General features: G+C 45.1%; 35 protein-coding genes and 1 other RNA gene. 29 read left to right on the forward strand and 7 right to left on the reverse strand.

Annotated elements, in window-relative coordinates:
- Positions 1-146: 146 nt before the first annotated feature.
- From degS to zapG, 3 genes are all read right to left on the reverse strand, one after another.
- Positions 147-1,211, reverse strand: a complete 1,065-nt coding sequence (degS, locus tag AB6C75_RS12630; RefSeq protein ID WP_371727199.1) for an outer membrane-stress sensor serine endopeptidase DegS — start codon at positions 1,209-1,211, stop codon at positions 147-149.
- Between the two features lie 158 nt (positions 1,212-1,369).
- Positions 1,370-2,725, reverse strand: coding sequence for a DegQ family serine endoprotease (locus AB6C75_RS12635; protein ID WP_029225534.1), 1,356 nt, complete (start codon positions 2,723-2,725; stop codon positions 1,370-1,372).
- Positions 2,726-2,851: 126 nt separating this feature from the next.
- Complete coding sequence (zapG, locus tag AB6C75_RS12640; protein ID WP_009848969.1) at positions 2,852-3,307, reverse strand: Z-ring associated protein ZapG; 456 nt, start codon at positions 3,305-3,307, stop codon at positions 2,852-2,854.
- A gap of 219 nt (positions 3,308-3,526) precedes the next feature.
- Here zapG and zapE point away from each other — a divergent pair, with 219 nt between their 5' ends.
- The 8 genes from zapE to sspB all read left to right on the forward strand — a co-directional run bounded on the left by zapE (position 3,527) and on the right by sspB (position 9,866).
- A complete protein-coding gene (gene zapE / locus AB6C75_RS12645) occupies positions 3,527-4,630 on the forward strand; it encodes a cell division protein ZapE (protein WP_372107924.1) in 1,104 nt (367 codons plus the stop codon).
- A 247-nt stretch (positions 4,631-4,877) separates the two neighbouring features.
- Positions 4,878-5,306: a 50S ribosomal protein L13 gene (gene rplM, locus AB6C75_RS12650; RefSeq protein WP_010434689.1), complete on the forward strand. Its 429-nt coding sequence runs from the start codon at positions 4,878-4,880 to the stop codon at positions 5,304-5,306.
- Between the two features lie 13 nt (positions 5,307-5,319).
- Positions 5,320-5,712 carry a 30S ribosomal protein S9 gene (gene rpsI / locus AB6C75_RS12655; protein WP_004740758.1) on the forward strand — a complete coding sequence of 131 codons (393 nt, stop codon included), beginning with the start codon at positions 5,320-5,322 and terminating at the stop codon, positions 5,710-5,712.
- Between the two features lie 330 nt (positions 5,713-6,042).
- Positions 6,043-6,633 (forward strand): ubiquinol-cytochrome c reductase iron-sulfur subunit, encoded by a 591-nt coding sequence (petA, locus tag AB6C75_RS12660; protein ID WP_010434692.1) that lies wholly within the window; start codon positions 6,043-6,045, stop codon positions 6,631-6,633.
- Entirely contained in the window at positions 6,633-7,898 is a 1,266-nt protein-coding gene (locus AB6C75_RS12665; RefSeq protein ID WP_009848941.1) for a cytochrome bc complex cytochrome b subunit, read from the forward strand. The genes petA and AB6C75_RS12665 overlap by 1 nt, the downstream gene beginning before the upstream one ends.
- A complete protein-coding gene (locus AB6C75_RS12670) occupies positions 7,895-8,632 on the forward strand; it encodes a cytochrome c1 (protein ID WP_009848942.1) in 738 nt (245 codons plus the stop codon). The genes AB6C75_RS12665 and AB6C75_RS12670 overlap by 4 nt, the downstream gene beginning before the upstream one ends.
- A 97-nt stretch (positions 8,633-8,729) precedes the next feature.
- Entirely contained in the window at positions 8,730-9,365 is a 636-nt protein-coding gene (sspA, locus tag AB6C75_RS12675) for a stringent starvation protein SspA (protein ID WP_009848943.1), read from the forward strand.
- Positions 9,366-9,371: 6 nt separating this feature from the next.
- A complete protein-coding gene (gene sspB / locus AB6C75_RS12680) occupies positions 9,372-9,866 on the forward strand; it encodes a ClpXP protease specificity-enhancing factor (protein WP_372044140.1) in 495 nt (164 codons plus the stop codon).
- A gap of 168 nt (positions 9,867-10,034) precedes the next feature.
- On the opposite strand, the gene AB6C75_RS12685 is transcribed toward sspB, so the two are convergent.
- Genes AB6C75_RS12685 through AB6C75_RS12700 form a run of 4 tightly spaced genes read right to left on the reverse strand, consistent with a single transcriptional unit; the run spans position 10,035 to position 13,452 of the window.
- Complete coding sequence (locus AB6C75_RS12685; RefSeq protein WP_372107925.1) at positions 10,035-10,640, reverse strand: BON domain-containing protein; 606 nt, start codon at positions 10,638-10,640, stop codon at positions 10,035-10,037.
- 16 nt (positions 10,641-10,656) lie between these two features.
- Positions 10,657-11,247, reverse strand: coding sequence for a phosphoheptose isomerase (locus tag AB6C75_RS12690; RefSeq protein ID WP_004729817.1), 591 nt, complete (start codon positions 11,245-11,247; stop codon positions 10,657-10,659).
- Positions 11,248-11,249: 2 nt separating this feature from the next.
- Positions 11,250-11,648: a YraN family protein gene (locus AB6C75_RS12695; protein ID WP_372107926.1), complete on the reverse strand. Its 399-nt coding sequence runs from the start codon at positions 11,646-11,648 to the stop codon at positions 11,250-11,252.
- On the reverse strand, positions 11,635-13,452 hold the full coding sequence (locus AB6C75_RS12700; protein WP_372107927.1) for a penicillin-binding protein activator: 1,818 nt from the start codon (positions 13,450-13,452) through the stop codon (positions 11,635-11,637). The genes AB6C75_RS12695 and AB6C75_RS12700 overlap by 14 nt, the downstream gene beginning before the upstream one ends.
- 61 nt (positions 13,453-13,513) lie before the next feature.
- Between AB6C75_RS12700 and rsmI the strand changes: the two genes are divergently transcribed.
- The 21 genes from rsmI to carB all read left to right on the forward strand — a co-directional run bounded on the left by rsmI (position 13,514) and on the right by carB (position 41,565).
- Positions 13,514-14,380 (forward strand): 16S rRNA (cytidine(1402)-2'-O)-methyltransferase, encoded by an 867-nt coding sequence (gene rsmI / locus AB6C75_RS12705; RefSeq protein WP_009848948.1) that lies wholly within the window; start codon positions 13,514-13,516, stop codon positions 14,378-14,380.
- A 176-nt stretch (positions 14,381-14,556) separates the two neighbouring features.
- Positions 14,557-14,996, forward strand: an RNA gene (rnpB, locus tag AB6C75_RS12710) — RNase P RNA component class A.
- Positions 14,997-15,224: 228 nt separating this feature from the next.
- Positions 15,225-16,175: a 16S rRNA (cytosine(1402)-N(4))-methyltransferase RsmH gene (gene rsmH, locus AB6C75_RS12715; RefSeq protein WP_009848949.1), complete on the forward strand. Its 951-nt coding sequence runs from the start codon at positions 15,225-15,227 to the stop codon at positions 16,173-16,175.
- 3 nt (positions 16,176-16,178) lie between these two features.
- Entirely contained in the window at positions 16,179-16,496 is a 318-nt protein-coding gene (gene ftsL, locus AB6C75_RS12720) for a cell division protein FtsL (protein ID WP_372107928.1), read from the forward strand.
- Positions 16,493-18,250: a penicillin-binding transpeptidase domain-containing protein gene (locus AB6C75_RS12725; RefSeq protein ID WP_009848951.1), complete on the forward strand. Its 1,758-nt coding sequence runs from the start codon at positions 16,493-16,495 to the stop codon at positions 18,248-18,250. The genes ftsL and AB6C75_RS12725 overlap by 4 nt, the downstream gene beginning before the upstream one ends.
- An 18-nt stretch (positions 18,251-18,268) precedes the next feature.
- Positions 18,269-19,753 (forward strand): UDP-N-acetylmuramoyl-L-alanyl-D-glutamate--2,6-diaminopimelate ligase, encoded by a 1,485-nt coding sequence (murE, locus tag AB6C75_RS12730; RefSeq protein WP_372107929.1) that lies wholly within the window; start codon positions 18,269-18,271, stop codon positions 19,751-19,753.
- A complete protein-coding gene (gene murF, locus AB6C75_RS12735; RefSeq protein WP_372107930.1) occupies positions 19,753-21,126 on the forward strand; it encodes a UDP-N-acetylmuramoyl-tripeptide--D-alanyl-D-alanine ligase in 1,374 nt (457 codons plus the stop codon). The genes murE and murF overlap by 1 nt, the downstream gene beginning before the upstream one ends.
- Positions 21,123-22,205, forward strand: a complete 1,083-nt coding sequence (gene mraY / locus AB6C75_RS12740) for a phospho-N-acetylmuramoyl-pentapeptide-transferase (RefSeq protein WP_102250319.1) — start codon at positions 21,123-21,125, stop codon at positions 22,203-22,205. The genes murF and mraY overlap by 4 nt, the downstream gene beginning before the upstream one ends.
- Before the next feature lie 58 nt (positions 22,206-22,263).
- Complete coding sequence (gene murD / locus AB6C75_RS12745; RefSeq protein WP_372107931.1) at positions 22,264-23,580, forward strand: UDP-N-acetylmuramoyl-L-alanine--D-glutamate ligase; 1,317 nt, start codon at positions 22,264-22,266, stop codon at positions 23,578-23,580.
- Between the two features lie 22 nt (positions 23,581-23,602).
- Complete coding sequence (gene ftsW, locus AB6C75_RS12750) at positions 23,603-24,799, forward strand: cell division protein FtsW (RefSeq protein ID WP_372107932.1); 1,197 nt, start codon at positions 23,603-23,605, stop codon at positions 24,797-24,799.
- Positions 24,800-24,811: 12 nt separating this feature from the next.
- Entirely contained in the window at positions 24,812-25,873 is a 1,062-nt protein-coding gene (gene murG, locus AB6C75_RS12755; RefSeq protein ID WP_372107933.1) for an undecaprenyldiphospho-muramoylpentapeptide beta-N-acetylglucosaminyltransferase, read from the forward strand.
- A gap of 13 nt (positions 25,874-25,886) precedes the next feature.
- Positions 25,887-27,347 carry a UDP-N-acetylmuramate--L-alanine ligase gene (murC, locus tag AB6C75_RS12760; RefSeq protein WP_135384534.1) on the forward strand — a complete coding sequence of 487 codons (1,461 nt, stop codon included), beginning with the start codon at positions 25,887-25,889 and terminating at the stop codon, positions 27,345-27,347.
- A 191-nt stretch (positions 27,348-27,538) separates the two neighbouring features.
- Entirely contained in the window at positions 27,539-28,318 is a 780-nt protein-coding gene (locus AB6C75_RS12765; protein ID WP_372107934.1) for a cell division protein FtsQ/DivIB, read from the forward strand.
- Entirely contained in the window at positions 28,311-29,579 is a 1,269-nt protein-coding gene (ftsA, locus tag AB6C75_RS12770; protein WP_004729844.1) for a cell division protein FtsA, read from the forward strand. Before AB6C75_RS12765 ends, ftsA begins: the two co-directional genes overlap by 8 nt.
- 31 nt (positions 29,580-29,610) lie before the next feature.
- Positions 29,611-30,840, forward strand: a complete 1,230-nt coding sequence (gene ftsZ / locus AB6C75_RS12775) for a cell division protein FtsZ (RefSeq protein WP_012603216.1) — start codon at positions 29,611-29,613, stop codon at positions 30,838-30,840.
- A 96-nt stretch (positions 30,841-30,936) separates the two neighbouring features.
- Positions 30,937-31,854: a UDP-3-O-acyl-N-acetylglucosamine deacetylase gene (gene lpxC, locus AB6C75_RS12780; RefSeq protein ID WP_009848388.1), complete on the forward strand. Its 918-nt coding sequence runs from the start codon at positions 30,937-30,939 to the stop codon at positions 31,852-31,854.
- A gap of 388 nt (positions 31,855-32,242) precedes the next feature.
- Positions 32,243-34,969: a preprotein translocase subunit SecA gene (secA, locus tag AB6C75_RS12785; protein ID WP_135444447.1), complete on the forward strand. Its 2,727-nt coding sequence runs from the start codon at positions 32,243-32,245 to the stop codon at positions 34,967-34,969.
- A gap of 357 nt (positions 34,970-35,326) precedes the next feature.
- On the forward strand, positions 35,327-35,725 hold the full coding sequence (mutT, locus tag AB6C75_RS12790; RefSeq protein ID WP_371709197.1) for an 8-oxo-dGTP diphosphatase MutT: 399 nt from the start codon (positions 35,327-35,329) through the stop codon (positions 35,723-35,725).
- Between the two features lie 92 nt (positions 35,726-35,817).
- The gene (gene dapB / locus AB6C75_RS12795; protein WP_020477212.1) at positions 35,818-36,642 is read left to right on the forward strand and encodes a 4-hydroxy-tetrahydrodipicolinate reductase; all 825 of its coding nucleotides are present in this window, start codon (positions 35,818-35,820) and stop codon (positions 36,640-36,642) included.
- A 503-nt stretch (positions 36,643-37,145) separates the two neighbouring features.
- A complete protein-coding gene (gene carA / locus AB6C75_RS12800; RefSeq protein ID WP_017077691.1) occupies positions 37,146-38,318 on the forward strand; it encodes a glutamine-hydrolyzing carbamoyl-phosphate synthase small subunit in 1,173 nt (390 codons plus the stop codon).
- Between the two features lie 16 nt (positions 38,319-38,334).
- Positions 38,335-41,565 (forward strand): carbamoyl-phosphate synthase large subunit, encoded by a 3,231-nt coding sequence (gene carB, locus AB6C75_RS12805; protein WP_372107935.1) that lies wholly within the window; start codon positions 38,335-38,337, stop codon positions 41,563-41,565.
- The last annotated feature ends 113 nt before the right edge of the window (positions 41,566-41,678 follow it).

A 41,678-nucleotide genomic window follows, 5' to 3' on the forward strand; every position in this document is an offset into this window, starting at 1 on the left:
ACCATCTGTAGGATCGTTCAACTGATCAGGAAAATGCTTAAATGATCAGTGTTAAGCTTAAGAGCTGGGTTTTTTGTATCTATACTTTTTGTCTCTGTAATTGGTGGTTTGAGTTGCTCGCTATTAGCAATCAAACTAAATAAAGACTACAGGCGCGTGTCTTCGGTAATGGTGACCTTGAGTGTCTTGCTTTCACCTTTGCGCAATACACCAACATCAATGATAGTACCCGGGCGAAGGTCAGTAACTATGTCCATTACGCTCTGTCGTCCGCTAATTTGGGTGTTGTTGATGCTGATAATGATATCTTGTGCTTCAAAGCCGGCATCGGCTGCAGGGCCATTCGGGTCAATGCCTAAAACAACAATGCCACCGATGTTCTTAGTACCGAGCAAGCGTGATGTCACCGAATTGATGTCTTGTCCGTCGATACCAATATAACCACGAATGACACGACCATCGGCGATGATCTTCTCCATGATTTTATTAGCAAGTGAGTAGGGGATTGCAAATGAGATCCCGTAGGTTTCCATGTCGGTAGCTTGTTGGAAAGAAGCCGTGTTGATACCGACGAGCTCACCTTGTGAGTTAACCAGTGCACCACCTGAGTTACCTTCATTGATTGCAGCATCAGTCTGGATAAAGGCTTGGTGACCATCTGCACTGATCGAAGAACGACCTGTTGCAGAGATAATGCCAAAGGTTGTCGTTTGCCCTAGGTTGTATGGGTTACCGATAGCCAGCACCACGTCGCCGACATTTGCTTTGTAATTCGGGTTCAGTGGAATAACAGGTAAGTTGTCACCGCTGACTCGGAGTATCGCAATATCGGTGCGTTTGTCTGAGCCGACAAGTTGGGCGGCCGCTACTCGTCCGTCTTGAAGTGCCACGACTATTTGGTCAGCTTGAGCAACAACATGGAAGTTGGTAATGATGTAGCCTTTTTCGCTAACAATCACCCCTGAACCTAATCCTTGAGTTAGTAGCTTGTTGCGATCGCTTTCTGCGTATTTACGACTATAAATATTGACCACAGCGGGTGCAGCTCGTCGCACCGCTTGGTTAAATGAGATCTGAAGAGAGCCAATATTATCGACTTGAGGGTTCGTGACGTCTGCAACAATCGCCGGCCTTAAACTCGGGAATGCGAGAAGAATAAGCGCCGCTGAAACGAGTCCAAGGGAAATAGAACGAAATAGAAAGGACAGCATGTTTCCCTCTTCAACAAGTAAGGTATGAAGCATCCGTCAATGGATGACTGACTTGATTATCAGTGAAGCATAGCATTTTGATTGATCTAAAGAAAAGGGAGACTGAGTAAGTTTAAAGCAAACTTACTGAGCCTCCCTGTAATTACGCTGACGTATGGCTATCGAATAACTAGATAGATAGTCCTATCGTCTCGCTGGATATTAAGTGCCAATACGCCAGGTTGTTTTTCAAGAATTTTTCTAAATTCAGCAAGGTTCTTAACTGGTTGGCGGTTTACCCCGATGATGATGTCATCTTTAAGAAGCTGATAAGCTTCTGCTGGCGAACCTTGAGCGACACTTGATACCTTGACGCCTGTCGCTGAATCGCTGTCGGTTGTGTTGGTGAGCTCTGCACCGGCAAGTCCTTCATGGAGCTTTTCAGCTTGTGTCTTACTATTTGTGGATTCACCAAGCGTGACGTCAAAGGTCTTATTCTTACCGTCACGAACCACGCCTAACTCGATCTGTTTACCTGCACCTAAGGTGGCTACTTTGGCTCTTAACTCACTAAAAGTATCAATACGCTTACCGTTAATGGAGACGATGACATCGCCCGCTTTCAATCCGGCTTTGTCTGCAGCACTGTCGGGTACAATTTGGCTAACAAAAGCACCTTTGCTGGACTCATAACCAAGCGCTTCAGCCAATTCCGAGGTGACCTCTCCACCTTGGACACCAAGCATGCCACGTTTTACTTCACCGAAATCGAGAATCTGTTCAGTCAGGTTTGTCATCATATTGGATGGAATGGCAAAGCCGATACCGACATTGCCTCCGTTAGGTCCTAGGATGGCCGTGTTGATACCAATCAGTTCACCGTTAAGATTCACTAACGCACCTCCAGAGTTACCACTGTTAATCGCGGCATCGGTTTGAATGAAGTTTTCGAAGTTCTCTAGATTGAGACCGCTACGTCCTAACGCTGAAACGATACCGGATGTCACGGTTTGACCAAGCCCAAATGGGTTGCCGATAGCGACACTGAAATCGCCGACTCTCAATTTGTCGGAATCTGCGACTTTTATCTGGGTAAGGTTTTTGGCTGTCTCGAGTTTTAATAGCGCGATATCAGACATCTGGTCGCCGCCGATGAGCTCTGCATCGTACTCTCGACCATCATGCAGTTTTACTTTGATATCGTCGGCACCATTGATGACATGGTAATTGGTGACAATATGGCCTTTCTTCGCGTCAATGATCACACCAGAGCCTAGCCCGCGGAATGGACGCTCTCGTGTTTGTTCTGGACCAAAAAAGAATTGAAATTGTTCAGGGATTTGCTGACGTTGTACCTGTTTGCCTTCTACGGCAATACTAACCACAGCGGGGGTTACTTGTTCAAGCATAGGAGCAAGGCTTGGTAATTGTTCATTACCCACACTTAATGGAAGTGCGGCTGTAGCTTGAATGGGGGTGATGATTGAACTTAAGCTTAAAGTCAGTACTGATAAAGCAAGCAAAGGTTTTTTCATCATAAACTCCTCTCTAGTTAAGGTCTTAACCCTCTTATACGTTTAATAAGTATGAGAAGTTTCGAATGACCTGAGTGAAAGTTATGACTCAAAAACCTTTGTAAAGTTCACAGAAGTGTTAAATGTTTACGATGCTTTTGCTGTAACGACATCGGGAGCATCCATGATTTCTTTCTTCTGCTCGGTAAATAAACCCGTTGCGCCATTAGCGTAATCTTTCGGTTGTTCTTCAAGCGTCGACTCTTTAACTGAAGACTTATCTTGTGGCTTATCCGAATGAGCAGCGGCTGTTTTCACAAATGGGTTGTCTTGCTCTGGCAGGTTAGGGAGTAGCTCTGAGCTTGTTTTTTCCATGTGTTGGTAAAGCTTTGTATAGTCCTTACCTAAGGTGTCCAACATTTCTGCTGATTTCGCAAAGTGGTCAGCTAGCTCTTGTCGCTGCTGTTCCAGGGCAAACTTTGCGCTATCTAATTCTTTCTGTACGTTCTTTTGTTTTTTGTATTCAGGTGTCATTAGACGAGAAATAGCGACCCCTAAAATAACTCCGACTAGTAAACCGGCAACGGCATACATCCAAGGCATAACAGCTCCTTATTATTGTTTTTTAACATGTTTGTTACTGCTTAGTTACACGTGATACAGCTCCATGGTACTATGAGAAAGCCGCAGTATAAAGAGAAATGCGTGTGCGCTAGTTAGCAGTTTAATGCTGCATTATTCACCGCATAGCGACATGTCTCATACTGTTTGGGCTCATTTTTATTTGCTGTCTGATATCGCTTTCATTGTGGAAATGTCGTCATGAATCCCATTAAAAAATACGAACAAGATATAAAAGAACATGGATTTCAAAGAGATCCAGCACAAGAGCAAGCCGTTAAATCTTTAGATGAACTCTTTCATCAATTCCAAGGTTACATGAATGCCCCTATTCCTCAACTGACTCGATTCCAGAAGTTAATGGGCAAAAAGCCAGAACTGCCACTGCCACCAAAAGGGCTCTATTTTTGGGGCGGCGTCGGGCGCGGTAAAACCTATTTAATGGATACGTTCTACGATGCCTTGCCGACCACAAAAAAAATGCGCGTTCACTTTCACCGCTTTATGTATCGAGTCCATGATGAGCTAAGGGCGCTAGGTAGTGTTAGCGACCCGTTGCCTTTAGTGGCAGATAAGTTGAAAGAAGAAGCGGATATTATCTGTTTTGATGAATTCTTTGTTTCAGACATAACCGATGCCATGATCTTAGGAACTTTGTTCCAAGAGTTATTCGCTCGAAACGTTATCTTGGTTGCGACGTCTAATATTCCACCCGCGGACCTGTATCGCAACGGGTTACAGCGAGCGCGTTTCTTACCGGCCATTAAGCTCATTCAAGACAACTGTCATATCCTTAATGTTGATAGCGGAATTGATTATCGTCTGAGAACCTTAGAGCAGGCTGAGATCTACCATTACCCACTGGATAGCCAAGCGAACATTAACCTCGAAACATATTACGCGCAGCTTGTTGGTGAAGATAAAGAGAAGCTTAAGCAGATAGAGGTTAATCACCGTCAATTAGATGTAGTCGAAGCGAGTGATGGCGTGCTGCATGGTACTTTTGCTCAGCTTTGTCAGTCGGCTCGTAGCCAGAACGATTATATTGAGTTGTCTCGGGTTTATCACACGGTTCTATTGGCTGATGTGTTGCAAATGGGCGCGACTTCCGATGACGCTGCTAGACGCTTTATTGCGTTAGTTGATGAGTTCTATGAGCGCAATGTGAAACTGATTATTTCAGCGGAAGTGGAGCTAGAAAAACTATACACCCATGGTCAACTAGAGTTTGAGTTTAAACGTTGTCAGTCGCGTTTAATTGAAATGCAGAGCCATGAGTATTTGGCAAAAGAACACTTAAGTTAGCTTTGATTATCTCGAATAAGAAAGAGAATTAAAAAAATCGTGATTTTGTTCAAAAAGAGGTGATTTTTTCTTCGCTCTTCTCTATAATCCTGCGACCTACCGTTACTGCGGGCCTCTAGCGATGAGTAAAATCACGTTATGCCAAGAGTTTTCCAACACTCGAAGGGGTGATGAATGGTAACTCTTAGACAGTGGGAATACGCGAGTATTCCTTAAGTGTAAATTTTTTAAATAGGTAATTATTAGCATGAAAACTTTCGTTGCTAAACCAGAAACTGTAAAACGCGACTGGTATGTTGTAGACGCTGAAGGCAAAACTCTTGGCCGTCTAGCAAGTGAAATCGCTTCTCGCCTACGCGGCAAGCACAAAGCAGAATACACTCCTCACGTAGACACTGGTGATTACATCATCGTTGTTAACGCTGAGAAAGTTGCTGTAACTGGTAACAAAGCTAAGGGTAAGGTTTACTACCGTCACTCTGAGTTCCCAGGTGGTCTTAAAACTATCACTTTTGAAAAGCTAATTGCTAAGAAACCAGAAATGGTTCTTGAACTAGCAGTTAAAGGTATGCTTCCACGTGGTCCACTAGGCCGCGCGATGTACCGTAAGCTTAAAGTGTACGCTGGTACTGAGCACAACCATGTTGCTCAACAGCCACAAGTACTAGACATCTAAGGGGATTAAGACAATGGCAGAGAATCAATACTACGGCACTGGTCGTCGCAAAAGCTCAGCAGCTCGTGTTTTCATCAAACCAGGCTCTGGTGAGATCGTAATCAACAAGCGCAGCCTTGATGTTTACTTCGGTCGTCCAACTTCTCGTATGGTTGTTAAACAACCTCTTGAGCTAGTTGAACTAACTGAGAAACTTGACCTTTACATCACTGTTTCTGGTGGTGGTATTTCAGGTCAAGCTGGCGCAATCCGCCACGGTATCACTCGTGCTCTTATGGAATACGATGAAACTCTACGTCCTGCTCTACGTGCAGCTGGCTATGTTACGCGTGACGCTCGTTGCGTTGAACGTAAGAAAGTTGGTCTACGTAAAGCACGTCGTAAACCTCAATTCTCTAAGCGTTAATTTTTCTTTACGAAAAAGTACACGCTCCCAGTTTTTCGACTGGAATTGTGGTTCAAAGCTCGGCTATATGCCGGGCTTTTTGTTTTTATGCCCCCTCTAAACGCTTTCCCTCCCTCGTTTTATTTCCAAATTCTTATATTTTGAAAGCTTTTGTAACCCAATGTGCGCTTTGCCTCATGATTGTTACAAAAAGGTAGCTTTATCTTGTCAAAAAGTAGGGTTTTATTTATCATTTGCCGTCAATAAATAGAACTAAATACATATTTTGTTAGCCATGCTCTTTATTCGGAATTATTTCAATCCATAAGGAGCAAATGGGAGAATGTTTGGATGAGCAACGCGCCTTTAAATAACGGTCGCAGGCGTTTCTTAACCGCAACAACAGCCGTTGTTGGTGGTTTAGGAGCAGCTGCTGTAGCCGTGCCTTTTATTAAATCATGGAACCCGAGTGCCAAGGCGAAAGCTGCAGGCGCACCGGTGGAAGTGGAAGTCAGTAAGTTAGAGCCGGGACAAATGGTTCGTGTCGAGTGGCAAGGTAAGCCTGTATGGGTTGTACGCCGTGCTGAATCGGTGCTAGAGAATCTAAAAGCGATCGGTGGTCAACTTCGTGACCCTCAATCTGAAGCTGAACAACAACCAGAATACGCGCAGAACGAGTTTCGTTCAATTAAGCCGGAATTCTTCGTTGCTGTTGGTTTCTGTACGCACTTAGGTTGTTCTCCAACTTACCTGCCAGATTCTTTTGCAGAACAAGTTCAGGGTGTTAAGTCTGGTTTCTTCTGTCCTTGCCATGGTTCAAAGTTTGATATGGCAGGTCGAGTATTCCAAGGCGTACCAGCTCCATTGAACCTTGTTGTACCAAAGCATATGTATTTGAGTGACACTAAGATCATGATCGGTGTGGACGAGGGAGACGCGTAATGCAAGGATTGCTTGATTGGGTAGAGAAACGTCTACCCGCGATGAATGCTTACAAGAAGCATTTATCTGAATACCCAATGCCTAAGAACTTTAACTTTTGGTACCTTTTTGGTTCTTTAGCAATGTTAGTACTGGTTAACCAAATCCTTACGGGTATTTGGCTGACAATGAACTATGTACCGTCTGGTGAGGGCGCATTTGCTTCTGTTGAATACATCATGCGTGATGTGGAATACGGTTGGCTACTGCGTTACATGCACTCAACAGGTGCATCGGCATTCTTCGTTGTGATCTACCTGCATATGTTCCGTGGTCTAATCTACGGTTCTTACCAAAAGCCTCGTGAGTTGCTTTGGATCTTCGGTATGTTGATCTTCTTAGTGCTTATGGCTGAGGCTTTCATGGGCTACCTACTACCATGGGGTCAAATGTCTTACTGGGGTGCTCAGGTAATCATTTCTCTGTTTGGTGCGATCCCTGTTATAGGTGATGACCTAACGCTTTGGATCCGTGGTGACTACATCATCTCTGGTGCAACGCTGAACCGTTTCTTCGCACTGCACGTTATTGCTCTGCCAATTGTACTTCTGCTGCTTATCGTACTTCACGTACTGGCGCTGCACGAAGTGGGTTCGAACAACCCAGACGGTATCGAAACTAAGCTTCCTAAAGGCACAATGGGCGACGACTACAAAACTCAGTTCCCATTCCACAAGGATTACACTAAGAAATACGACATCATTGACTCTATTCCTTTCCACCCATACGGGACGGTAAAAGATATGGTTGGTGTTGCTGGTTTCCTATTCTTGTTCTGTTACGTGCTGTTCTTTAACCCAGAAATGGGTGGGTACTTCCTTGAGCCGCCTAACTTTGAAGCTGCAAACCCGCTGAAAACACCTGAGCATATTGCTCCAGTTTGGTACTTCACGCCGTTCTACGCTGTACTTCGTGCTGTTCCAGATAAGCTGTTAGGTGTAGTTGCAATGGGCGCTTCAATTGTTGTGCTATTCCTACTGCCATGGTTCGACCGTTGTAAAGTGCGTTCTTACCGTTACCGTAGCAAACTGCATTTGATTAACATCATCCAATTCACAATAAGCTTTATTGCGCTTGGTGTACTTGGTGCGCTTCCAGCAACGCCTACATACACGCTATTAGCTCAAATCTTTAGCTTAGGTTACTTCATGTTCTTCGTTCTGCTGTGGTTCTACAGTAAAAATGAAGCGACGAAACCATTACCAGAAAGGGTGACATTCAAATGAAAAAGTGGATTGTAATTTTATTTGCTATGTTGCCGTCACTAGCGATGGCAGCGGGTGCAGGCGTACCATTAGACAAAGCAAACAATGATTTAACAGACAAAGCTTCATTGCAAAATGGCGCTAAGATGTTCATGAACTACTGTTTCGCTTGTCACTCAACGCAGTACCAACGTTATGAACGTGTTGCGAATGATTTGGAGATTCCTTTAGACCTAATGAAGGAAAACCTGATCTTCGATCCTGAAGTGAAAATTGGTAGCTTGATGGTTAACGCTATGCCTTCTGAGCAAGCTGCTAGTTGGTTTGGTGCTCCACCACCAGATCTAACATTGGTTGCTCGTGTTCGTGGCGCAGATTGGCTATACACGTACCTTCGTACTTTCTATGAAGATCCGTCTCGTCCATTTGGTGTGAACAACCTGGTTTTCCCAAGTGTTGGTATGCCGCATGTTCTTGAAGAGCTACAAGGTATCCCAACGCCAATCTACGATACTCACATGGTCGATGGTGAGGAAGTTAAGGTTGTTGTTGGTACTGAAACGGATGGTTCTGGCGAATTGAGTGCTGGAGAATATGACGAAGCAGTTCGTGACCTCGTTAACTTTTTGGTTTACTCGGGCGACCCTGTTCAACTTGAGCGTCATGCTATGGGTTGGTGGGTAATGGCCTTCTTAGTAATCTTCACTATCATCGTGATTTTGCTGAAGAAAGAGTATTGGCGTGATGTGCACTAATTGTGCTATAATACCGTGCTAATTCCCAAATTATGTTAATGTTCAATGGAGGCTTTAGGCCTCCATTGTTTTTATTTAAAGTGTACTGGAGGGCTCCATGGCTGTAGCTGCCAATAAACGTTCTGTAATGACTCTTTTCTCAAGTGCTTCTGATATGTATAGCCATCAGGTGCGCATTGTTCTTGCTGAAAAAGGCGTAAGTGTTGAAGTTGAGTTGGTTGATGAAAAAAATCTACCAGCAGAGCTTGTTGAACTGAACCCGTACAAATCAGTACCTACTCTTGTTGATCGTGAGCTTGCTCTATATGACTCTAAGATCATCATGGAATACCTAGATGAGCGTTTCCCTCATCCACCATTGATGCCTGTATACCCGGTTGCTCGTGGTAACAGTCGTCTAATGATGTACCGAATTGAGCGTAACTGGTATTCAGTTGCAGAGAAGATCGTTAAAGGCAACGCTGAAGAATCTGAAGCAGCTCGCGTGAAATTACGCAACGACCTATTAACTCTTGCTCCTATCTTCGCTGAGTATGAATACTTCATGAGCGAAGAGTTTAGCCTAATTGATTGTTACCTAGCTCCGCTACTATGGCGTTTACCTGAGCTTGGTATCGAACTGATTGGTCCTGGTTCTAAAGAACTTAAGATTTACATGAACCGCGTATTCGAACGTGATTCATTCCTAGCTTCTCTAACGGAAGCTGAGCGTGAGATGCGACTCGTTCGCTAAGCGTTTATGGATATTTCAAATATGACCCCACGCCGACCATACATGCTTCGTGCATTTTATGAATGGCTGGTTGATAACGAACTGACTCCACACTTGGTTGTTGAAGCAACATTGCCGGGTGTGAGAGTTCCAGACGAGTTTGTTCAAGATGGTCAGATCATTCTGAACATCGCGCCTCGTGCGGTTGGACAACTTGAACTGGGTAACGAAGCTGTGACGTTTAGTGCTCGCTTTAGTGGTCGTCCACACTCTGTGATCGTTCCGCTATACGCAGTGCAGGCTATTTATGCTCGTGAGAATGGTGCTGGTACCATGTTTGAACCTGAAGAGGCTTACATGGAAGCGTTTGAAGAAGGAATTGAAGAAAGTCCTTTTGAAGAACAAGAAAAAGGCCCATCTTTGAGTGTTGCAACAGCAGACGTAGATGCTGAAGAGTCTGACTCAGAACCTGAGCCATCTCGTCCAGCGAAAGGTCGCCCAAGCCTTCGTGTTATCAAATAGCGTTATTTTTTAAATAACTCCAAATACAAAAAAAGCAGCGATTTATCGCTGCTTTTTCTTTTTGTGCTAACTGACTTTTATTAATCTGATTCATTTCGTTAGGCTTTACCAGCCAACCAACCAACCAGCTAATAAGCAGCTAAGTTAGCTGAGTAAATTCAGAGGGCGTTAGTTTACCGAATTGTCACCTTCACCATATTCAAACGCTCGAATCACCTGCTTCACACCAGAGATATTACGCGCAACTTCTGTCGCGATATCAGCGTGTTCTCGAGAAACTAATCCAAGCAGAAATACTTCTGAATCTTCTGTAATGACTTTTACTTTGATGCCGTTGAGCTCAGACTTGGCAAGTAGGGCAGACTTCACTTTAGTGGTAATCCAACTGTCTTTGCTGATAGCACTAACAGACAGTGGCTCTTTCACTCGGATCTGGTTGTGTATACTTTCAACTCCCGTTACTGCTTTAGCTTGGCTTTCAAAAGCACGACGTTCAGCATCTGTCGTTGCTTGCCCCATCAGTACTACTGAACCACGGTAAGAGCTTGCTGTGATACTGACCTTGCCGCGAAATGGCGGTTTATTAGTCATAGCTGCAACTTCAAATTCGATATTGTTGTCGCTCCAAATCTCTTTGGTGGTTCGTGTATCGGTGACTAGATTTGCAGTAGTTGCTGCACCAGCAATGAAAAGACCAGCACAACCAGATAACGACAGTGTAAGTAGCGAAACACTAATCAGCTTAAGCAGCTTCATAGAAGTTAATGATTTCATCGTGATGCTCCGTATATCACTCTTCGTGAGCTGGGAAGAGTACTTGATCGATTAGGTCACATAAGCAGTGTAGTGTCACCATGTGTACTTCGTGGATACGTGCTGTACGGTGTGAGGGAATACGAATTTCTACATCGTGCTCACCAAGCAGGCCAGCCATTTCACCACCATCTTTACCAGTAAAGGCGATGATTGTCATATCACGTGTTACCGCAGCTTCCATTGCTTTGATGATGTTTTTACTGTTACCACTAGTAGATATAGCCAGTAAAATATCACCAGTTTGACCAAACGCACGTACCTGCTTAGAGAAGATCTCTTCATAGTGGTAGTCGTTTGCCACAGCCGTTAGTGTGGTGTTATCAGCAGTGAGAGCCATTGCTGGAAGACTAGGGCGCTCGGTTTCAAAGCGATTAAGTAGGCAAGAGACAAATTGCTGAGCATTCGATGCCGAACCACCGTTACCACAACAAAGAATCTTGTTTCCGTTAAGCAGGGTTGCAACCATTGCTTGAGCGGCATGCGTGATTGCGTCTGGCAGAGCTTCTGCCGCCGCAATTTGGATTTGAATACTTTCTGTAAAACTTTCTTTGATGCTGTCTAGCATGTTTATCCTTGGGTAATCGCGTTTTGAATCCAGTCGATAGTGTCATTCGGCCCTTCGATGGCAATGATATCAAACCTGTAATCTGTAGAGTGTACCGACAAGCCTTGCTGCATAAGCCAAACATTGGCTGTTTTGAGTAGCTTTTGTGACTTTCTGGCTGTCACCATTTCAGCGGCATGTCCGTAGCGTGTTTGCTTGCGGTATTTTACCTCAGTAAACACAACCGTATTGTTATGGCGCATTATAAGATCAATTTCGCCACACTTTGCTATGAAGTTTTGTTCAATTAACGATAAACCGTGGCGAACTAAATAATTCTTTGCCACGGTCTCGTATTTATCACCCACTTGTTTGTGGGTGATTGTTGGCTTGGATAGGAACTTACGGCTAAAAAGCCCCATGCTCTGCCCAGCTGATTTCACGTTGAACAACACAGTTGTTGTCGATGGTTAATACGCCGGTTTCACCTGTAATGCTGTAATCTTGTACGGCTTTCATCTGTGGTAGTGCATCCATTAGATAGTATGCATCCATTCCTAGTGCTTGTAGACGCTTTTGGCTGTTCGAGTGTGAAGGCCATAGGTCATTAAGCGCTTTGTTAAGCTCGTTTTTGTTCTCGACCAATAGCGGGATATCGCTGTAGAAGACACCCGTTAGGTCTTCATATTGCTTGTCACCGCTGTTGCTGCGTGAATTTGAAAACAGTGCAGGTTGGCTAGCATCAGGGTTAATTGCAACTTCAATGAAGGGTTTGATGAGTGTTAGCTCTGAGTTCTTAGCGACAATGTAGACAGAATCGATATCACGACGACTGCGTGGCTCTGTTTCTAGGTCTAAGTTAAGTAGCCCATCCATTTGAGCGATACGTTGTTGGCTCTCTTGTAAACCGAAAATCTGATTCACATTACGCTGCAGTTGGCGTTTGTCAGAGAAGAAGCTGATTGCAACGTCGTTGTTGCTGTATTTCTGCCACTCTTCGTTAAATGCTTGCTTAACGCGGTCACCTAAGCGTCCTTTGGGTGCAAGAATAAGTGGGTACTTATAGCCTTGTGCAAAAAGGTGTTTCGCAGCCTGAGCGACTTCTTGTTCTGGCGATAAAGCGAGATAACAAATATTAGTATCTGGTTCTAGCTGAGTTGGAATATTAAGAGCTAATGCTGGAATCGAGTTTTCGTGGTTTTTCTGCGCTTGTTGAAGCTTGGTGATATTGCTCTTAATCAGAGGGCCAACGATGAAATCAACGTTATTCTCTTCCAGTTTCGCTTTAATTTCAGCGGCACTTTGTACGTTGGTATCCATTACGGTCAACGTTGCATCTTCTTCACGCTCTTTGTCATTCATCATCGCAAAGATGAAACCATCACGCACAAGTTGCGCTTGCTTACCGTACTTGCCTGTTAGCGGCAGCAGCAGCGCAGTGCTGGTTGGTTTGCTGATCTCTAGTGCCAAGATGTCGGTGATCGCTTGAGGTGTATAAAGCGCTGCTGGGTGACGAGGGTTCTCAGCTAACCAATCAGCCAGGGTTTCCTGTAGGTTTGGAAGGTTCGAATTCAGCGTCTTCATGTAGATAGCCAGTTGCAACCAACCTGAAAGCACATCTTCTGTCGGCGATGTTTTCAGTTCTAGAATCTCGTATTGAGAGTAGCTATTCAGGTTCTGCCAAATACGGTCGGCCGTTTGCTGTTGGCTTTCGTCGCTAGCGTCCAGATATTCAGAATAAAAGACTAACTCACGGCTCGCTTCGAAATACTCATTCTGTATTTCAGAAATATTGGCGCGTAGCTCGTGATAATCTTTCCATTGCTCGTTCGGAAGCTTCCACCAAGGTTGAAAGTTCAGTTGGCTGTACGCTTGCTGTGGTTGCGAGTTATTCACCAGCAGTTGAGCGCGAGCTAGTTGCCATTCTGCTTGTTGAACTTCACTCAGCTCTTGTTTGGCTAAGCGTTTGATCAGCAGAGTCGCTTGATCGGTTTTTCCAGCTTGCACAGAAGCCTTAAGCGCCATGATTAACCAGTCGTTTTGTAGACTTCCTTTGCTACTATCCGCCTGCATCATGTAACTTTCAGTTGATTGCGCTGGATCTAGTGTAATATCAACACGCGTTGGTGCTTGAGGACCTGAAGAACAAGCCGCCAATGTAATTGCTAATGCAATTGGAGTGAGTAAGCGTGGTACACTGAGTCTCTTATGGTTCATCGTTGCCATGAGTTCTTTAAATTCCGTATAAATTTGTATCTATATTAATCGTTGAAGTGATGGTAAACAAATGACAGATAACAAAACCTTGCTCACAGAGAGCCCAACTCTCTATATTGTGCCAACCCCAATCGGAAATTTGGGAGATATCACTCAAAGAGCAATTGAAATTTTATCAAGTGTCGATGTTATTGCAGCCGAAGACACACGCCACACGGGTAAGCTGCTTGCTCACTTCAATATATCAACCAGAACGTTCGCTTTACATGATCACAATGAACAAACTAAAGCACAAGTTCTAGTCGAAAGGTTATTAGAAGGTCAGTCTATCGCATTAGTCTCTGATGCGGGTACTCCTTTAATCAGTGATCCAGGTTACCATCTTGTCTCACAATGTCGTCAAGCGGGTGTGAGAGTTGTGCCACTTCCTGGTGCTTGTGCTGTGATTACCGCACTAAGTGCGTCTGGTTTGCCGTCTGATCGTTTCAGCTTTGAAGGTTTCTTACCGCCAAAGAGTAAAGGTCGTAAAGACAAGTTCTTAGAGATCGCAAAAGCAGAACGCACGTGTATCTTCTACGAATCTCCGCACCGTATTACTGATTCTCTACAAGACATGCTAGAGATCTTAGGCCCTGACCGTGAGGTTGTGTTGGCGCGTGAGCTAACCAAAACCTTCGAAACCATCCAAGGTCTGCCACTTGGTGAACTTATTGAGTGGATTGAAGAAGACGCAAACCGTAAACGCGGTGAGATGGTATTGCTAATTCACGGTCACCGTGAAGAAGCGAGCACAGAGTTGCCAGACGAAGCAACTCGCACGCTGGGTATTCTAACCAAAGAACTGCCACTTAAAAAAGCAGCGGCGATGACGGCAGAAATCTACAATCTGAAAAAGAACGCTTTATACAAATGGGGCCTAGAGCATCTAGACAACTAGATACCTCTTAATAGAGTAGCTAACCTGTATTGAAAAGCTTGTGAGGAGTGATGGTAATACCGTCGCTCCTTTTTTTGTGCTTGGATTGTGTGAAATTCGTGCACTTGCTTAATGGTTTGCAGCATATTTGTGATCTCGCTAGACACTGCACACTAATCTCTATACAATCCGCCCTCGGAGTTGAACGGGTAATCGCTGCTTTGCTGATGTCCTTCGGGAGACTGACGTTGAGGTCCTTCGGGAAACTGACGTTGAAGTCCTTCGGGAGACTGGTAGAGGGGAGGAACGTCCGGGCTCCATAGAGCAGGGTGCCAGATAACGTCTGGGGGGCGCGAGCCCACGACAAGTGCAGCAGAGAGAAGACCGCCGATGGCCTCATTTCTTCGGAAGAGGCACAGGTAAGGCTGAAAGGGTGCGGTAAGAGCGCACCGTGCGACTGGCAACAGTTCGTAGCAAGGTAAACTCCACCCGGAGCAAGATCAAATAGGCCCTCGCATTGCGCTGCTCGCGTATGGGGGCGGGTAGATTGCTTGAGCCTGTGAGCGATTGCAGGCCTAGACGAATGGTTACCGCCGCGCAAGCGGAACAGAACCCGGCGTATGTGTCAACTCCACCTATATAAAGAACCCATCATTACTTAACGGTAGTGATGGGTTTTTTGCTTTATATTGACGTTAATTATTTAGATTTCCTTAGAATCCATCATCTTGATATGAGCTTGGGTCAAAAATTCCCAAAGCCTATACACAATATGGTGGAGATACGGCGTGAAATCAGTAAACTAAAACGTTAATAGAACATATTATTGCCGAACTAATGGCTCAATCCATTCACTGAGAAGACTATGACAGAAGCATTCAAACATATTTCAGTATTGCTTAACGAATCTATTGACGGACTTGCGATCAAACCTGACGGTACCTATATCGATGGTACTTTTGGCCGTGGTGGTCACAGCCGTACAATCCTGTCTAAACTGGGCGAGAATGGAAGACTCTTTAGTATCGACCGCGATCCACAAGCGATTGCCGAAGCACAAAAGATTGATGACCCTCGTTTTACGATTATTCACGGCCCGTTCTCAGGTATGGCTGAATATGCAGAGCGTTATGACTTAGTCGGTCAAGTGGATGGCGTATTGCTGGATTTAGGTGTCTCTTCACCACAGCTGGATGATGCTGAACGTGGCTTTAGCTTTATGAAAGATGGCCCGCTTGATATGCGTATGGACCCAACAACGGGGATTCCTGTTTCTCAGTGGTTAGTTGAAGCGGATCTTGATGATATTACTTGGGTTATTCGTGAGTTCGGTGAAGACAAACACGCTCGTCGTATCGCGAAAGGCATCATTGCTTATCAAGAGAATGAAGAGAACGAACCGCTAACGCGCACTGGTCAACTGGCTAAGCTTATCTCTGATGTTGCTCCAAAAAGCTTCAAAGAGAAAAAACACCCAGCAACACGTGCTTTCCAAGCATTCCGTATCTACATTAACAGTGAATTAGAAGAGATCGATACCGCACTGAAAGGCGCGGCAAGCATTCTAGCTCCTCAAGGTCGTATCTCTGTTATCAGTTTCCACTCGCTTGAAGACCGTATGGTGAAGCGCTTTATCCGTAAAGAGAGCCAAGGACCGCAAGTACCACATGGCCTGCCACTAACTGAAGAGCAGATCAAAGCGCTAGGCAGTGCCGATCTGAAACCAATTGGTAAAGCAATTAAGCCTTCTAAAGATGAAGTGGATGAGAATACTCGTTCGCGTAGTTCAGTACTACGAATCGCAGAAAAGCTATAGTCAATGAAGACCTCCAAACCCAACTTAGCCAAGATAATCTTTTTTGATTTGATCTCCGTGGGCAAAGTCCCATTGGGGCTTCTTATCTGCATCTTTGCGAGTGCGATGGGGGTCGTTCTTACGACACATGTATCACGTCAGGCGATTACGCAAAAAGACATGGCATTGGTGGAGCGGGAACAACTTGATGATGAGTGGCGAAATTTAATGCTTGAAGAGACGGCGCTAGCAGAACACAGCCGCGTTCAAGTATCGGCAAAAAGAGAGCTAGACATGAAACGTCCAGACTCCGACAAAGAAGTTGTGATCACACTTAAATGACCGGTAAAAAGGAAAAAACACCCGCAAAAACCGTTAATGAATCAACGAAAGAGCGAGTGAAGAGCGAAAAGGATTCGGATCCAATTCTTATTAAATGGCGTTTCAACGTTGTTATTGCTTTCGTGTTTCTAGCCTTTGCTGCACTCGTTGGCCGTGTGGCTTACATCCAAATCATTGAACCCGATAACCTAATTCGTCAGGGCGATCTTCGCTCAGTGCGTGTTAAGGCTATTCCTTCTGCTCGCGGTATTATCTCTGACCGCAATGGCGAGCCGCTTGCTGTAAGTGTTCCCGTTGAAGCTGTATGGGCCGACCCAAAAACGATTTTCGATAAAAATGGCATGGCCCAGATTGATCGTTGGTATGCGTTAGCCGATGTACTTGGTCTACAGCGACAATCGATGATCGATAAGATCTCTAGCAATAAATCCCGTCGATTTATTTATCTACAAAGACAAGTTAGCCCTGCGATGGCTAAGTATATCCGTGAACTTAAGCTGGTGGGTGTGGGCCTAAAAGCGGAATCTCGACGTTACTACCCTGCTGGTGAAGTCAGTGCACACCTTATCGGTGTGACCGGAATTGATGGGCACGGCCTGGAAGGGGTTGAACGCAGTTACGATAAGTGGCTTACGGGCGAAGCAGGCAAGCGAACGATTCGTAAAGACCGCTACGGACGCGTTGTCGAAAACATTGCGTTAGAAGAACGCGAAGAAGGTAAACCACTAGAACTCACCATCGATCAACGACTGCAGGCGATAGCCTATCGAGCGATTAAGCAAGCGGTGGCCGATCATAAAGCGACCTCAGGCTCTGCAGTATTACTCGATGTGAAAACGGGCGCTGTGTTAGCCATGGTCAATGCACCGTCTTACAACCCGAACAACCGCTCTGATTTACAAAGCTTTAAAATGCGAAACCGCGTGTTGACCGATGCTATGGAGCCCGGCTCAACAGTGAAACCTTTTGTGGTGCTCGCCGCATTAGAAAATGGTACAGCTGATGCGAAATCTATTATTGATACGGGTAATGGCATCATGCAAATTGGAGGTAGCCGAGTACGTGATACCTCTAAAGTGGGCAAGGCTGATTTAGCCTTGATCCTTAAAAAATCAAGTAACATCGGCGTTGCGAAATTGGCGCTTGATATGCCACTTGAAGCGTTACTTGGTATGTACAGTTCGGTTGGTTTAGGCGAAATGTCTGGGCTAAATCTTGTGGGTGAAACGAGTGGTATTTTCCCTAACCGTCGCCGTTGGTCTAAGTTCGAAATCGCGACGCTATCGTTTGGTTATGGCTTATCTGTGACCCCGCTTCAGTTGGCTCATGCTTATGCAACGTTAGCTAACAAAGGCATGTATGAACCGATTCATATCATTAAAAGCAACGACCAAGACTTCTCAAAGCAGATCATCAAACGTGAGAATGCAGAGATGGTATTGCAAATGTTAGAAGGCGTGACTCAAAAGGGCGGAACGGCAACCAGAGCCGCTGTTCCGGGTTATCGAGTTGCGGCAAAAACGGGTACATCTCGGAAAGCCGCTGCGGGTGGCTATAGTGATGAGTATATTGCTATAACGTCGGGTTTTGCTCCAGTCAGCGATCCAAGAGTCGCTCTGGTTGTCGTAGTCAATGAGCCGCAAGGTGACCTTTACTATGGCGGTTCAGTTGCTGCCCCCGTTTTTTCTGAAATCATGAAGGGGGCACTGCAAATACTCAATGTCCCTGCTGATGAAAACAAGTTTCAAGAATAGAGCCAATCAGGATTCAATATGAGTAATAGCCTCACGCTGTCATCTTTACTTTCTCTTTGGGGGGACTTTAGTTCACTTGAGCTAGATGCGATTGCTGTTGAGCAATTGGAGTTGGATAGCCGTGCAATCAAGGAAGGTGATATTTTTGTTGCCATTGTTGGACATGCCATTGATGGTCGTCGCTTTATCGACAAAGCCGTCGCTCAAGGTGCGAAAGCTGTCATTGCACAAGCGAGTGATGACAAAGCTCATGGCTTGGTTGAGTGGTTAAATGCTGTTCCTGTTGTTTATGTATCTGAGCTAAATTCAATTCTCTCTGAACTGGCTGGCCGAGTTTATTCTTCTCAAGCGACTAAGTTGATTGGTGTTACCGGCACCAATGGCAAAACCACCATCACCCAATTGATTGCTCAGTGGCTTGATTTGGTCGGCCAGCGTTCGGCGGTAATGGGCACCACGGGTAATGGCTTCTTAGATAACCTAAAAACAGCGGCTAATACCACAGGCAGCGCGATTGAAATACAACGCACACTGAGCGAGTTGGCTGAGGAAAGTGCAGTTTATACCGCGATGGAAATCTCTTCTCATGGTTTGGTCCAAGGTCGGGTAAAGGCTTTGGACTTCGAGGTTGGTGTATTTACTAACTTGAGTCGTGATCATCTTGATTACCATGGCACGATGGAAGAGTACGCATTGGCTAAAAAAAGCCTGTTTACTCAACACAAATGCAAACATGCAGTGATCAATGTGGATGATGAAGTCGGCAAAGCGTGGATGGCAGATTTGTCCAATGCAATAGCTGTTTCATTGCTTCCGTTGTCTGATTACCAACAGTCGGTGTGGGCATCTGATGTCGCCTATGCAGAAACTGGGATTAAGCTCTCTTTCGATGGTAGCTGGGGGCAAGGTGATCTTTCGGTTCCATTGATTGGTCAGTTCAACGCATCAAACGTACTGGTTGCTTTCGCGACTTTGCTTTCATTAGGCATCGACAAGCAAACCTTGGTCGACACCGCGTCTCAGCTTCAACCTGTTATTGGTCGTATGGAACTGTTTCAAGTTCCGAGCAAAGCAAAAGTCGTTGTCGATTACGCGCATACGCCCGATGCGCTAGAAAAAGCATTGGCAGCATTGCGTGTACACTGCTCTGGAAAGCTGTGGGCTATCTTCGGTTGTGGTGGCGATCGCGACACAGGTAAGCGCCCAATGATGGCAGTTACAGCAGAGCAGTTTGCCGACAAAATTATTATTTCAGATGACAACCCTCGCAGCGAAGAGCCTGCACTGATTGTTAAAGACATGCTAGCTGGTTTAAGCGAACCTGAATCTGCATTCGTCGAGCACGACCGCTATCAAGCGGTTAAGTTTGCCCTAGAACAGGCTGGCAGTAATGACATTATTCTTTTGGCTGGTAAAGGCCATGAGGATTACCAAGTATTGAAAGACGAAACGATCCATTACTCAGATCGAGAGTCTGCGCTACAACTTTTAGGTATTTCATAATGATTGATGTATCACTCGAGCAGATTTGTTCAGCGGTGAGCGGTCAGCTGATTGAGACTGGCAAGTCGAGCAATAGTGTTATTAATGCGGTTTCTACTGACACTCGAACCGTTGAAGAGGGCGCACTGTTTGTTGCTCTTGTTGGCGAGCGCTTTGATGCGCATGACTTTTGTCATCAAGCGGTAGAGGCTAATGCGAGCGCGTTGTTAGTCGAACGAAAACTTGACCTAAATATTACTCAGGTGGTTGTTGAAGACACTAAACTTGCTTTAGGTAAGCTAAGTGCTTGGATCCACAAACAGTGTGACGTGCCAACCATGGCGATTACAGGCAGTTGTGGTAAAACGACGGTTAAAGAGATGGTGGCAAGCATTCTGCAGCAACGTGGCAAGGTGTTGTTTACCGCAGGTAACTTCAATAATGATATTGGAGTGCCATTAACCTTGCTGCGCAGTGAAGCAAATGACGACTATGCCGTGATAGAACTGGGCGCGAACCACATTGGTGAAATTGCCTATACCACGCAGCTTGTGAAACCACAGGTGGCATTAGTTAATAACGTAGCTGCAGCGCACCTAGAAGGCTTTGGGTCTATCAATGGTGTGAAACAAGCGAAAGGTGAAATCTTTCAGGGGCTTGCTGCTGATGATACTGCTATTGTTAATCTAGAGAGCAACGGTGGTGACTTTTGGAATGACGTGCTTGCAGATAAAAGCGTGCTGACATTTTCAGAAAGCGACAGCAAGGCGGATTATTTTGCCAAGAATATTCGCATCAATGAGCAAGGTGAAGCGTGCTTTGATATGCAGACACCTCAAGGACCCATATTTGTTGAGCTTGGTATCATCGGTCAACATAACGTAGCGAATGCATTAGCAGCTGCAGCGTTGAGCATCCAATTTGGAGCCTCGCTTGATGAGGTGAAAAATGGTTTAGCGAATCTGATCTCTGTCAAAGGGCGAGTTGAGGTTCAACAATTAAGTCAGAATATCAAACTCATAGATGACAGTTACAACGCCAGCGTGCCAGCAATGAAGGCGGCAGCGAAGCTACTCTCGAGCTTCAAAGGTCAGCGTTGGTTAATTTTAGGTAATATGGCTGAATTAGGCGATGAAAGCCTTGCACTTCACCGTCAAGTCGGTGAATATGCTGCCCCATTCGCTTTTGAGCATGTACTTACTTACGGTGATGATACCAAGGTGATTAGTGAGGTCTGTAATGGTACCCACTTTACAACGCATCAAGCGATGATCGCGCACATAGAGCAGCACCTAAGCTTGCCAGAAAGCGTGTCACATACCTTATTGGTAAAAGGCGCGAATAGTGCAGGAATGAGTAAAATAGCCGCTGCTTTAAAGGAGAACTTTTCATGATAATTTGGCTTGCAGAGCTACTACAGCCACACTTTTCTTTTTTCCGTTTGTTCGAATACTTATCGTTTCGTGCAATCGCGAGTATTTTGACGGCGTTATGTCTGTCACTGTGGATGGGACCTCGTTTAATTGAGCGTCTGCAAATGCTACAAATTGGCCAAGTTGTTCGTAATGACGGCCCTGAATCTCATTTCAGCAAACGTGGCACGCCAACCATGGGCGGTGTGATGATCCTTGCTGCGATCATTATTACGGTATTGATGTGGGCTGATCTCTCGAATCCTTATGTTTGGGCTGTATTAGTTGTACTTGCTGGTTATGGCGCGGTTGGTTTTGTTGATGACTACCGTAAAGTGGTTCGCAAAAACACAGATGGCTTGATAGCTCGCTGGAAGTACTTCTGGCAATCGGCGATTGCTTTAGTTGTCGCATTTGCTCTGTATGCTCATGGACACGATACAGCGGCAACACAGCTCGTAGTGCCTTTCTTTAAAGATGTGATGCCACAATTAGGTTTATTGTACATCGTACTAACGTACTTTGTTATTGTAGGTACCAGTAACGCGGTGAACCTAACCGACGGCCTAGACGGCTTGGCCATTATGCCAACGGTTATGGTTGCTGCTGGTTTTGCTGTGATTGCTTGGGCAACAGGCAACGTTAACTTTGCAGCATATCTACACATTCCATACATTCCATACACCTCTGAACTGGTTGTTGTATGTACTGCTATCGTCGGTGCCGGACTTGGCTTCCTATGGTTCAACACTTACCCAGCACAAGTATTCATGGGCGATGTTGGCTCGCTAGCGCTTGGTGGTGCTCTGGGTGTGATCGCTGTGTTAGTTCGCCAAGAGTTGGTATTGGTTATCATGGGCGGTGTGTTTGTAATGGAGACCTTGTCAGTGATACTGCAAGTTGGCTCTTACAAATTGCGCGGTCAGCGTATTTTCCGCATGGCACCAATTCACCACCACTATGAACTGAAAGGTTGGCCGGAACCACGTGTCATCGTGCGTTTTTGGATCATCTCAATGGTATTAGTACTGGTTGGCCTAGCAACGCTGAAAGTTCGTTAATCCTATGTGAGCCTCCTAATGAGAGGCTCTTTAAAACTATTAAGAGCATCTTGTTTAAATGGAACATTGGCAAAATATTCAAAATGTAGTGGTTGTGGGGCTCGGTATTACCGGGCTCTCTGTCGTTAAACATCTCGTAAAATATCAACCTCATACGCATGTGAAGGTAATTGATACGCGAGAGCTACCACCAGGAAAAGAATCTTTGCCTGAATCGGTAGAGCTGCATTCTGGAAGTTGGAATAGCCAATGGTTAGCGGAAGCTGATTTAGTGGTTGCTAACCCAGGTATCGCCTTAGCGACCCCTGAAATACAAGATGTTATTCAAGCGGGTATTTCGGTTGTTGGCGATATTGAACTGTTTGGCTGGGCGATAAACAAACCCGTCGTGGCAATAACAGGCTCCAATGGTAAGAGTACTGTGACCGATTTAACAGGTGTGCTTGCTAAAGCTGCCGGTCTTAACGTTGGCGTTGGTGGCAACATCGGTATTCCTGCCTTAGACCTACTTGAGCTTGATGCCGACTTATATGTCCTTGAGCTTTCAAGCTTTCAGCTAGAGACAACATCCAGTCTAAACCTTGCAGCGGCGGCCTTTTTGAACTTGTCAGAAGATCATATGGATCGCTATCAAGGCATGGCCGATTACCGTGACGCCAAATTAAGAATTTTTAACAACGCTCAGTACGCGATTGTAAACCGCGAAGACAAAGAGACTTATCCTGACCACAGTATGCCATTAGTGACATTCGGACTCGACGACCAAGGGTTTGGTGTGGCGACGATTGATGGTACTGAATGGCTAACGGACAACGGCAAGCCTGTACTTCCTAGCCAAGATTTAACATTGGTTGGACGTCATAATGTGGCGAATGCTTTAGTCTCTTTAGCACTGCTTAAGCAAGTCGGTATCGATTACAGTAAAAGTCTTGAAGCTTTGAAAGCCTACAATGGTTTGACGCATCGTTGCCAAGTAGTGGCTGACAAACGCGAAATTAAATGGGTTAACGACTCGAAAGCGACCAACGTAGCCAGTACATTAGCGGCTCTGTCGGGATTAGAATACCAAGGTACTTTGTATCTCTTAGTCGGAGGTGTGGGCAAAGGTGCTGACTTTAGCGAGCTTAACCCCGTGTTGGCGCAACTAGACCGCGTACAACTGTGTTGCTTCGGTGAAGACGCTGCGCAATTTATGCCATTACATCCATCGGCTAAGACGTTTGATACCATGCGTGACATCATCGAGAGTATCTCTGCACAATTGGTGTCGGGGGACATGGTGATGTTGTCTCCTGCATGTGCAAGCTTCGATCAATTTAATAACTTCATGGCGAGAGGTGATGCGTTCACTGAACTTGCTCATGAGTATGCCTAACGTGTTGAAGGACTAACATTCAGTGCAAAGAGTGAAAGAGATTAATCAATCTATTTGGCAATGGCTTAACCGTGCCACACCAGAGGCGCTCTACGATCGTCAGTTGGTATGGATTGCTCTTGGACTGATGCTGACGGGCTTGGTAATGGTAACGTCGGCTTCGTTCCCAATCAGTGCTCGTTTAACCGATCAGCCGTTTCACTTCATGTTCCGCCACGCCATTTTCCTGGTGTTAGGGTTAGGTGTATCCAGCGTAATATTACAAATCCCGATGAAACGCTGGTTTCAATACAGTATGTACCTATTGGGCTTATCCTTCTTTTTGCTAGTGGTGGTGTTAGCCGTCGGTAAGTCGGTTAACGGTGCCTCACGTTGGATTCCTCTCGGGCTGTTTAACTTACAACCTGCTGAAGTCGCTAAGTTATCTCTGTTTATCTTTATGGCGGGCTACTTGGTTCGTAAACAGGATGAAGTGAGAAAAACCTTCTTCGGTGGTTTTGGTAAACCGATCATGGTGTTCGGTGCCTTTGCGGTGTTGCTACTTGGCCAGCCCGATTTGGGTACCGTTGTCGTAATGTTGGTTACCTTATTTGGCATGTTATTTATCGCGGGCGCCAAGCTTTCACAGTTTATAGCCTTAATGGTGGCAGGTATTGCTGCCGTTGTGGGATTGATTGTTATTGAGCCTTATCGTGTTCGACGTGTTACGTCATTCTGGGAACCTTGGAGTGACCCGTTTGGTAGTGGTTATCAGCTAACTCAATCATTGATGGCGTTCGGTCGTGGTGATTGGATGGGACAAGGGCTTGGTAATTCAATTCAAAAACTCGAGTACCTACCTGAAGCTCACACCGATTTTGTTTTTGCTGTACTGGCAGAAGAGTTGGGCTTTGTTGGCGTAACCTTGGTGTTGATGTTGATCTTTAGTTTGGTTTTTAAAGCTATTTTTATTGGCAAAAAAGCCTTCGAAAACGACCAAGTGTTCAGCGGTTATCTGGCGTTTGGCATTGGTATTTGGTTTGCTTTTCAGACGCTTGTTAATGTCGGTGCCGCTTCAGGTATTGTTCCGACCAAGGGGTTAACCTTACCGCTGATCAGTTACGGTGGCTCAAGCCTTATCGTGATGTCAGTAGCGGTTTCTATGCTGCTGCGTATCGATCATGAATGCCGAGTGCAACAAAAAGAACAAGCCGACAATCAAAACGAATTAGTAGAATAAGAATCTAACGTTATGAAACAAAACAAAAAACTTTTAGTGATGGCTGGTGGTACTGGCGGTCACGTTTTCCCTGGGTTAGCGGTGGCGAAAAAGCTTCAGCAACAAGGTTGGGAAATTCGCTGGTTAGGAACTGCGGACCGAATGGAAGCGGATCTGGTGCCAAAGCATGGTATTGAGATCGACTTCATTAAGGTGAAAGGCCTGCGTGGTCAAGGCATTAGCAAGCTAATTAAAGCGCCGTTCCAGATTATTAATGCCATACTTCAAGCCAGACGACATATTAAAGCATGGCAACCTGATGTGGTGCTTGGCATGGGTGGTTACGTCAGTGGCCCGGGTGGTATCGCGGCTTGGTTATCTGGTATTCCAGTGGTTCTACATGAACAAAATGCAGTGGCAGGTTTAACCAACCAATGGCTGTCTAAGATTGCTAAAAAGGTTTTCCAAGCTTTTCCTGGTGCGTTTCCTACCGCAGAAGTGGTGGGTAACCCAGTACGCGAAGATGTTGTTGCCTTAGCTGAACCCGAGCAACGCATGGCTGAGCGTGATGGTGACATCCGCATCTTGGTTATGGGCGGCAGTCAGGGCGCAAAAATCCTGAACGATACCTTGCCAGTAACGATGGCGCAGCTTGGTGAAGGTTTCACTGTGGTGCATCAAGCAGGTAAGAACAATCAACAGCAAGTGATTGAACAATACAAATCACATTCTGTAGATAATGTTCAAGTGACTGAATTTATTGATGATGTGGCGCAAGCTTATGAGTGGGCAGATCTATTAGTGTGTCGCTCTGGTGCATTAACCGTATCTGAAGTGTCTGCTGCTGGTGTAGGTTCTATTTTCGTTCCGTTTATGCACAAAGACAGACAACAAGCGTTGAATGCCGATCATTTAGTAGAATGTGGCGCGGCGTTAATGATTGAACAGCCTCAACTAACGGCTGATAAGCTCGCGAACACTATCGCGCAGCTTGATAGAAATGAATTAAAAATGATGGCAACAAAAGCTCGTCAAGCCGCCAAGCTTGATGCTGATGTGACTGTCGCTGAAGCGATTAAAGCTTTAGCAAAATAATGAGATTGAATTGATGACGATTGAACATACCCAAGACTTAGCGCAAATCCGTGCAATGGTGCCAGAGATGCGCCGTGTTAAATCTATCCACTTCATTGGTATTGGTGGTGCCGGAATGAGCGGGATTGCTGAAGTCTTGCTTAATGAAGGCTACCAGATCACAGGTTCTGATATTGCTCAAAACCCAGTGACAGAACGCTTAGTTAGCAAGGGGGCTACTGTTTACGTTGGTCACCAAGCAAGTAACGTTGCCGATGCAAGTGTTGTGGTGGTTTCAACCGCTATCAACGAAGAAAACCCAGAAATTATTGCTGCTCGTGAAGCGCGCACACCGATCGTACGTCGTGCTGAAATGCTGGCTGAGCTGATGCGTTTTCGTCACGGCATTGCTGTGGCAGGTACACACGGTAAAACAACCACGACTGCGCTAGTGACACAGATTTACTCTGAAGCAGGCCTAGATCCAACCTTCGTAAACGGTGGTTTGGTGAAAAGTGCAGGTACTAACGCACGTTTAGGTTCGAGCCGTATTCTTATCGCTGAAGCTGATGAAAGTGATGCGTCATTCTTACATCTGCAACCAATGGTTAGTATCGTCACTAACATTGAAGCGGATCATATGGACACTTACGGCGGCGATTTTGAAACGCTGAAGCAGACGTTTATTGATTTCTTACACAACCTGCCATTCTACGGTCAGGCTGTGATGTGTGTTGATGATCCTGTAGTGCGTGAGCTTATTCCTCAGGTTAGCCGCCAAGTGATTACTTACGGTTTCTCAGAAGATGCGGATATTCGTATTCAGAACTACGTGCAAGAAGGCCAGCAAGGCAAGTTTACGGTGGTACGTGAAGGTAAAGCTAACCTTGATATCACGTTAAACATTCCGGGTCGTCACAATGCATTGAATGCCTCAGCAGCGATTGCTGTTGCAACAGAAGATGACATTAGCGATGAAGCGATTCTAAAAGCGATGGCGGGAACCGAAGGTACTGGTCGTCGTTTCGATCATCTAGGTGAGTACGAAACAGGTAAAGGCGTTGCAATGCTGGTTGATGATTACGGTCATCACCCAACCGAAGTGGACGTGACCATTCAAGCTGCACGAAGTGGCTGGACTGATAAACGTCTTGTTATGATCTTCCAACCGCACCGTTACAGCCGTACTCGTGATCTGTATGATGATTTTGCGAACGTTCTTGAACAAGTTGATGTCCTAATTCTGTTAGATGTTTATTCTGCAGGTGAGAAACCTATTGCAGGGGCTGACGGGCGTTCATTAAGTCGAACTATTCGCGGGCGTGGTAAGATAGATCCAATCTTTGTTGCCGATATCAACGCACTGCCATCGGCTTTAGCCAACGTAATTCAAGGCGGTGACCTTGTTTTAACGCAGGGTGCGGGCGACGTTGGCCGTGTAGCGAAGCAGTTGGAATCATTGCAGTTAGACATTAATAAGATGCAGAACGCGTAACAGAATACTGTCTACAGACTGTGGTCAATCGCTCACTTCTTGCGATTGACCTAAAATTGACCAAAAATCTTATTATCAACGTTTGATAGTTTAGTTTTGCTCAGTATAATTCATAGGTTAAAGTAAGTGCTTTTACCTCTATTACGAAGATAGGGAATAGAATTGCGAACCAACGACAGGGAATGCGGGCTTTGGTAGAAAGTACTTTTAGCGAAAACCGCCACCTATTCAGTTTACCGTCGCTCAAGAAACACGCCTTAGGCGGGTCTTTTTTTGTCATGGTATTGCTATTCATTGGATTTCTTTTCTATACCACACTGACTTGGATGTGGGACGATCAGCGATTGCCTCTCTCCAAAATAGTACTGCAAGGCGACTTAACTTATGTAACCGCTGGTGATGTTCAACATGCCTTTGGCGAGCTAGAGCATATTGGAACATTCATGTCTCAAGATATTGGCGTGTTGCAACACAGTTTAGAAGCGTTGCCTTGGGTTTCTGTTGTCTCGATTCGTAAGCAGTGGCCAGACACAATAAAAGTATTTTTGACTGAGTATCATGCAGCAGCTATCTGGAATGGCAATATGCTGTTGAATGAAGATGGTCAGGTGTTTAATGGTGATATTGGCCTTTTGAAGGGTGATAGAGTTAAACTTTACGGTCCAGATGGCACTAGCCAACAAGTGATTGAAAAGTGGCGACAGATAACGCCTTTAATTAACAGCCTAGGGTTAACCGTTACCTCGCTCGTTCTCAATGAGCGTCGCGCCTGGCAAATCATTCTAGACAACGGTATTCGTTTAGAATTAGGTAAAGATTTTTTAGATGAGCGTGTTGAGCGCTTTATTTCGCTTTACAACGAATTAGGTAGTAAGGCGAATCAAGTGAGCTACATCGACCTCAGGTACGATACGGGAGCCGCTGTAGGCTGGTTTCCAGAGCAAGAGTTAGAAGAGAGTACAGATGACTAAGACCGCAGATGACAACATAATCGTTGGTCTTGATATAGGCACTGCGACCATATCAGCTCTAGTTGGTGAAATATTGCCTGATGGTCAAATCAATATCATTGGTTCTGGGCAAAGCCCATCCAGAGGTATGGATAAAGGTGGTGTAAACGACCTAGAGTCGGTAGTTAAGTCGGTTCAGCGAGCTATTGATCAAGCAGAGTTGATGGCGGAATGCCAAATCAGCAATGTATTTATCTCGCTATCGGGTAAACATATCGCAAGCCGAATTGAAAAAGGTATGGGCACTATCTCTGATGAAGAAGTGTCTCAAGACGATATGGATCGAGCGATCCATACCGCGAAATCAATTAAAATAGGTGATGAGCAGAGAATTCTGCACGTGATCCCACAAGAATTTACCATTGATTATCAAGAAGGGATTAAGAACCCTCTTGGTTTATCTGGTGTTCGAATGGAAGTCAGTGTTCACCTAATTTCTTGCCATAGCGACATGGCGAGAAACATTATTAAAGCTGTTGAACGATGTGGTCTCACTGTAGAACAAATCGTGTTTTCAGGACTTGCCTCAAGTAATGCGGTAATTACTGACGACGAGAGAGAGCTTGGAGTCTGTGTTGTTGATATTGGTGCTGGTACGATGGATATTTCCATTTGGACTGGCGGCGCACTGCGACACACAGAAGTCTTTTCCTACGCAGGAAATGCAGTAACCAGTGATATTGCCTTCGCTTTTGGCACGCCAGTGAGCGATGCTGAAGAGATAAAAGTAAACCATGGTTGCGCTCTGAGTGAACTCGTAAGCAAGGATGATTCTGTTAACGTCCCTAGTGTAGGTGGCCGTCCATCGAGAAGTTTGCAAAGACAAACTTTGTCGGAAGTGATTGAACCACGTTACACTGAACTTATGGGGCTCGTTAACCAAACTATTGATACGGTTCAATTACAGCTACGAGATGAAGGTATTAAACACCACCTTGCAGCTGGCGTCGTTCTCACTGGTGGAGCGGCACAAATTGACGGATTGGTAGAGTGTGCGGAACGTGTTTTCCGCAATCAAGTTCGAGTTGGTAAGCCGTTAGAAGTTAGTGGTTTAACCGACTATGTTAAAGAGCCGTATCATTCTACGGCGGTTGGTTTACTTCATTACGCAAGAGATTGTCAGATCAGCGATGAAGGTGATTACAGCGAACCTAAGCGTTCAGCACCTTCTATGTCTGGTTTATTTGGTAAATTGCGTAATTGGATACAAAAAGAGTTTTAACCTGAGTTGCAGGAAAAAACGGAGATAACACATGTTTGAACCGATGATGGAAATGTCTGACGATGCAGTAATTAAAGTCGTTGGAGTTGGTGGCGGTGGCGGTAACGCTGTTGAGCACATGGTGCGTGAATCAATCGAAGGTGTAGAATTCATCAGTGTTAACACTGATGCACAAGCACTTCGTAAAACAAGCGTTAGCAGCGTGATCCAAATTGGTGGTGATATCACTAAAGGTTTGGGCGCTGGTGCAAACCCACAAGTAGGCCGTGATGCAGCTCTCGAAGATCGAGAAAGAATTAAAGAAGTTCTAACTGGCGCCGATATGGTATTTATCGCAGCTGGTATGGGCGGTGGTACGGGGACAGGTGCTGCTCCAGTTATTGCTGAAGTTGCGAAAGAGCTGGGTGTGCTAACGGTTGCTGTTGTAACTAAGCCATTTAGCTTCGAAGGCAAAAAGCGTTTAGCGTTTGCTGAGCAAGGCATCGAAGAGCTTTCTAAGCATGTGGATTCTTTAATTACGATTCCAAATGAAAAGCTACTTAAGGTACTTGGCCGCGGCGTCACTCTGCTAGAAGCTTTCGCAAGTGCAAATGATGTACTTAAAAATGCTGTACAAGGTATCGCTGAGCTAATTACTCGCCCTGGTATGATTAACGTCGATTTCGCGGATGTTCGCACCGTGATGTCAGAGATGGGTCATGCAATGATGGGTAGCGGTATCGCAAAAGGTGAAGACCGTGCTGAAGAAGCTGCTGAAACGGCAATTTCTAGCCCACTACTAGAAGACATCGACCTAGCTGGCGCTCGTGGCGTTCTTGTGAACATCACAGCGGGCCTAGATATGCGCTTAGATGAATTCGAAACAGTAGGTAATACAGTTAAGGCATTCGCATCTGATAACGCAACAGTTGTGATTGGTACTTCTCTAGACCCTGATATGACGGATGAAATCCGTGTAACTGTTGTAGCAACAGGTATCGGCACAGAGAAAAAACCAGACATTACATTAGTTGCTGGTGGTAAAGCTAAGGTTGCACCAACTCCTCAACCACAGGTCGCGGCTCAAACTGCACCAAAAGTGGAAGATAAAGTGGCACAACCATTGCAAGAGAAAACTGAGGTAAAACCTCAAGTTAAGCCGCAGCCAACAACGTCACCTGTTTCTTCAGGTACAGGCGCTAGCCAAAGTGCAGCACCTAAAGCTGAGAAAGAGAGTGGATACTTAGATATTCCGGCATTCTTACGACGTCAGGCTGATTAACAAATACCCAAAGTTTGACTATCGTCGAATTAATGGTAAAATTCGCGGTCGGTAAATACTGACCGTGATTTGTAGCACTGATAACGAGGCAAGCAGATGATCAGACAACGTACTCTGAAAGAAATTGTGAAAACAACTGGTGTGGGTCTCCACTCTGGTCGTAAAGTCACACTTACTCTTCGCCCGGCAGCTGCAAATACAGGTATTGTTTATCGTCGTACAGATGTAAATCCACCTGTAGATTTCCCAGCTGATCCAGCGTCAGTTCGTGACACTATGTTATGTACTGCTCTTGTTAATGACGAAGGCGTACGTATCTCTACAGTGGAACACCTTAACGCAGCTCTAGCGGGTATGGGTATCGACAACATTATTGTTGAAGTCGATGCACCAGAGATCCCAATTATGGATGGTAGCGCAAGCCCATTCGTATACTTGCTACAGCAAGCGGGTGTAGAAACACTGAATGCAGCGAAACGTTTTATTCGAATCAAAAAGCCAATCCGTTTTGAAGATGGCGATAAGTGGGCAGAGTTTGTGCCATTTAACGGCTTCCGTATGGACTTCGAAATCGAATTCAACCATCCAGCAATTGAATCTGATGAACAGCACCTGTTGTTTGATTTTTCTTCACAAGGCTTTGTGAAAGAAATTTCTCGTGCTCGTACCTTCGGCTTCATGCGTGATATTGAATATCTACAATCACAAAACTTGTGTTTGGGTGGTAGCTTTGATTGCGCAATAGTACTAGACGAATACCGAATTCTTAATGAAGAAGGTCTACGTTTCGAAAACGAGTTCGTAACGCATAAAGTGCTAGATGCGATTGGTGACCTTTACATGTGTGGACACGCTATTATCGGTGAGTTCCGTGCATACAAATCAGGTCACGGCCTAAATAATCAACTACTACGCGCAGTACTTGCTGATGCAGAAGCTTGGGAATGGGCAACATTCGAAGAAGAAGTTGGTTCTCCTGTTGCGTTTGCCGAACCAGGAATGGTTCTAGCGTAATTGTTGTTTACGACAATATAAGATTTTGAAAACCAGGTCATTGACCTGGTTTTTTTGTATCTATTTTCCAGATACAGTGTCGTCAGTATTTAAAAGTTGCCTAGTATTTGGCTACAGTCTGGCTAATCCATCAACAATTAGAAAGAAAAGTACCAAGCACATCAAACAAATGGGGTTATAAATGGTCGTTGGTGTGAAAATTACTTACACTAGAGGGCATTAATTTTAACGAAAGCCTTGAAAACTCTACTCTCAAGTACAATATCAAAGATACTAGATTTATCTCAGTATCCTTGGTTAGTAACTAAAGACTAGTTTATAGCTAGTAGAGACTGACGGCATTTAAAATAGATCGCGGACGATCTGAGAACGAAGAGATTCCAAGCACATGATTACTAAGCTGCTGACAAAGGTAATTGGCAGTCGCAATGACAGAACACTGCGCCGCCTTAGAAAAATTGTAAAAGAAATTAATAACTTCGAACCAACGTTTGAAGCTCTTTCAGACGATGAGCTAAAAGCAAAAACGGTTGAGTTTCGCGAGCGCTTAGATAAAGGTGAATCGTTAGATCAACTTCTACCTGAAGCATTCGCTACGGTACGTGAAGCGTCGAAGCGTGTTTACGGCATGCGTCATTTTGACGTGCAAATGATTGGTGGCATGGTTCTAAATGCTGGCCAAATTGCAGAGATGCGTACTGGTGAAGGTAAGACACTTACCGCAACCCTACCAGCTTATCTAAACGCGCTACCAAGCAAAGGTGTGCACGTAATAACGGTGAACGATTACCTAGCGAAGCGTGATGCGGAAACAAACCGTCCATTATTTGAATTCCTTGGCATGACTGTTGGCGTGAATGTGGCAAACATGGCTCCGCCAGAGAAAAAAGAAGCGTACCAAGCTGACATCCTATACGGAACAAACAACGAGTTTGGTTTTGATTACCTTCGTGACAACATGGCTTTTCGTGCTGAAGACCGAGTTCAACGTGAGCGCTTCTTCGCTGTAGTCGATGAGGTTGACTCAATCTTAATTGATGAAGCTCGTACTCCGTTAATTATCTCTGGCCCAGCTGAAGATAGTTCTGACCTTTATACGCGCATTAACACTCTAATTCCTTCTCTAGAGCGTCAAGATAAAGAAGATTCAGAAGAGTACCGTGGTGAAGGTCACTACACCATGGACGAAAAATCAAAACAGGTTCACCTGACTGAAAACGGTCAAGAATTTGTAGAAGAACTAATGGTCAAAAACGGCTTGATGGAAGAGGGTGACACACTTTACTCTCCAACCAATATCAGCCTATTGCACCATGTGAATGCTGCGCTTCGTGCACACGTATTGTTTGAGAAAAACGTCGACTACATCGTTACTGAAGAAGGCGAAGTGGTTATCGTTGATGAACATACTGGTCGTACTATGCCAGGTCGTCGTTGGTCTGAAGGTTTACACCAAGCTGTTGAAGCTAAAGAAGGTGTGAAGATTCAAAATGAAAACCAAACGCTAGCCTCGATTACATTCCAGAACTTCTTCCGACTGTACGAAAAACTGTCAGGTATGACAGGTACTGCTGATACTGAAGCTTTCGAATTCCAGTCTATCTACGGCCTAGAAACGGTGGTTATCCCAACCAACAAGCCTATGGTTCGCAACGATATGCCAGATGTGGTTTATCGTACTGAAGAAGACAAGTTCAATGCGATCATTGAAGACATCAAAGACCGTGTTGCGGCTGGTCAGCCATCACTGGTTGGTACGGTTTCTATCGAGAAATCTGAACTGCTGTCTAACGCATTGAAAAAAGCAAAAATTAAGCACAACGTACTAAATGCTAAGTTCCATGAGATGGAAGCTGAGATCGTTGCGCAAGCTGGTATGCCGAGTGCGGTAACTATCGCAACTAACATGGCAGGTCGTGGTACCGATATCGTGTTAGGTGGTAGCTGGCAGGCACAAATTGAGAAGCTAGATAATCCAACGAAAGAGCAGATCGACAAGATCAAAGCTGACTGGAGAGTTATCCACGATACAGTTCTTGAGTCAGGTGGTCTGCACATCATTGGTACTGAGCGTCATGAATCTCGCCGTATCGATAACCAACTACGTGGTCGTTCTGGTCGTCAAGGTGATGCAGGTTCTTCTCGTTTCTACCTATCAATGGAAGATTCTCTGCTACGTATCTTTACGTCTGATCGTATGGCTGGTCTTATCCAAAGTGGTATGGACGAAGGCGAAGCGATTGAATCTAAGATGTTATCTCGCTCAATTGAAAAAGCTCAACGTAAAGTGGAAGGTCGTAACTTCGACATCCGTAAGCAGCTTCTTGAGTACGATGATGTAGCCAATGACCAACGTAAGGTTGTTTATGAGCTACGTGATGAACTGATGAGTTCTGATGACATCAGCGAGATGATCGAACACAACCGTGAAGATGTACTGGCGTCAGTCATTGATGAATACATCGCTCCTCAATCTCTTGAAGACATGTGGGATATCGCGGGTCTGCAAGATCGTCTGAAGAATGACTTCGACCTAGACTTTGATATTCAAGGTTGGTTAGACGAAGACGACAAGCTTTATGAAGAAGCATTGCGTGAGCGCATTCTTGCTATGGCGGTAGATTCGTACAAACAGAAAGAAGAAGTGGTTGGTGCTCAAGTACTGCGTAACTTCGAAAAGTCTGTGATGCTACAAACGCTAGACGGCCTTTGGAAAGAGCACTTGGCTGCGATGGATCACCTTCGTCAAGGTATCCACTTACGTGGTTATGCTCAGAAGAACCCGAAACAAGAGTACAAGCGCGAGTCGTTTGAACTGTTTGAAGGCCTACTAGATGTACTGAAAACAGACGTTGTGACCATCCTTTCTAAAGTTCGTGTTCAGCAACAAGAAGAAGTTGAAAAGATGGAAGCTCAACGTCAAGCTCAAGCTGAACAAGCGGCGCGTCGTGCACAAGCACAACATGCAACGGCTGAAAACCAGCTAGCTGACGATGAAGCGGATGCGGCATCTCCACAAACGGTAGTACGCGATGAGCGTAAAGTGGGTCGTAACGAACCATGTCCATGTGGAAGCGGCAAGAAGTACAAACAGTGTCACGGTAAAATTGACTAAGTTTGGTGAACCTTCGCTGTAACGGATAATTGCAGTGTCGGAGGTACTCACTTACTAACGTAAGCTCCGTGCCTCCTCCTTGCACTTAACGCGTTACAACTTAGCTTCACAAAAACTTACTGCTATTAAAAAGAGTCGCTTAGGCGGCTCTTTTTGTATGTAAATTTCATGACTTATCTTTTTGTCGAAAGGAAAGTCGTCATTCCCTATAGCGAGGAACGAGCGCAGTAGGGAATCTTGTTTGATAGTTTGGCTTAAGGTTGTTGTATTAGCTTCCCAACTCAGTCGTTACTCCTTCTTGAGGATGACGTATTCAGGGGCTGCTTGAGCGAAGCGTTTATTAAGGAACATCATCATATGAAAAGAATCCATATTGTCGCGGGTATTATCTTCAACCAAGATAAGTCACAGGTCTTTATTACTAAACGCCCAGACGACAAGCATAAAGGCGGCTTCTGGGAGTTTCCTGGAGGTAAGGTTGAAGTGGGTGAAACCATTGAACAAGCAATGGCTCGTGAACTTGATGAAGAAATTGGTATTAAGGTGACAGAACAGTCTCTGTTTGAACACTTGGAATTTGATTACACAGATAAGTCGCTTAAGTTTGATTTTATCTTAGTTACTGATTTTGAAGAGCAGCCTTATGGTAAAGAAGGTCAACAAGGTGAATGGGTCGATCTTGAATCATTGAATCAATACGCCTTCCCCGAAGCAAACGTGCCAATTTTAGAGCGAGTAATAAAAGAGTTTTCGTAATTGCTAGCCTGAGTTTGAGATTGTTGTTAGTTTAAAGAGATTAATCGATTGAACGTTGCTGCAAGAGATAAGTGGCAACGGTAACCAAAACAATGGAGATATTCGCAGTGGTAAGAATTGCAATTGCAGGAGCAGCTGGCCGTATGGGTCGTAACTTGGTGAAAGCCGCTCACCATAATTCAGAAGCAAGCGTTGGTGCTGGTTCAGAACGTCCAGAATCATCTTTGGTCGGTGTTGACGTCGGCGAGTTATGCGGTGAAGGTCGTTTTGATGTGGCTCTAGTTGATGACCTTTCGAAAGCGATTGAACAGTTTGACGTGATCGTCGACTTTACCGCACCTGTAAGCACATTAGCGAATATTGAACTTTGTAAACGTCACGGTAAAAAACTGATCATCGGCACTACGGGTTTCTCTGAAGAAGAAAAGCAGGTTATCGATGCGGCTTCAAAAGAGATGGCTATCGTAATGGCACCGAACTATAGCGTTGGTGTGAACTTGGTTTTTAAGTTGTTAGAGAAGGCCGCTAAAGTGATGGGCGATTACTGTGATGTCGAGATCGTTGAGGCTCATCACCGTCATAAAGTCGATGCGCCTTCTGGTACTGCAATTGGTATGGGCGAAGCGATCGCTGGTGCGATGGGCAATGAGCTAAACGATGTCGCAGTCTGGTCACGCGAAGGCATTACGGGCGAGCGTACCAAAGATGAGATCGGTTTTGCGACAATTCGTGCCGGTGACATTATTGGTGAGCATACCGCTATGTTTGCTGATATCGGTGAGCGAGTAGAAATTACCCATAAAGCAACGGATAGAATGACCTTTGCCAATGGCGCAATCAAGGCCGCAGTTTGGTTAAATGATAAACCAGCAGGCTTTTATACCATGACAGACGTCCTTGGTTTGAATGACCTGTAAATAGATATTTATGCGCTGGCAATTGCCGGCGCTTTCTTTATTTGCCCCTTTTTTCTACTTAAACTCCTCTTGGTCACTTTCTTCTTATTCTCCGATTTTCCTGATTAGAACTGCATTTAGTTGTTGTTTATCGCTGTTTGGTTGTTATTTTTGATTTAAAGCTTTAAATCTACGTGCTTACTCATTGTATTTATCGATTGCGTTTTGTTGGTGATATTTTTGCCACCTAACGGTGGGTGAAAATGACGGGAGAAAATTAGAAAATCGTAATATTCCTATTAATAGAGTATGAAAGTTGAACTTTTGAAGCTTTGATGGGGAAAATTGAATTAGTTATTACAAATGTTTAATTTCTTTTGCGTTAAATGTTGACACGTATCACGCAGATCACTAAAATACCGCCAATTTGTCTAATTTCCATAAACACGCAGTTTTTGGTGTTGCAGGAAGGTAGATTTGCAAATTAAATCAATTTTAATGCATTTTTATTTCTGGAGGTTGTCTTGAAGAAGTCAGCACTACTCGTCCTAGAAGATGGGACAGTATTTCACGGTGAAGCCATTGGCGCTGTAGGTTCTGCAGTTGGTGAAGTCGTTTTTAATACCTCGATGACGGGGTACCAAGAAATCCTCACTGATCCTTCCTATTCTCAACAAATCGTTACCCTTACTTACCCTCACATTGGCAATACCGGAACCAATTCCGAAGATGAAGAATCTTCTTCAATCCACGCTCAAGGCCTTGTGATTCGCGATCTCCCTCTAATCGCTTCTAACTTCCGTAATGAACAATCCCTTTCTGATTACCTTAAGTCGCAAAACGTTGTTGGTATCGCTGATATCGATACTCGTAAGCTGACGCGTATTCTTCGTGAAAAAGGCGCACAGAACGGTTGTATCGTAGCTGGCTCTTCAGTAAATGATGGAAATTTAGACGAAGCTTTGGCTCTAGCTAAAGCAAAAGAATTCCCTGGCCTGAAAGGTATGGACCTTGCGAAAGAAGTTACAACAAAAGAAGCGTATCAATGGAAACAAGGTTCGTGGACGCTTACGGGTGGACTTCCTGAAGCGAAAGCAGACTCTGAATTGCCATACCACGTTGTTGCTTATGACTTCGGTGCAAAACGAAACATCTTACGAATGCTTGTTGACCGCGGCTGCCGCCTAACGGTTGTTCCTGCTGAGACTTCTGCTGAAGAAGTACTTGCTCTGAACCCAGACGGTGTTTTCCTTTCAAATGGCCCTGGTGACCCAGAACCATGTACTTACGCAATTGAAGCAACAAAAGTGTTCCTAGAAAAAGGTTTACCAATCTTTGGTATCTGTCTAGGTCACCAGATTCTTGCTCTTGCGTCAGGCGCTAAGACAGTGAAAATGAAGTTTGGTCACCACGGTGCAAACCACCCGGTTAAAGATTTAGATCGTGATGTTGTGATGATTACTTCACAAAACCACGGCTTTGCTGCTGACGAAGATACGCTTCCAGAGACATTACGAGCGACTCATAAGTCTCTATTTGATGGTTCTCTACAAGGTATCCACCGTACAGACAAACCAGCATTTAGCTTCCAAGGTCACCCAGAAGCAAGTCCAGGTCCAGAAGATGCGGCGCCGCTATTCGACCACTTCATTGAATTAATTAACCAGTCTGTTGCAAACAAACAAGACAAAGCGTAATCCGGAGTAGTAGATAATGCCAAAACGTACTGACATTAAAAGTGTTCTAATTCTAGGTGCTGGTCCGATTGTTATCGGTCAAGCATGTGAGTTTGATTACTCTGGTGCTCAAGCTTGTAAAGCACTTCGCGAAGAAGGTTACCGAGTTATTCTTGTAAACTCGAACCCAGCGACAATCATGACTGACCCAGACATGGCTGATGCGACTTACATCGAACCTATCCAATGGGAAGTGGTTCGTAACATCATCGCTAAAGAGAAGCCTGATGCAGTTTTACCGACAATGGGCGGCCAAACTGCACTTAACTGTGCGTTAGATTTAGAAAAATACGGCGTACTTGAAGAGTTCGGCGTAGAGATGATTGGCGCAACTGCTGACGCTATCGATAAAGCTGAAGACCGCTCTCGTTTTGATAAAGCAATGAAAGCTATTGGTCTTGAGTGTCCAACGGCTGATACAGCGAAAACGATGGAAGAAGCTTACAAAGTTCAAGAAATGGTTGGTTTCCCTTGTATCATTCGTCCATCGTTTACGATGGGTGGTACAGGCGGTGGTATCGCTTATAACAAAGAAGAATTTGAAGAAATTTGTCGTCGTGGTCTGGATCTTTCTCCAACCAACGAACTTCTAATCGATGAGTCACTTATCGGTTGGAAAGAGTATGAGATGGAAGTGGTTCGCGACAAGAACGACAACTGCATCATCGTATGTGCGATTGAAAACTTTGACCCAATGGGTATTCACACTGGTGACTCGATCACTGTGGCTCCTGCTCAAACGCTAACAGACAAAGAATATCAACTAATGCGTAACGCTTCTCTAGCGGTACTGCGTGAGATTGGTGTTGAAACGGGTGGCTCAAACGTACAGTTTGGTATTAACCCGAAAGATGGCCGTATGGTTATCATCGAGATGAACCCACGTGTATCTCGTTCTTCTGCACTTGCTTCTAAAGCAACAGGTTTCCCAATCGCTAAGATTGCAGCGAAACTGGCTGTTGGCTTTACGCTAGACGAGCTAATGAATGACATCACTGGTGGCGCAACACCAGCATCATTCGAACCAACAATCGATTACGTTGTAACTAAGATTCCTCGTTTTAACTTCGAGAAGTTTGCAGGTGCTAACGACCGTCTAACGACTCAAATGAAGTCGGTTGGTGAAGTTATGGCTATCGGTCGTAACCAACAAGAATCTCTACAGAAAGCACTTCGCGGTCTAGAAGTTGGCGCAACTGGTTTTGACGAAATGGTCGACCTAGATGCACCTGACGCACTAACGACGATTCGCCATGAGCTTAAAGAAGCTGGTTCTGACCGTATTTGGTACATCGCAGATGCTTTCCGTGCTGGTATGTCAGTTGATGGTGTATTCAACCTAACGCAAATTGACCGTTGGTTCCTAGTTCAAATCGAAGACATCGTAAAACTAGAGCAAGAACTTAAAGCGAAAGGCTTTGCTGGTCTGAATAAAGACGAGCTAATGAAGCTTAAGCGTAAAGGTTTTGCTGATGCTCGCCTGTCTAAGATTCTAGGTGTGGCTGAAAGTGAAATTCGTCGTCTACGTGACCAATACGATATTCACCCAGTCTACAAGCGTGTAGATACGTGTGCGGCTGAGTTCTCTTCTGATACGGCTTACATGTACTCATCTTACGATGACGAATGTGAATCGAACCCAACAGACAAAGAGAAAATCATGATCTTAGGCGGCGGTCCAAACCGTATCGGCCAAGGTATTGAATTCGATTACTGTTGTGTACATGCATCTCTAGCACTACGTGAAGATGGCTACGAAACAATCATGGTTAACTGTAACCCTGAGACAGTTTCGACAGACTATGATACGTCTGACCGTCTGTACTTTGAACCAGTAACTCTGGAAGACGTACTAGCAATCGTTCGTGTTGAGAAGCCAAAAGGTGTTATCGTTCAGTACGGTGGTCAAACACCACTGAAACTGGCTCGTGAGCTTGAAGCTGCTGGCGTACCAATCATTGGTACTAGCCCAGACGCAATCGACCGTGCAGAAGACCGTGAGCGTTTCCAAGTTGCTGTTGACCGTCTTGGTCTTCTACAACCAGAAAACGCGACAGTAACAACAATGGAGCAAGCGGTAGAGAAATCTCGCGAAATCGGTTTCCCATTGGTTGTTCGTCCTTCTTATGTTCTTGGTGGTCGAGCGATGGAAATCGTATACGACGAGCAAGACTTACGCCGCTACTTCAACGAAGCAGTTAGCGTTTCAAACGAATCTCCAGTACTACTTGATAGCTTCCTAGACGATGCTGTTGAAGTGGACGTTGATGCGATTTGTGACGGTGAGCGCGTTGTTATTGCGGGTATCATGGAGCATATCGAGCAAGCGGGTGTTCACTCAGGTGACTCAGCATGTTCTCTTCCGGCTTACACGTTAAGCCAAGAAATCCAAGACGTAATGCGTGAGCAAGTTGAAAAGCTAGCGTTCGAGTTGGGTGTTCGTGGTCTAATGAATACGCAGTTTGCTGTTAAGAACAACCAAGTGTACCTAATCGAGGTTAACCCTCGTGCCGCACGTACAGTACCGTTTGTATCGAAAGCAACAGGCGCAGCAGTCGCTAAGATTGCAGCTCGTGTTATGGCGGGTCAATCGCTAGAGTCTCAAGGCTTTACGAAAGAAATCATCCCACCATACTACTCAGTGAAAGAAGTGGTACTTCCGTTCAACAAATTCCCTGGTGTTGACCCACTATTAGGCCCAGAAATGCGCTCTACTGGTGAAGTTATGGGTGTTGGTGCAACGTTTGCTGAAGCATACTCTAAAGCTGAATTGGGTTGTGGCAACATCTACCCAGAAGGCGGCCGTGCACTTCTTTCTGTTCGTGAAGGCGACAAAGAGCGCGTTGTTGACCTAGCATCTAAGCTATCTAAGCTTGGTTACCAGCTAGACGCAACACACGGTACTGCAGTTATCCTTGGCGAAGCGGGCATTAACCCACGTCTAGTAAACAAGGTACACGAAGGTCGTCCTCACATTCTTGACCGTATCAAGAACAACGAGTACACGTACATCGTGAACACTGCGGCTGGCCGTCAAGCGATTGAAGATTCTAAAGTTCTTCGTCGTGGCGCATTGGCTGAGAAAGTGAACTACACGACTACGCTAAACGCAGCATTCGCGACTTGTATGGCGCACACTGCAGACGCAAAAACGTCAGTAACTTCAGTTCAAGAGCTACACGCACAAGTTAAAGCTTCTCTAGCTTAATAGACTAACGCGTATCGCTGTTAAGCGGATATAAATGCTCAAAGCCCACTCTTCGGAGTTAATGCCGTTCGGATAAGCATTATTGCTTGAACCTGAACGGATATTTGGCTGGG

This window comes from Vibrio sp. 10N.237.312.B06 (assembly GCF_041464685.1).
In the GTDB taxonomy this organism is placed as follows: domain Bacteria; phylum Pseudomonadota; class Gammaproteobacteria; order Enterobacterales; family Vibrionaceae; genus Vibrio; species Vibrio tasmaniensis_A.

Excerpts from the sequence above, each read along its gene's own strand:
- degS (WP_371727199.1), bottom strand. The coding sequence starts at position 1,211 with ATGCTGTCCTTTCTATTTCGTTCTATTTCCCTTGGACTCGTTTCAGCG.
- murG (WP_372107933.1), top strand. The coding sequence starts at position 24,812 with ATGAAACAAAACAAAAAACTTTTAGTGATGGCTGGTGGTACTGGCGGT.
- AB6C75_RS12685 (WP_372107925.1), bottom strand. The coding sequence starts at position 10,640 with ATGAAATCATTAACTTCTATGAAGCTGCTTAAGCTGATTAGTGTTTCG.
- AB6C75_RS12690 (WP_004729817.1), bottom strand. The coding sequence starts at position 11,247 with ATGCTAGACAGCATCAAAGAAAGTTTTACAGAAAGTATTCAAATCCAA.
- secA (WP_135444447.1), top strand. The coding sequence starts at position 32,243 with ATGATTACTAAGCTGCTGACAAAGGTAATTGGCAGTCGCAATGACAGA.
- AB6C75_RS12725 (WP_009848951.1), top strand. The coding sequence starts at position 16,493 with ATGACCGGTAAAAAGGAAAAAACACCCGCAAAAACCGTTAATGAATCA.
- rplM (WP_010434689.1), top strand. The coding sequence starts at position 4,878 with ATGAAAACTTTCGTTGCTAAACCAGAAACTGTAAAACGCGACTGGTAT.
- carB (WP_372107935.1), top strand. The coding sequence starts at position 38,335 with ATGCCAAAACGTACTGACATTAAAAGTGTTCTAATTCTAGGTGCTGGT.
- ftsA (WP_004729844.1), top strand. The coding sequence starts at position 28,311 with ATGACTAAGACCGCAGATGACAACATAATCGTTGGTCTTGATATAGGC.
- zapG (WP_009848969.1), bottom strand. The coding sequence starts at position 3,307 with ATGCCTTGGATGTATGCCGTTGCCGGTTTACTAGTCGGAGTTATTTTA.
- AB6C75_RS12695 (WP_372107926.1), bottom strand. The coding sequence starts at position 11,648 with ATGGGGCTTTTTAGCCGTAAGTTCCTATCCAAGCCAACAATCACCCAC.
- sspB (WP_372044140.1), top strand. The coding sequence starts at position 9,372 with ATGGATATTTCAAATATGACCCCACGCCGACCATACATGCTTCGTGCA.
- AB6C75_RS12635 (WP_029225534.1), bottom strand. The coding sequence starts at position 2,725 with ATGAAAAAACCTTTGCTTGCTTTATCAGTACTGACTTTAAGCTTAAGT.
- rsmH (WP_009848949.1), top strand. The coding sequence starts at position 15,225 with ATGACAGAAGCATTCAAACATATTTCAGTATTGCTTAACGAATCTATT.
- rsmI (WP_009848948.1), top strand. The coding sequence starts at position 13,514 with ATGACAGATAACAAAACCTTGCTCACAGAGAGCCCAACTCTCTATATT.
- lpxC (WP_009848388.1), top strand. The coding sequence starts at position 30,937 with ATGATCAGACAACGTACTCTGAAAGAAATTGTGAAAACAACTGGTGTG.
- zapE (WP_372107924.1), top strand. The coding sequence starts at position 3,527 with ATGAATCCCATTAAAAAATACGAACAAGATATAAAAGAACATGGATTT.
- AB6C75_RS12665 (WP_009848941.1), top strand. The coding sequence starts at position 6,633 with ATGCAAGGATTGCTTGATTGGGTAGAGAAACGTCTACCCGCGATGAAT.
- murD (WP_372107931.1), top strand. The coding sequence starts at position 22,264 with ATGGAACATTGGCAAAATATTCAAAATGTAGTGGTTGTGGGGCTCGGT.
- dapB (WP_020477212.1), top strand. The coding sequence starts at position 35,818 with ATGGAGATATTCGCAGTGGTAAGAATTGCAATTGCAGGAGCAGCTGGC.
- murF (WP_372107930.1), top strand. The coding sequence starts at position 19,753 with ATGATTGATGTATCACTCGAGCAGATTTGTTCAGCGGTGAGCGGTCAG.
- ftsL (WP_372107928.1), top strand. The coding sequence starts at position 16,179 with ATGAAGACCTCCAAACCCAACTTAGCCAAGATAATCTTTTTTGATTTG.
- sspA (WP_009848943.1), top strand. The coding sequence starts at position 8,730 with ATGGCTGTAGCTGCCAATAAACGTTCTGTAATGACTCTTTTCTCAAGT.
- AB6C75_RS12670 (WP_009848942.1), top strand. The coding sequence starts at position 7,895 with ATGAAAAAGTGGATTGTAATTTTATTTGCTATGTTGCCGTCACTAGCG.
- murC (WP_135384534.1), top strand. The coding sequence starts at position 25,887 with ATGACGATTGAACATACCCAAGACTTAGCGCAAATCCGTGCAATGGTG.
- mutT (WP_371709197.1), top strand. The coding sequence starts at position 35,327 with ATGAAAAGAATCCATATTGTCGCGGGTATTATCTTCAACCAAGATAAG.
- mraY (WP_102250319.1), top strand. The coding sequence starts at position 21,123 with ATGATAATTTGGCTTGCAGAGCTACTACAGCCACACTTTTCTTTTTTC.
- petA (WP_010434692.1), top strand. The coding sequence starts at position 6,043 with ATGAGCAACGCGCCTTTAAATAACGGTCGCAGGCGTTTCTTAACCGCA.
- murE (WP_372107929.1), top strand. The coding sequence starts at position 18,269 with ATGAGTAATAGCCTCACGCTGTCATCTTTACTTTCTCTTTGGGGGGAC.
- AB6C75_RS12700 (WP_372107927.1), bottom strand. The coding sequence starts at position 13,452 with ATGGCAACGATGAACCATAAGAGACTCAGTGTACCACGCTTACTCACT.
- ftsZ (WP_012603216.1), top strand. The coding sequence starts at position 29,611 with ATGTTTGAACCGATGATGGAAATGTCTGACGATGCAGTAATTAAAGTC.
- rpsI (WP_004740758.1), top strand. The coding sequence starts at position 5,320 with ATGGCAGAGAATCAATACTACGGCACTGGTCGTCGCAAAAGCTCAGCA.